Source organism: Phocaeicola paurosaccharolyticus JCM 15092, assembly GCF_000613805.1.
GTDB lineage: Bacteria > Bacteroidota > Bacteroidia > Bacteroidales > Bacteroidaceae > Phocaeicola > Phocaeicola paurosaccharolyticus.
Genome location: NZ_BAJR01000008.1, coordinates 57672 through 103438, shown reverse-complemented (window position 1 = coordinate 103438; position 45767 = coordinate 57672). Strand labels below are relative to the sequence as shown.

Genomic DNA, 45767 nt, shown 5'->3' with positions numbered 1-45767 from the left:
AGTATAAGAGTATAGATTCATTGGCAAACCGATTATGATTCGTTGGGTAACCGATCATGATCCGTTGGGAAAGAGTCTTTGATTGGTTTACAATAGTCTTTGATTCGTAGAAAAGAGCCTACTATCGATTTGCAAAAGCCTTCGATTAATTGAAAGAAAACTTTGATCAGTTAGGGAAAAGTTGAGCAATGATCTTCGATTGGTTGAGCTAAAGTCTTTAATTCGTTAGGAAAAAGTCATCGCGCAGTATATATAGTATTATTATTTAGCCCCCCTACTTTACTCGAAAGAGTTTTCATTTTTCATAATATATCTATATATAGATGCATCATCTTTCGAGAAGCAGCAAAGTATAACCTTACCGTCATATCCTCTATCTATCTCCTCATTTATTACACGCAGTGCAATAATTGCTGCATCCTCTTTGGGGAATTTATAGACCCCAGTGCTTACACATGGAAAAGCAATACTATGAATATCATTTTCACGAGCCAACTCGAAACAGGTATGATAACACGAAGCTAGAAGTTCAGCCTCATGACTACCACCACCATACCACACAGGACCAACAGTATGTATTACCTTTTTGCATGGAAGATTGTAGGCATCAGTAATCTTACTATCTCCAGTCTTACATCCTCCTAGCTTAAGGCACTCCTTATATAGTCCATATCCAGCTGCACGATGAATAGCTCCATCGACACCTCCACCACCAAGCAGTGAGTTGTTGGCTGCATTAACTATAGCATCAACCTCCAGAGTAGTTATATCTGCCACTACCACTTCAATATTCTTATTCATAATATAGCTAGTTTAATGGTTAGAAAATAGTATAAAATTAGACGTACTAAAGTTAATCATTTATCTCCAAATACAAAGCTATTTTTAAAATACGACAAGAGAGTGAAACGAAAAAAAGAGATGCATAAGCTAAAACGAGCGCTATAATTTAGTAATTTTGACACTTCAAAAGAATCAAAAGATACAAAATATGGAGATACTTTGGAACAAAAACTATATCAAGGTAATGTTAGCCAACTTCTTACTATACTTTGCCTTCTACCTCTTCATGCCAATTCTGCCAATCTACCTTAGCGAATCATTCGGTACACCAAAAGATACGATAGGTCTTGTTATTTCCGGTTATACAATTGCAGCACTAGTTTCACGTCTTTTCAGCGGATATATGGTCGATAGCTACCCTCGAAAGAAAGTTCTAATGATCTGCTTTTTCTTCTTCTTCATATTCTTTGCAGGATATTTAGCAGCAGGCACTCTCCTTCTCTTTGCAATTGTTCGTACACTTCATGGCATACCATTCGGTTCACTTACTGTAGCCAACAGCACAGTTGCAATAGATGTGTTGCCGGCAAGTAGAAGGAATGAGGGTATAGGATACTTTGGATTGAGCAATAACCTGGCAATGGCCATTGCCCCATCAATCGGTATATACATATATAATTTCACGTCTGATTTCACACTCCTTTTTTGGATCTCCCTTATTATAGCAGGACTTGGCATGCTTGCCGATGCTTCTGTCTCACTTCAGCAGAAAGATATTGTATGCAACACAAACAAAATCTCTCTGGATAGATTTTTCCTAACACGAGCTTGGCTTCTTGGAGTCAACATAGCCTTTTTCAGTTTCTGTTATGGAGTACTGAGCAACTACCTGGCTATCTACAGCAAAGAGGTAATGGGAATTACGGGAGGAACCGGAACTTACTTCATGCTGCTTAGCATGGGACTTTTTGTCTCACGTATTCAAGGAGCAAAAGCTCTACGTGACGGTAAGCTGACACAGAATGCAGCCGAGGGAGTATGCATATCAGTAATTGGATACTTCATTTTCGTAGCAATGCCTAACAATATAGGATATTACCTGTCTGCTATACTTATCGGACTTGGTAATGGACACATGTACCCGGCATTCCTAAATATGTTCATACACACCGCTAATCATAACGAACGAGGCACAGCTAACTCCTCTATTCTGATTGCATGGGATGCCGGCTTTGGTCTTGGAATACTTGCGGGTGGATTTATGGCTGAAGAATTCGGATATGCATCAGCTTTCTGGATGGTATTCCTTATGAATGCAATAGGAGTATTACTCTATTTCTTATATACTAGAAAGTTTTTCTTGAAGCGCGAGATTAAAGAATAATCAAGTATTGAAAGGTATAGACATAAAAAAAGGGTCAACGCTTTGACCCAACCTTTGTTAACCTTAAATCTAATACTATGAAAAACACAGTACAAAGGTATGTTTTTTATTTATATTTACAACTAAAATGCTAATTATTTTTCTACTTATTGTAATTTTCTTGATATAAATCAACAGTTACACATCTATAAACCAATAAATTAAAATCTATTAACAACTACCTTCTATAAACTAACCTTTTCACCTAAAAAACATCTATTGATATATGTAAACTAAATATATCCTTGTAACCTTTTTACTTTAAACTAACACCTATAATATATCTATTTATAAACCCAGTATAACTTATCATGACATCATTTTCTAATTGTTTTGGAAAAAATGCTTTCCCTTAATTCATCCAACTCTTTTTCAGAAAATTGAGTTGGTAAAGTTATATTAGAACCCGATAAAATCTCATATGCTTTCTTAATAATAGGTTTCAATTCAGGACTCTTGATAAGTAAATCATCCCAAAATAATCTAGATTCATTATTCCCTAGAGCATATTCGATAAAGTTATTATCCTGTAAAAAATCTTCTAACCTCTTATATACCATATCCATCTCAACTTTTGATTTATATTATTAAGACGGAACAATAGATTTATTGTACTCAATACAATATATTAAATTGCAAGTTCTCGCAATCTTAATATTCCCCTATGCATAAGATTACGTACAGACTGATAATTCATGTTCATTAGCAGACATATTTCATCATATTTCTTGCCCTCTAAATAATACATAGTCAAAGCTTCTTGTTGACGTGGTGATAGTTGAGAAATAAGGTTAGCTACCATTTTTTTTTCGATTATACACTTTTCTTTTTGTATATATTTATTCTCAACATTATCACTGTCGCAAGCATAAATTATTTCTTCTACAGGAGTGTCACTCATGAAGACTTGCCTACGCATCTCATCAAAGATTCTATTCTTTAATGATATAAAAAGATAGGATTTAAAATTATCAATTGAGGATAATTCAGAACGTTTGTTGTAGATCTTAATAAAGATGTCATGAATGCAATCCTTTAAGAGTTCTTTGTCCTGTGTTAAGTAGCTACCATAATTTAATAGCTGAATGATATGGCTATCGTACAGAGTAGCGAATGCATTATCATCTCCAGCAGTAAAATCAGTTAACAAAGAAGATGTTGTAATATTCATTTGTTGGCTTATCATAGTATGGTCAATTCTTGTTTAGCCAAAACTATGAATATTACAATATCTTAATTTGCAAAAATTGGTTTTTGATTGGTAAAATCAGGTATTACCAATAATTATATTTTTTTTAGCCAATACACCTTTGAGGCGTCAGGGATAGCGATAGAACGATTTCCATCTGATTGTAAAGACTTTACCTCAACATTTATTCTGTAAGAACTTTTATCTATACTATAAAGTCTGTATTTACCCTTTGATATGTTTATCGAAATATTCCCAGCTTTTTTTCCATATATCAGATAACCTTTATCCGAATTTCCAATCATATCAAAATCATCATTCGATGAAATTACGCTCATCTTTGGTAGATCATTTAATAGATTTTCATCTTCTAATTTAAGTTCAGCGCACGATCCTCCAGCCATCAATATAGCCCAAGCCATCTTAGGATAATCGCTAGCATTAAAGATAACAGCCTTATCCGGATATTTTTCCCGGTATTCATTTACAGCTTTATATACTTGCTCATAATCAACCTTACCAACCTTCATTTTTCTAGCGTGTTGTCTTGGTGCAAGATTCTTTCCTCCCATAGGAGCATAAAGACCATCGATTTTATAGTGCCAATATCTGATGTCAATTATATTTACCGCTTTTGAACGTATCGGATCGTTGAGGATAGCATCTTGAACATCCTTTGTTGTACTCAAAGCGATAAGAGGATTTTTTCCAGTTTCTCTCTTCCACTCAGCGATAACATCAATCCAGAAATTAACGAAATATAGAGGCCCTGTAAACTCGGCACTGATAAATTGAATTACATTATCATTATCCTTGAAATTATCTAGACACTGACGGATATAATTCCTATGCAGTTCACGTCTCTTTGGATTATTTATATCATAAAATTGATCAGCAATAAAAATTCTTTTGTCACCCGAAAAGTTTACCGGTTCCATGAAACCCGGGTTATTAATATTATTTGCATCACGCCATGGAGCATCTACAATGGGCACCCGCCTCCAAGATATTATGCTGAAAGTAGTTTTCATGATACAGCAACAGCCCTTTTTCCGAACCTTTGTCTGCAAACTCCTTAAGCCTACTCCAATACCAAGTATCATAACGTGTAAGATCATACTTAGACATTCCCTCCCAAGCACTTCCTTGTCCACTTCGTGCAAATGGCTGCTGGTAGAATGGAGCCCACACATCTGCATCTCTGCGGCGGATTCTCTCATGGTCATCACGACGACGCTCATACCATAATCCATAATTATGATCAATTGAAAGTATTCCTTTCTTTTCCATATAGTTGACTACAGAGTCAATACGATCTGTATACCCTCTTCCCTCCATGCCAGGAACGAAACGAGTTATATGAGGTTTAGCACTCTCAACAGCTCTATCTCTGAGTCCACCATTCCACCAGTTAATCTCAGATCTGGTACCAAGAGCTAATTTACCATCTATAGTTATGTGACCATCAATAATAGATACTCTCTTCTTTTGTGGGATTTCGTCCCTCTTATCTTTCAACAAATCAACACTTTTAACAGCATCTGAACTTATTGAGGCAGTAAAAGGTATTGAATCAATCCAATTAGACATTGTAAGACGAGGAATATATGACTCCTCGACAGCAGCTGCAGCCTGCTCCAAAGTAGGACTACTTGTACTGTTAGTATTACGTGGTAATATATATGAAGAAAAATCCGAGTTATTGCGTTCTTTCAGCTGGTTATAAAACAGACTTCTAGGGTTAATGTGGTTGTTTGACTCTTTCCATTCACCATTTCCTGAGAACTGTGCCCAACAGCCATAAGCTCTATTTATATTCTCTAAATCTGGCGAGTAGCACTCTATCTCAGATGCAGTACATTGCCAGATGGTACTATTCATACTATTCCATCCAGCTCCATTCTTATTCTGTCCAAGGTTTTTGATAGTGATATTATTACCATCAATATTTACGATATCGAATAGTAGTCCATTTGAATTTGAGCCGATTGAGCCACTGAAACCTAAGCTCTCCTCTCCTTCACATTGAACAAAAGCATTTGGTCCGGGAGCATTATATCCTGCAACAAAATCATGTATACCTTTGCGTGATATACACCTTTGAAAAAGATTAAGTTGTCCTAGGGTAAGGAATGTGCAACGTCGCATACCTGCAACCTCAGAAATTGGTTCATCAGAGATACAATCTTCAACAGTGACTTTTGAGGCCTCAGACTGAAGGTTTACAGCACTACCGGCAAGATTTATGAAGTTGACCTTTCGTACCCAACAATTCTCAGCATAATTAAAATAGGCACCACTCCATGCATGATTTTCATCCAAAGGATATTTTTTATCATAATCGGACTGAATGGTTATATTCTCTACTCCGGAGTCATGTATACGCCCTTTCCACTCATATGTAGCCAACTTACATTTTCCCCATTTACCATCGATAATCATGCTCAGTGGAGCATCTATAGTAATTGTATTCCCATCTATCTTTACTATAGTTCTGTCCCAAAGCAAATCAGCATCGCCCGGTTTCCATCCTAAAGCACTAATACCTCCACCAAAAATATCACAATTAATGTTTGCTATCCACTCCTTAGTTGATGGTCTGTGAATCTTAATCCTATCTCCTACTCTTAATTTTGATGAATTGCTTATTTGGAACGACATGCTATTTAATGGAATATATGATGATACTATATCAATAGTATCAATCATTCTGATATTATTGTCACCCTCAACATATACCACTGCATCACGGTTAACACCTTTCTTAAACAAAACACTCTTTCCCTTGTCCGTTCCACGCAAAACCACTCCTGAGGAGTTGATGCGTATTGACGAACTTATTTCAAATAATCCTTTATCCAAGAGTACAGTGCCTCTAAATCCATCTTTACCTATAGGAAGAGAAGATACATAGTCAATGGCCTTTTGAATTCTCTTTGTATTATCACCAGCTTCCCAAGAGATAAAAACAGAATTCTTAACATTTGGAATTGCCTTATCAGAGTTATGGTATCCACAATATGAATAATCCAATACACGATTACCCCTACTATCACGACCATAAGTTATTGAGCCATCCTTTAAATTCATTGAAGTTACTTGTGCATCACAGATAGCTGCACTTACTATGAATAAAAATATCAGCAGTCTTTTAATATTCATTGTTTGCTTATTCTTTATTTTAAATTATAGTACAACAGCTTTTTAGAGAAGAGTGCTCTTCTTAGCCAATGTATCATAATTATTTTTGATATTTGTCCAATCTATCTTTATTTTTGGGTCTATACCATTTATATATTTCTCAATATTAGTATAGCCATCTCCATTACAATCCAAAGTTGAATCTGACGAATCATTAGGATTCAAGCCATATTTTAACTCCCACTTATCTGGCATTCCATCATTATCTGAATCTTTATTAGGAGACCCTTTATATTCAGGCAATCCACCTACTTGGCGGATATCAGTAATAATACCCAATTTATATGAATCAGCAGGCAATCTTCTTTTTATATATGGTGATTGATATTCTGGTGCATCTTTCACATAAATAGCCTTTCTGGTTTTTACTGACTTAATTATTCGTTTGTCTACATTATCACGTTTTGGAAAAGTTGCTCCTACATTATCCATAACATAACCGTAAGCATCGTCTGCATCCATAATTGTTACATTAGGCATTTTAAAAGGAACATCCGACTTTATCTTAGATTTATATTCTTTAGAATCAGCATTATCACCAATCTGAACTCCACCATCCCAGTTATAGGCAGTCACCTTTTTGTTTCCATAAACGATATTACCATTAACGTAAGCTTTTCCAAAGATGTTTTTAGACTCTTTATCCCTTCCGGATTCAGGTTTCAGAATTCTATAAGATATCGGTTTATCCAGAGGAGTTACAGGTCCCGGCTTATAATAATTGTTTATTATATTATAAAAACTTGTGTGGTCACCACCATCAACAGAACGATTCCACCAATTGAATATCACATTGTTCACGAAATTGAAGTCCCCATTCATACCAATAGAACAGTTGCGGCTTATATTAGAGGCAAACAGATTTCGGGTAAACATACTATTATGTCCACCTATAGTGGCTCCGAAAGCATGATTGTAAGTATCGAGCGCCTCTGAGAATATTGAGTTCTGTATTGTAATATTTACTGTAGGCAACTTCAAACCTTTTCCTGTCTCATCACGGTTATAAACATGGCGATATACTGACATATTCTCGTCAAGTCCCCATGAAGCCGAGCAATGATCTATAATTACATTACCTACGCAATTTCCTCCCAATGCATCATCACGAAAAGCTACATCTTGCATACCTCTTCTAAAACGCATATGACGGATTATAATATCATGAGTGTCGAGTAGAAATGAGCCTCCGGTCACACATATTCCATCACCGGGAGCAGTCTGTCCTGCAATAGTTATATATGGTGCTCTGACATTTATTTGTGATTTCAATCTTATAACACCCGCAACATTGAATACCACTATACGTGCGCCACCTGTTTCGCATGCTTCACGTAGTGTTCCCGGGCCACTATCTGCAAGAGATGTAACAACTATGACCTTACCCCCACGTCCACCAGGAGTAAAAGCTCCACCTCCTTCAGCACCAGGGAAAGCAGGAATGGAAGACTTAATCAGATCTTCCGGTTTTGACGCCCATGGCCTATATGGACGACCTTTAGCAGTCTCTTCTAAAACTATAGGGAGCGCTTTCTGCCAAGCTTGTTCTGATAATTGTGCAAATAATTTCTCTTGTTGCTCTTTTCTGCTAATCACAGAATCCGGAATTGTAGGATACTGTGCATATGAATTATAGCTAATATTCATAAGTAAGCAGATAGAGAATGCCATTTTTTTCATTGATATTCTATTTTATTATTAAGACGCTTATCAGTCTATTTTGTAATAATAAGAAATCAACTTTTTCTCCATTCATTCAAATAATCAGAAGGGGTCAGTTCATACTTTTTCCTGAAACATTTGCTGAAATATCCAGAGTCTTTGAATCCTACTGAATAAGCAATCTCTGAAATTGTAAGATCACTGTTTTTCATAAGTTCAACAGCTTTATTCAATCTTATCTCCTTAACCAAATCTACAGGGGAAAATCCTGTAAGACTCTTAAGCTTCTTGAAAAATGCAGAACGACTCAGTCCTATACTATTAGCAATAGTGTCAATATTAAAATCACTGTTATCTATATTTTCTTCTATCACTTGATGAATCTTCTCTATAAACTGAATATCCTTTTGCACAAGAAACTCTCCGTAAGAATGTTCATCTTTATTATTTATCTCATCTTCCTTAGGTGTCTGCCACATCTTTTCACGGAATAGTTTACGCTCTTTAAGCAACTGTTCTATGCGTGCCTGAAGATAATCTTTACTAAATGGCTTAGTAATATATGCATTAGCTCCGAGAGTTATGGCATGTGTCCTTGCCTGTTCGTCATTCTTAGCAGTAAGAATGATAACCGGTATATGGCTTATCTGAAAATCTTTCCTTATTCTCTGAAGCATTTCCAAACCATCCATATTAGGCATCATCTGATCGGTAACAACTATATCAGGATGAAACAGATATATCTTTTTCATACCATCGGCACCATCATTCGCAATATATATATTATATCTATCCTCGAACTGCAATTTCAGCATAGTGCACAAATCTTTATTATCCTCAACAATAAGAACTGATGGTAATGAAGAGTTTATAATACTTGTATCTTCATCAATATCATCTTCCTCTGTGAACTCCTCTGCAGGAAGCTCTTTAGTATCTTCACTTATATAGAAATCTATTTCTGAAGGATTATAATGTTCCTTCCCCTTAAGTAGTTTAATAATAAAAACAGCCCCTCTCTGATTTGGACTCTCTGCACATATATCGCCATGGTGTAGGGCAATAATCTCTTTTGAAAGGGCAAGACCTATTCCACTTCCTTTAAAATTAGACACACCCTGGTTATTATCCAGTTGTGAGAAACGGTTGAATATCTCATTTAACTTATTCTCAGGAATACCTACACCGGTATCTTCAATTCGTATATAATGATACTTTCCATCTTCACTCTCTCCTGTAGATACATAAATTGAACCTCCAGCAGGAGTAAATTTGAAGGCATTAGATATAATATTTCTAATTACTATCTCTATCTTTTCTTTGTCTGCCCAAACTACATAATCATTATCACCACATTCACATGTATATGAAATCTCATTCTCCTCAGACAGCAATCTGAATTCGTTGTAGAAAGATTGCAAAAGATCATTTATTTCAAAAGAAGAGACATGGAGTTTCATCTTACCATTCTGTATTTTTCTGAAATCGAGTATCTGATTTACAAGTTGAAGCATCTGTTTTATATTCTTCTCCATCAGTTCAATATACTTGATACCCTTATCTGTAAGATGTTCCTTCTCCTTTATTTCCTGGATAGGACCCTGTATAAGAGTAAGAGGTGTACGAAGCTCATGTGAGATATTAGTAAAGAACTTAATCTTCATCTCAGATAACTTTTGCTCAATATATATATCATTCTTTACCTTTATCATGAATATTGATATGCGGATTGCAAAATAGAGTAACAGCATAAATAGTATGAAATATACCGCATAAGCCCAATTGGTCGCCCACCATGGTGTAGAATCTCTATATCAACCAAAGCTTCCGACTTGAAATCCAAGTTTGATCCATCGACTGCAACCACTTTAAATTTATATTTTCCAGGAGGAACATTGGTATACGAAGCTATTCTGTTTCTTCCATTATTGTGCCATTTTTCCTCGTATCCCTCAAGAATATATTTATATGTTATACGATTAATATTACTATAATTCAATGCTGCAAATTCAATATTGAACATATCCTGATTATGGTTAAGTACAATCTTATCAGTATAGGTAATTGAATTTGTTATGATAGCAGGATCTACATAATTCTTAATATCCTTATTATTAACGTCACAACGTACAATATAAGTGCGGTAATTAGTATTATCCGAGCCAATATTATTTGAAGAGAAAGAGAGAATACCCTCTCTGGTTCCAAGCCATATCTCATTATCTAAAGTAACAATTGCAGTATTATCTTCGATATCTACTAATGGAAGGCCATCATATTTATCGAAACTTCTTATCACTCCGTTTTTCTTGTTATAGTATGACAATCCTGATTCTGTTGCAAACCATAATCTATTGTTATTATCCTCAATTATTGATATAACAACATCATTCATCAAGCCGTCTTCTCTGCTATAGGTTTTGAATATAGGTATATTGTTTTTAGTGTCGAAACTTTTCATACAGCCAAGTCCTCCGCCAAAGACAGAAGCCCATATCTGATTGTCATCATCTTTATAAATAGTATATACATCACCATTTATAAAAGGGTATCCCTTTTTATTATGATAAGTCTCAAAGTTTATACTTTGTGGCCTCTTAAAGTTATTCTTAAATGACATAAGTCCATCCATGGTACCTACATATTCTGCCATTGACATCCTCTATTATGTTTCGTACCTCTACATATATACCATAAGAAGGATATTTATCGAAGCCATTGTTCTTATTATAAAATTTGACTTTTCCACCTTTGTAGTAGATCAAATTCAATCCACCATCAAGTGATCCTACCCATATATGACCTTTACTATCTTGATATGTAAAATATACATCATTACCACTTATTGAAGAGGGATCGTTTACATCATTTAAAAACCTAGTTACCTTATATCCATTCTTTTCATTATTATCTTTTACAAACTTCATTAAGCCCCCTCCTTTTACTGAGAGCCAAACATTACCATCTTTATCTTCCATTATATGGTATATGCTACCTAATCCATATGTATCTACCGGGAATAGATGTTTTACATACCCATCACTATCAAATATATATAATTTCTTATCACGAGTACCTACCCATATATCTCCATTATGCATCTGGTGCATAGCCCTAATTCCTACATTACCTCTAGCCTCTTTAAGTTGATTGTCTTTTACATTCAACAGACGGAATTCATGCCTTGGATAGTTAATACGATAGACACCACTAGTCGTTGAACAGAGCCATAACACTCCATCGTTATCTAGCAATATATGATAAAAGAGTTGATCTTCCTTATCGTTGGATATCTTACGAAGTTGATTGATATTCTTCATCTCTAAAGTCTTCCTGTCGAATATAAAAGCTTCACCTGTAGGAGCGAGAACAAATAATCCCCTCTCACCTGCATCCTCTATTGATAAAGGACATATTTTATCTATATTAGAAAAAGGAAATATCTTCGACCTGTTCTCTATTGGGTCATAGAATGTCAAAGAAACTTCATTATCATGAATCCACAATTTATCATACTGGTCAATATATATATCACTGATATTTGAATAATTAACTTTTACATTGATTCTCTTCAACTCTTTATTTCTCATATTAAAGGAACAAACACCATCTTTTGCTGTTGAAAAGTATATGAGTTCTGAAGATGTGACCATCAGGCTTGTAATTTTCCCTGATATTCCTGGGAAAACGATTTTTGATACAGCCCCATTATTAGAATTTATGCAATATATAGCTCCATCGGCATTCCCTAACCACAGTTCATTGCCTCTGCTAAATGCAGAAGTTAATTTGCCGGACAGTTTATTTGATATGTAATTTACAGGTTTATTTTTTAGCGCTTTTCCTTTCTTGAACGAGATTAGTTTGTAATCCGTTCCAACCCAACATATATAATCTTTCGTTTCAGAAAATACAGAGCTATTCAACTTGAAGTTATGAATATTCACATGCCCTTTTGAGTTAAAAAGAGTCTTAATTTTTATATTACCATAGCTATCTGTTGATGCAATAAGTAAGGTTTTGTCTTTGGTTAAAAGCAGTACATCACCTTGAGAGTCTGTCTGAATTTTAATAATCTGAATATTCTTTGAGAAATTCTTCACATCATCATAAATAGCTCTGAATTTCTCCTTCTTCTTGTCAAAAACAAATAGTTTCCTATCTATAGTCTTTATCCAGAAGAGCCCATTTTTGTCTTCAACTATTTTCTGAATTTTACGTGGAGGAAGGATCTCATTACTATATTCAGCATTATTGTATGTTTTGAATCGAACACCATCGAAACGACATATTCCATACCATGTTCCAAACCATAAGAAACCATCTTTATCTTTAAGAGAATAATTTACAATATCGTTAGGTAATCCTTTCTCTTTTGAATAGTTTTCGGTCAAGAGGTCTGATGGATTTGAAAAGGAGTAGCCAAATCCAATATAAAGGAGCAGGATAGATAATAGTATTTTTCTCATAGTGGTTATTTCAATAACAGAGCAAAGATAAAATAATTATTGATAATCATCATTTCCAATGATAATTTGGTACAGCTTCATCTTGCTGTACCAAACTGAGTCTGCTGAAGTTCCACTTCATTCAACATTGCCTTTTTCTGCTCTGTTGTAATATTATCAATATTCACTTTCCTGATTGTTGAAACTTCTTTCTTTGTGAAAGGTTTATCCAAGAAATTAGGTTCAATATTCGATGGCAAAGATTCTATTTCTATCTCAGCAGAAGTAGGTGAATGTACTCCTTCAAACTGTACACGAGCTTTTACCTTTATCTTTCCCGGAGTCATTGTAGATTTTATCAAAACTGGAGCTGAGCCAAATTCCACTGCTCTTGGATTTGCATTTATCGAAGCATCTCCTATTATGCTCCCCTCTCCATCAACAGTAAAGAGTATATTATCTTTTGCTAGTCTTTTTACATTTCCATTATCATCTGTAACCTCAGCAACAACTACAATAAAATCGGAGCCATCAGCAATAAGTTGCTTACCTAAAGTATCAACATATAAACGTAGTTTCGTTGAACGTCTTGACGGCATCTTCTTTTCACTGCATACAATCTTACCATCTATAATACCTTCTGCAACTATATTTACCTTCTGCCAATTTTTTTGCAGGTAACTGTAGCTGCGTGCCTCCCAAAAGTCCCATACATTCTTAAATACAACAGGTGCCGATGGCATATGACCTTTATCATGTTTTACAGGTAGAGTAACACTATATGTTTTATCGTATGCCGAAAGTCTTACAGAATCGCAATTGCTGAACACTACAACATCAGCATCAGAGAATTGTGTCATCTCATGTGCAATGTATACCATAGGTCCAGATTCTAAAGCAGGTCGCTGACTACGGAACATCTCGTATGCATATTTCGGTTGACGGAATGCATCAAATATTCCTCCCCAATATGGATCAGGATGATAACCACGTTGATGGTCAAAAGGATGCCATTGAGCTCCCCCTACAAACTGACCTGTAGTACGATATAGTTCATCGTAACTCTTGGCGAGTGACAGCGCCTGTACAAGCATAGGTTTCTCTCCCCAACTACGACTGGCGCGGTTGTTATTGTTATGTGCATACCAATCATCAACATTCTCTCCAAATTCACGTGTAAATATACATTGCTTAGGTTTGTTTGCTTTTTCATCATCTCCAGGCCAACCATAAACCACATCATAATTATCAGCTACACCTGCAGAGTGCAAATCCGCTGCAGCAAAAGGACGACCGGGATATGGAAACTCTTCCTTTGTAAGATTCAAAGCCTCAATCGAAAATTCTAGTGGATAACTTGTCTCATTCAGTATAGGCTCCCACATTAGAACAGATGTATGATTTCGGTCGCGGCGGATAATCTGACGGGTATTTTCATGAACAAGCTTTCCGAACTGCTCTGATTTATTCCAGAACTGCCATCCAGGTGTTGCTACAATTATAAAAAGCCCCAGTTCATCGCAAGCATCCATGAATGATGGATCTTGAGGATAATGCGCCGTACGTATTATTGTGCAGCCGGCATCACGCAGACGTTTTGCATCACGCCACTGCTGAGAGTTAGGAAGTGCATTTCCAACATATGCGAAATCCTGATGACGATTTGCACCAACCAACTGTCCATAAGGTTCTCCATTGAGTATGAATCCTCGTTCAGAATCAAATTCAGCTTTACGAATACCTATCTTCAGTGCACCTCCATCAAAGCTCTTCCTTCCATTCAATATCTTTGTCTCCAATCTATACAAATATGGAGACTGAGGAGACCATAAGTGAGGTTCCCTTAATTTTATCTTGCCGACAGCTGTCGCCTTTGCTCCTTTTTCTAACTTCAAAGTATATCTGTTTCTGCCGACAATATTACCATCCTTATCAAGAAGTGTGTTGAGAACTGTAACAGAAGCACTCTTATTATATCTATTCTCTACCTCTGTATTCACAAATATATCGGCACTTTTCTTTGATATATTATCATAATGTACAAATACTCCACCACCGGCAACACAATTAGATTCTACTGCATCAGTAATAGCTATAGGTGATCTTGCAATCATCCATACATCACGATATATACCTCCATGATATGCAAAGTCAAGAGTCTTTTGGGATTTACCGGGAGGAAAGCTTTTGTCATCACTATTGTCTGTCATTACAGCAAGAAGACAAGTATCACCAGCATTTACTCCAAGTTCAGTAAGGGAAATATTAAAAGGGAGGTAACCACCCAAGTGTTTTTTTACAAGTTTACCATTAAGATATACATCTTGTTTACCCATCACCGCCTCGAAATGAATAGTAACATAATCTCCTTTTACCTCTTTAGGTAAGACAAAATGTTTACGATACCATGCTATTCCTTGATAGTTACGACAACCGCTAGCCTCAGCTGGCATAAGTTCTACAGAATGAGGTACTGTTACCACCTCCCATGAGGAGTCATCAAAATTTGTTTTGTAAGCATCAGCAATATCACCAAGATGAAAACGCCATCCTGGATTGAAATTATAGACTTTTCTTCCGGAATCTTTCAAAGGGAAAAAGCCTGCTACAGATGTCTCTATCTGTGCATTTGCGATTAATGGTAAAATTGATAGCAGTAATATAATTATTTTCTTCATGATTCATTCTTTCTTATCATGACGTTTTACCACTAAAAATGTACTCTATAAAACGACTATGCTTTCTCTTCTCTCTTCAGGGAAAACATTAATTTTCACCTCGCCTTTTTTCAATTCCACCTCGACTATAGTGTTCTGAGAGGCATGCAATTTGAATGAGATATCTTCTTTTTTGTCCCATGCAGGAAATAGGTATATCTTTCCATCAACCTCTTGCATAAGCATCTCTTGTAGTCCAATAATTCCACTTCCTCCACGGTTATGATCAGGTGACCAATCAAAATCGGGTCCCCAAAAAGCAGGGAAACGGTACGGACCATTTTTCATTTTCTCTTTTGTCAGTCTCGTAGCCTCTTCTGTAAGACCAAGACATGCAGCCCATATGTTATCCTGTTTCCAGCCTTCTGATGAGCGAAACTTCAAAGCATCTTCATCATAGAGGTATGTGTTTTTTGCTATTTCTATATTGTCTCTTCCTATTCCATATAATCTCCAAGGAAAAACAGAATATAACTGAGGTGTCTCCACATTGTTAATTCTTTGCCATGCCATTGCCGGAGCAATCATCTCTTTTCCACCAACTGTTCTATGTGGTATTTCAGGAATATGTGACTTTATTCTAAGATCTTTTTTATAGCTCTGTGAGAGTTTTGTCAATGCAGCAATTGTTGAAGATGGATTATAAGCCATCTTATAGGTTTCACATGCCGAACCTGGATATAATACAAGTTTACCTTTGCCATCAAGTTCCTTATTACCAAACTTCTTGTTCATATAGCGGTAATGTTCATCAAAGAAATTGAGAGCATTCTCTATAAGAGGATAGTACCTCTCCAAATCTTCATTATTATAATTCTCAAACTCCAGAATCATCTGACAAAATTCAAGTACTGTATCCCATTCATACTCAAGCCATGGATTATACTCTACACCTTTATCGAATCCATCAGGCGTTTTGAACCATATTCAGCCGGATTTGGTAAACCAAAGTTCTCTATCTGTTCGCAAAAGCATGCTCCTCCATGATTCCAATATACTTTGGTTCTCATAATTGCATTAGGAAGAATTCGCATATAACAGTCAAACTCCGATTTCATCATATCGAAATCACCACTTTTCAGCATTGGCCAATATACAAGTCTCTGATTTTGTGCTGTCATAGTTCCTCCGCCCCATCTACGATAGTCAGGAGTAAATGGCGATTTTTCATCTACGAATATAGGGTCGAATGTAAATAGGCTCCATTGAATTTGGTAGGCCACTTACTATACGCATTGCATCCAAGCATATATCTGAAAAGAGTGTAGTTTCTTACCTGCTCAGTAAGTTCTCCACCACCATTTATATAGCTCCTCTTCCAAAATTCATTCCACCATTTACGAGTTTTTATTTTATCAGCTCTACTATTTATGCTCTTTTCTATTGATGCCAAGCCCTTATTCCAATCATCTAAACCATTCTGAGTCTCATTCAGTATTATATTAAAGTTATGACTATTCAATGAACCAACAGATTTGTATCTCCAGCCTTTATAATCTGTGTCGCCATAACTTCCTTCATACTCTCCTGAAAAGACCATTCCATCTGCTATGAGCTTTCCTCCTGTAATAAGACCTTTAATAGGGTTATAGAGACTATCCTTCACATGACTCAAGCCCTGCTGCTCCACTGCCATGTCGAATACAGTTATGTCGCTATTTCTATGATAAAAACTTATGTTATCCGACTTGGCACTTATTAAATCTGCTTTAGTCACACCATCTTTAGGAACAATCCATTTATATGAACATTGCTGGGCCTCAGTCTTTGTCAGTGCCCTATCTTTATAGCGCCAACTCTCGTAACCGACTTCTATAGCTGACTTTTCCTTACCATTTATCTCTACATGCACTACCGGTTTAAATACATCTACCCAGATGTCAACCACACAACGTCCGTTTGTGACAGATACATACCCATTGTTAAGGTGTAGAATCTGCTTGAAACCAACATTGCTATTAAAAGGATTTGGATTCAGTTTTAGCCTAATTCTTCCTTGTTTTAATAGAGTATTGTTCTCGTCAAAAGCACCGCTACGACTGATATAGAAAAGGATATCACCATTTTCAACCCATACATTAAGTCCAATATCTCCGCCACCACAAGGCATAGACTCAGATGAGTTTTTACTTTGAGTTTCCCAGATATAATCTATAGGTTGTGCCACTGCTTTAAAAGCAAAGCTGAGCAAAAGCAACGCTGTAAAAATAGTCCTCTTCATATCAAATCATAGTTTATAAAGTTACCAATTATCTGAGCGGAAAGAAGATATTGGAAGGTCATCCCCAAAAAGGTCTCCTTCAACATAGTTTTCAAAAGCATATCTTACAGCAACAGGATTATTCACCTCACTACTTAAAACATATAGTTTACTTCTTTCAATCCATGTCTTTGCTTTATGAAACACTCTATCTTCTCCTGCCAATTTAAAATTATCCGACTGAAATTTGCCCTTGCAGTTTATCCACATATCAGCACGTTCAAAAGAGACTATTACTGTATCTCCTTTTACTTCAAAATCTTTGAAGTAAGGGCTTTGTGATGATACACCCTTCATACCGTAAGTGTTAACCATTGCAAGACGTGCAAGTCGCTCTCCTGCTATCTTCTTTTGTGAAGGATGAATACCCTTTTCAAGTCCGGCATCAAGCAGCACAGCCATACCTACATTCTTAACCATTTGTTCAGCTTTAGCTTGCTGTTCACGTAAGTAGGCAGAGTTAATTACCTCCTTACCTTTTTCGGTTATTATTGAATAATCGTATGGAGCAATCTGACAATAGAAAAAAGGGAAATCACCCTGATTCCATTCATTTCTCCAGCCTTTTATCATTGTAGTAAACATATCTGCATAAGTTGATGCACGATTGTAATTATCCTCACCCTGATACCATATGCATCCCTTCATAGTCAAACCGATAAGTGGCGATAGCATTGCATTGAATAGTAGAGTCGGATTACGATTCTTCGATGTTATCTCTGCTTCACTCTTAGGTATCTTTGCTGAAGGAAAAGCTTTTAACCAATCACTCTTCATCCATGCCTCACAAGAGGAGCCGCCCCATGCTGCAACAACAAGTCCCACAGGTGTATCAAGAAGTTCATTTACCATTCTGCCAAAATAGTAGGCTGTGGCACTGAACTCTCTCACACTCTCCGGCGCAGCGGTCTGCCATGTACCTGTAACATCTGCCTTAGGTTCGATGGAAGCATCCCTCTTTACTGTGAAAAGACGTATATTATCATTCTTACTTCTCATAATATCCCATGCAGCATTCTCAACCGGTTGGTTTTTGAATCCCTTCATAGGCATCTCCATATTACTCTGTCCACTGCACAGCCATAACTCACCAATAAGTATGTTGTTTACTGTAAGTCGCTTCCCATCGTCAAAAGTAATATTATAAGGACCACCTGCTGATGAAGTCTTTACAGATATTTTCCATTTGCCATTCTTATCAGCATTTACTTTATATCTCTTTTTATTCCAACTGGTAGTAATGACAACCGGTGAATTTGCTGTTGCACTTCCCCATAGATTTGCATCACAACTCTGCTGCATTACCATACCATCTGAAAATATTGCAGGTAACTTTACCTCTGCTTCCATTGATATATAGCTCATGAAAGCCAAAGCCGCAAATAATAATTTCTTCATAAATATATCGATTTAATATCTTTCTACAAATTTAATTCCACCTATCAATCCTGCCGGAAGTAGACCATCACCCGGCATACGGTAACGAGCATTTGTCCATATGCCATCGAATGGTGCCTTACCTCCATCTGCACCACGCAAGGCATTAGCCCAAGTATTTGTAATCTTTATCTCTAATTTGTTATCACCTCTTTTAGCACAATCGGTGATATCTATCTCATAAGGATATGTCCATACTATTCCGCATTCCTTTCCATTCACTTTAACTGTTGCTACATCATGCAACTCTTCCATTAGTAAGAATATCCTTTTATGCTTATTAGGTTTTATCTTTACAGAAGTGCTGTAAAGAGCCGAACCTGAATAGTATTTTATCTTTTCATCACTCTCCTTACTCCAATCAAATAGCTCTTTTCTCTCTAACTTTTTATTAATCAATGGGAATTCCACATTCCACGGTTTTACATTAAAAGCTAATTCCTTTTCATGTACAAACTCCTTTTCAATTTCTACTGATGATTGTGAGTCGGAAGAGTGTGAATTGGAAGATTTAGAATTCGAAGACTGTCTTTCGGAATATTGAGACTCTGAAGATTGTGAGTCAAAAGATTTTGCGTTCGTAAATTGTGCGTTCGAAGATTGGAACTCTGATTTTTGTGATTTTGGGAAAACCACAAAAATAGAAGCAAATCTATCAAGAGTAATATTTACATCCATTCTGTTACCTCTTGCTTCCTGAAACGCAGGAATGAACATTCTGCCATTAACAGCATTCCACAACTCAGCTTTTTTATCATTAATTCTGAATGATGCTGTGAAGTTTACCTTACTATCTGATTGATTTGACAGAAAATAGATATCAGCATCTTCCCCTCGTCTATGTGTCCAGGCAATATTCATTGGTAGTTCGACATCTCTATCTATGCCTAATGATTTGAAGTCTTCATTAAGGTAAGGAAGTGATGGTATCTTCACTCCGTCAGCTTTAAACTCATCTATCTTGCTCTTCACCTCATCAGAAACAGGCACATTGGATGGATTCATTACATGAGCGCCAGGAATGACGAGAAGAGAGTATTCCACTCCTCCAGGAAGTATTATCTTTCCATTTTCAGAATAGGCTAGACGCAGCAATGCATCTTTATTGAAAGAGTCGTATGCATAACCTCGTAAAGGATTTATCCATTTCTCAGGATCAGCCATATTAGCGCTATGGGTAACGCCAACAGGTTTTACACGTATTGGTTCATTCTCATTCTTCAATCGTAAAGACTCTCCATCTACCCTCTCTTTCCCGAAAATACCAGGAAGAAAAGAGACAAGACGATCAGGCAGAAATGCACGTCGTGGCATCTCCTCACCCGTAAAGACAGCAATATCTATCACAGGATTACCATACTGTAACAGACTCTGACAACGTGCTACATAATTAGTAAAAGCCTTACCCTCATTCCACCAAGTCTGATCACGTTGAAAAAAGAGACCTATACCCTCGAGTGTCATGCCCGGCTTTTTATCCATCCATGGATTATGAGTATAGACATGATAGAACAATTTATTCATACCTAGAGCATAGTTTCTATCAAGCAGAGGTTTTAGCATTGCAGGAGTCTCATCCCATACACCTCTAACCTCCGTAAAGCCCTCTGCCTGGATTATCTTCTTACCATATATATGTGCTCCGGATATAGCATCAAGCATATCATTAGGTTTATCATGTGTGGGACTGTTGAGCCAAAACTCCCCCATAGGAAGATCTACTCTATCGTAGTGTGCAATGCCATCGCTTACCATAGTTGGAGACACACATTCTGCAGATAACAGACAGTCATACTTTCTTGCACATGCCATTACCGTTTCATAAAAGACATCACTAACCAATTCACTTATTGTGGTACGGACATCACGTAATACTTTTTCGCTATATGATGCACTCTCAATAGGAACTCCTGTCATAACAGGTAAAATATCTATGATATCATATCCTCTACGTCTTTTGAATTCAGATGCAAAGCTATCGCTCCAGTTCTGACTACCACACTCCCAGCTATCTACATGGAGATATTTCAATACCTTGCGTGCTACTGTAGGGTTACACTTTCTAAATACCTCACCAAACCAATTTTCTACCTGCTTGTTGACGGCCGTACTGCTGAATTTATCGCACTCCAATCCTTTGCCACCACCAGCAGTAGCATTTTGATGCCCTGTGGAGGTATGTCCAATTCTGACAATACGCCACTCTCCTTTTGGTAAGTTACCTACAAAATGACCATTCTTGAGTGATACTCTTATTATATCACTACGCTTAACACAACTGGCGGCATCAATTTCTTTATCTGATGTCTCTTCAGAAACACGCCAAACGAGGCCGGCCTTACCCTCCCATTCATTCAATTTAAGCGATGAATGGAGTATTATATTCTTTATCTTTAAATCCGGTTTCCATTTTGCAGCGTCAAGATCCTCACTTCCCGGTTCACTACCTTTAGGAGTCCACTCGAATCTGTAAAAACGTGCATTGACTTGAGGAACGGAGTGGCTTGAGTTGAAATCAGTATTCTGCCAACCATGACGTGCTGCAACGAACTGTTTAACTAGAAAATAATTATTACCATCATAACTTGCCCACATCTTCATTCTGTGTGCCTGGTAATTATTTCCTGTCAGAACAATCTCTACATTCCTACATGTTACAGGCTTTTGGTATTCAAGGTTGATATAGCAGTGATATGACGAACGAATGACACCCTTGGCATCAATATTGACTATTTTATCTTGATTAGGTACATCATCCCCTGCCAAATTTACGACTGTTATCTTTGGAGCGATCTGCGAATCTTTCTCATTGAGTTTTACAGGAATAGCATAAGTAGCTATATCCTTGTAAAACGATTCATATTTTTGAGGCTCAGCCAATTGTATGTCTATCTTTTTACCTCCTGAAATAATAGTATCGCTCCATACAATTTTCTGCATCGATTCTTCAGGTTTTATCCATGGACCACCTGCAAGGGCAAATCCATCGCATATATGCATACCAAGCTTAAGTCCCAAACGTGAAGCCTCGGATAGCGTATAATTCAAGGTGTTCCACCAATTATCAGAGAGCTGTTCCACCTCTCCTTTGTACTGTTTTCCCTCTGCAACACCACGTATCGGCATTATATATGCACCACCAAGGCCATTCTCCTTCATAGCTTGAAGGTCGGCTGTTATACCCTCTTTACTCACTGCACCATACATCCAGTACCAGAAAGTCCATGGTTTCGCCTGATATGAAGGTTTAAGGAACTCATTCCTCAAGGAGTTTATGTTGCTTTCAGCATATACCCCCTGAAAGATGATAGTTACTGATATTAATATAAAGATAAATTTCTGTCTCATAACAAATATCTTAGTCAAACCTTAAAGTAATCTTACCACTATAGTTGCCATCAGCCCAGAATGGCTGAGAAGATGGTCCTATAAGGTCAGTTGTATTCACCTTGTTACGTACAGGAGGTATCACATTCAGAATGCTTATTCCACTATTTGGAAGAGTGTATAAAAGCTCATCCCTTCCATCACGAGGCTGATATACTCCTATATAATTTTCTGGTTTATGATTTATAATGGTAATCTTCCCCTCTTCTGTATCCAGTGTAATCCACTGCACATTTGCAAAGTATCCTTTGAACTCCGGATAGTCGAAGCTCTCGCCCGGGATAGGATCATTATATTCGTTTCTCCACAATCCTAACTCAGGACCATGAACACGGTTCTGCCATACTCTATAAGGTCCGTTACCAACCCATGTTTTCGCTTTTACCTTATCTTCAGGATAGTCGAACATTACTCCCATAATATCGGTAACACCGCTAAAATTATAGTTATAGTCAAGAACGACAGTGCCATCAGGCATAACAGACCATTGAGCCTTATCAAAACATCCCAACTTATAATTTGCTGTTATCCTCAATATATCACCATCCTTTTTGATATCAAATCCTACAAATTTGCCTAAATCATCAAATGTGGTATACTGAGTCTTCTTCTTTTCAGCGTCAATATCATCATGATTATAGAACTGATCCAAAGATCTGTCAGCACGACGTGCAGCAATGAATCGTGGACCATTATGAAGGTTTATCTTCCTGCCATCTTTCTCAACATATTTCAGGTATCCATCTTTGTTGCTGAAGAACAGAGTTCTTCCTGCAGCTGCTACCTTTACACCATCATCACTCTTTACATATTCCACTACTGAGTTTACGCTCTTTGTCTGCAACACCTCAATATCTTTAAGTTTATAGCACCAGGTAAAGAGTTCATTGCCATTATCGTCAATTGCCTTTATCATAAGTGCGTTTGCCCCACTTACAGAAGATGGTAGCATAAACTCACCACTCTTTTTGGGAGCTATATCAACCCCTGTAACCCTCTTGTTCAATATCTTCTTTACCTCCTTGTCTATATTTCCAGACAATATACCAACTTTTGATGATGGTAGCTGAACGAAAGTACAATCAAATATACATCCCTTCAAATTCTTAAAATCGTATCTGTTCTCTACAATGATTCTTCCGTCAAAGTTATCGGTCATGCTCCTGTTCATAATCTGAATCGGAGACCATATACGCTTTATTGTATAATAACTTCCCTCTTTCTCATGATGTGGTCCAACAATACCATCAGCACCATAATTGCCTACATTATCAATGAATCCGTTCATATCAACACGTTTCACTCCCTCATCTGCCAATACCCACAGAAAGCCTCCAGCACATCTAGGATGTTTACGCATCATCTCCCAATAGTCGTAAAATCCGCCTCCATGCCCTCCATCATAAAGACCATGCAGAAACTCTGTTGGCATAAATATTTCAGGAAGTCTCATATAGTTCTGACTCTCACCATATGAACGATAGTGCATAGTCTCGTATCCGCTAAAGTTACCTTGAGGATGCAATACAGCTCTCTTTTGTGGATCATACTTATGGAACTCACAATCAAGTTCAGTATTCCATCCCTTTTCATTACCATTGCTCCACCAAATTATAGATGGATGGTTTACGTCGCGCATCACCATCTCCTTAACCAGTTTCTGCCCAACTATTGTCTCATGTTTTCCATGCCATCCTGTCAACTCATCCATTACATAGAGTCCAAGTGAATCACAAGCCTCAAAAAACTCAGGATCTGCAGGATAATGACTTAATCGAACAGCATTCATATTCATACTTTTAATCAGAAGCACATCCTCGATATTCTTCACTTTACTTAACGTACGTCCCGATTCAGGTCTGAAACTGTGACGGTTAACACCCTTTATAAGGACCTTAGTTCCGTTTATATAGAGTCCGTCACTCTCTCTTGTTTCAATAGTTCGGAATCCAAACTTCTGTTGTTCTCTATGAACCTCTTTTCCATTCTTGTCTACAAGAGTAAAAACAGCAGTATATAGATTAGGAGTTTCTGCACTCCACAGAAGCGGATTTTCTACCTTTAAACTCACAAGAGCCACATCGCTTCCTCTTCTAAATTCAGATATAGAGTGTGCTACACTCTTCCCTTTGGAATTTAAAATTGATGTCTCTATTTTAGCACCTTCAACCGCCATATTCAAGAAACAGTTGGCTGTGAATGTTCCATCCGACAAAGCATTTACTGTATGGTGGGCAATATTCTGTGCAGGTTTAGAAACAATGAATACCGGACGTATCAGTCCGCCGAAGTTCCAATAATCAGCACGTCTCTCAGCAAGATTCACTCCTGCATTCTTACTCTCCTTGCTTACCGTCACCTCAAGTACATTCTTCTTACCCCCAAAGAAGACTCTGTCACTGACATTATATATGAATCTGTAGAAACCACCCTGATGCTCAGTCCCGGCCTTACGACCATTAATCTTCACCTCTGTATCGGTCATAGAAGCTTCAAATACAAGTTCTATATCTCTTCCATTCCACTCTTTAGGAAGATTAAACTCATACTTATACAAACCTTTCTCGTCAGCTATTCCCTCCGGGAAAGCCTTACCATAGAATTTCATTCCATACTGATAAGTACCGAATCCCTGTAACTCCCAACACGAAGGCACACCAATCTTGCTCCATTTGCCAGAATTATTGCCACCGGTACAATAAAAGTCCCATTGTACCATATCATCACATCCCTTTCCAGAGAGATATTGTCGTTGTGTCGATGTATTAGTCTGTGACATTAAGTTTGCTGACAATAACGCAGCTGATATAAAAGTAAAAGCTCTATTCATGGCTATTTATATACATTTATTTTATCTTGTTTATTCTAATATGCAAGGTATGAACCTTTTTCTTATCTATAGAGTATTTCTTAAGCACTCCGGGACCACAGCTGCTGTTGCCTAATCCCAAGACTGCAGCATCAATGCTCAATATGGTCTCATCTCTCTGCTTAAGGTCACAATCATGTGTAGTATTATATAGATCATCTACACTATAATACAGTGCTGAGAAGGAGAATGGACTATCAATAGCAGAAATTCTTATGCCCTCTCCTTTTTTATTTCTAAGTATCACATCCGATACATCCTCATGGTTTCCGCTATCTTGCGGACGTGGATAGTGCGTATACTGGTCGGCAACCTTACTACTCCAACGACCGATCATAGCAGAACTCTTCCTGTCAGGATAGCTCTCCCATGGTCCCCTTCCGTACCAAGAGAGATTATCATAACCACCATCTATAGTAAATGATATTCCAAGACGCGGCAGTTCCGGCAGATCACCGTTCAATGTGTAGCTCTGCTTAAGGTCTACAGAACCATCTTTATTGAATTTCTTCTCTGTCATTACATCAATGTTTCCGGACTTGTATCTGCAGTTTACAATCTCCACAGAGATATCTCCCGTTCTCTGCTCACTCTGTTTAACTGTCACGACAGGCTTGTCAAGAGAGCTGTTCTTCCAATCTTTTGCAAGCCAGTTACCAAACCCCTTATCATTATCTGTGGGAGCACGGAAAGCTTGGAATTTTATTTCTTTGAATAGTCTCATTACCGATTCTCCCTTGCTGTCTCTTACCTTGTTCTCTTTGGTAACAGATAGAATGTTATCACTTAAAGCAAACTGTTCATAAGCAACCTCATAGCCTCTATCAGCCCATAATGTTGACGTTTTAAGGAGAACCTTAATGATTAGTCTCACATCTTTTTCCTTATCGAATTTGAATCGAGGAAGCATTATCTCAGCCGTTTCACCAGGATTTATGAGTGGCATATAGAGTTCTCCACTTGAAGTCTGTCGACCGTTTTCCTGCACAAACCACATGAATTTGTAATTCTCTGTTCCTGTATGATGGTTATGATTTGTCACTTTAAGATGCCCATCGCTGTAATTCATATAAATAGGTGCATAGACCTTCTTTACCTCCTGATATTTAGGTGTTATCTCTCTGTCACTTCTCACAATACCATTCATGCAGAAAGCATCTAGGTTTGGGATATCTCCAAAGTCCCCGCCATAAGCAACCATGACTCTTCCATCAGGTAGTTTCTTATGGATTGCCTGGTCAACCCAATCCCAAATAAATCCACCCAACATACGCGGGTTACTATATATTTCGTTCCAATACTCTTTGAAATTGCCCAGTGCATTTCCCATAGAGTGTGCATACTCGCTTGTAAGCACAGGGCGATTGTCATTATCACGTTCTGCAATATTAAGAAGTCTCTCCCATCTGGCATTCTCAGCCTCTCCTTATCCTCATTCTCAGCTATTCCTGGATTAAGATACTCCTCCTTCACTCTTGGATAGAAGCGGCTTATAACATCAACAGTTGCAGGATCGGGATTGCCATCTACACCCTGTGCACCCTCATAATGTACCGGACGTGTAGGATCGAAATCATGCATCCAAGCTGATATGGAAGCAAAGTTAGGACCATATCCACTCTCATTTCCCATACTCCACATTACAACAGAGGCATGATTCTTATCTCTCTCAACCATACGTATCGCTCTATCCATAAAGGCAGCATTCCAGTCAGAGTTGCTTGCCAATGTACCTCGCAAACCATGCTCCTCAATATCTGCCTCATCCATAACATAGAGTCCTATGCTGTCGCACAACTCGTACCATCTTGATACATTTGGATAATGGCTTGTACGTACAGCATTTATATTAGCCTGTTTCATTAGAATGATATCCTGTACCATTCTCTGCTCACTCATCACCCTGGCTGTGTTAGGATCATGCTCATGTCTATTCACTCCCCTAAATCTTACAGGTTTGCCATTTACTAAAAGACGACCACCTTCTATCTTGATATCACGGAAGCCGATATTCTGATTTACCTGTTGTATGACATTACCCTTATCATCAATAAGCTGAAGTTCTAGCTTATACAGATTAGGTGTCTCAGCGCTCCATCTCTTAGGTGATTTAATAACTGCACTCACTCTTCCTGACTTACGCGGTCCACGTTGCGGATACCACTCATTCATCCTTGATGCCTTATGTTCTAAGTCAAGAATATCTTCAACATCTGACTGAAGAGTCTGCACAATGGTGTTATCGTTACTTTTAAGTATTGCTTTAAAAAGATATCCCTTGCCGGTCATCTCATTATGAACCTTAAATTCGGGATCTATATTAAGAGTAAAATCATTACATGATTTATCATTTGCAATAGTTCTCACGGTGAAGTTGCTCAACCTAACATCAGGAGTATGAATTATTGCTACAGAACGATGAATACCGCCAAAGCGCCAGAAGTCCTGGTCTTCCAGATAAGAACCATCACAGTATTTATATACCTCTACAGCTATTTTGTTGAGACCTTCAGTGACATATGGAGTTATATTAAATTCCGAAGGTTCCATACTTCCCTGACTATACCCTACACGTTTACCATTTATCCATACATAGAATGCACTCATCACACCCTCGAAACGTAGGAAGAACTGACCATCTATCCATTGTGCAGGAACAGTAAAAGTGCGTCTGTACTGCCCCACAGGATTACGTTCTTTGAATGTGGTATATGTCTCTTTTGGAGTTGAAGTAACACTTGGAGGATTTACCTTAAACGGGTAGCCGGCAGACACATATATAGGAGTACCGAAACCGTTATTCTCCCAATTGGCAGGTACGGGAAAATTTCTCCATGAGGAGTCATCAAAATCAGGAAGATAGAAATTCTGCTCTCGCTTACCCGGCTCTTCTACCCAGGCAAACTTCCATAATCCATTCAGTGACATAAAGGAGTCATTTGCTTTTTTTGCAAAAGGTATGAATGCGCTCCTTGCAGGTTCACGGTTTATCTGAAGCAGATTTTGGTTCTCCCAATCATTTACGACCTGTGCAGATACAGATAAGGAGAATAGTCCTGATAGTAAAAGTATATAGAGTCTCATATTATTTGTTTATAATATGAGACGTATGAGAATGGATTTTGTAACCTAAGTAGGTATATGTTTTAAATCAAAATATTATTGCACATCTAAAGCATCAAATGCTAATCCCTTCATATCCGGAGCAGAGAGAATCACACTGTAATGACCTGCATTTATGAAACTGCCTGAAGTAGTACTTATCATTCTCCACTTCTCAGGTGTCTCCGCAAAAGTAAGTTCATCACTTTTTAGCACCACCCCTTTTGAGTCCACAAGTTTCATATTAACCTTTACACCTTTTCCTGTAAGGTTCATATACTTAAACCTGAAGGCATATATCTGTGCCAGTCCGGTAGATATATTCCACTTTATACTATTCTCATTACCCTTATCGAAGAAGACGCCTCTCTCCTTTTTCACCTCTTCTACTGAATATTTACCCTTAATAAGAGCATTTTCAGCCTGATAGCTTACAGAAGCACGTGCACTCTTATTTACCGGCAAGAGTGAATCGGGAGTTGTAACCATCACATTGCTCTCCTGAGCAGCCCAACTAAACTTATCATCTTTGATTGTAACTTTAGGAGATGCCATATTATTTGTAGAGGCGATTGCTATTGCAGATATAACTGCTTGAGCTGCCTTTACTTCAGGAAACGATATCTTTATCTCACCACAATCAACATCAACGTATACAACCCTCTTATAGGCTCCATCATGTCCTCTTTCAGCCCACAGATCAAGGTCATCTATCACCTGCTTACCATTTATTGCCACATCAAATAGCCTCATACCTTCACAGTCACTTTTCTCACTTGCTCCTGTACCAAACCATGGTTCCATAAAATAGAGCTCTACCATGTATTTGCCATTCTCTACAGGGAAAGTATAGTTCAACTTATGACGTCCAAAGCGGAAACTCTGAAATAGTTTCCAATCTTTTGTTCCGTGAACAGGATCATTGGTCACCCTCTGACTTGCCTGATAAGGTGTTATCAATCCGTTACCACTATTCACAAACTCATCAGCCCAGGAAGAAGACCATGTTGAATTGTCCTTGTTCCACAACTGTCCATGGCTGTCTGTGTACTCGTCACCACCACAGTTTATGCGATAGAGATAGTTGTACCCAACTGCCCCCTTAATGTCACAAACAATGTTATCGGCTGCAACAGGCAATATAGAATAGGCTTTATATAGATTATCGAATTTTGGAGATTTCTCTAGATTGTCCAGCACCAATATATCTTCTGTTACAGGTTTCCCTTTATAGTATCCTACTGCACGCAACACGTTATATTTAATATGCGCATCTCTCCACTCAAAATGTGTTCCAATTACACCATTTTCTTGTGAACCAATAAGTTGGCCATCAGAAGCATCATTATATAGCAATACAGAATCGCAGTTACTATACGCCTCAATAGTTGCTTTACATTCACCTTTAAATCTGTCATGCCATGTATGTGAAGATAAATAAACCATAGGCTCTTTCTCTGCCGATACATAGTTTGCCTTATACATGTAGTATACATCCAATGGTTCTTCCCATGGAGTGAGCAATCCTTTATAATTAAATGGTCCCACTTTATCTATAACGCGATATGCCTCATCAGGCTGACGACGTCCCGGATTATCGTGGCTCGAGAATATCCACTGGAACTGACCGCACACACTGTCCTTAGCCTCTTCAGCTAAGCGTATTTTTGTCTCCATAAGTTTACACATTCTCTCTTCACTCCATATACCGTTCTGCTCAAACTTTCCAGGTTCTGTGTGGAGTCCCAAACTTCTCCAAGAGCCATATTCACCATTTAGAAGTTGCTCCTTTTTCGATAGTTCCTTACCATATTGCTCTATATCTCCACCATAAGTACCACTCCAATTTTGAATAACGTTCCAATCACTCCCTTCACCACCATTACAAGTAGTTATTACGCGCATATTCACTGCAGTAGGATCCATTTCGCGAATTATATCACAACACTCATTGGCAAAATCCTTTGGAAGAGTACTTTCATTCTGCAATCCCCACATAACCACACTTGGTGAGTTACGGCGTTCCTTCACCCACTGTCTAAGCAGGGATTTGAAATTCTCACGGAATTCTGGTGTGTCATACCAAATATGTGCTGAGAACTGTGGCCAGAAAAGTATTCCATCTCTGTCCCAATATTTTTGATACTCTAAATTATGAGGCTGATGAGCATCACGGAATGCATTAAATCCTGCACCTTCTATCTCCTTAACTCTCGCCTTTATCTGCTCGTTGGTGAAGGCATGGCTCTGTCCGAACTGATGCTCATATTCACATACCCCATTTATGAAAAGAGGTTTCCCATTAAGGTAAAAACGTCCGTCATTATCATTTCGTTTCACAGGCCAGCTAACTGTCCTTATACCAAAAGGAGTGACCATCTCATCTGTTGTCTTGGCATCACGCTTGATCATTGTTGCCAACTTATACAGATAAGGTTTCTCGCAGCTCCACAATATGGCATTTTCTATAGCTGACTGTTGTTTTATCAATCTTGTCTCACCTGGTTTAAGTACTAAATTCTCTGTCAGGCGGAACACCTGTTTACCGTCAGCATTGCTGAATTTATTTACAAGTTCAATATTCTGTTCTTTATTCGAGTAGTTCTTTACCTCCGTCTCCAAATAGATTGTTTTGGAGTTATCATCATTCCATATATGCACTCCGAATGGCTCTATCCTTATCTTGTCAGTAAACTCCAAAACAACAGGACGGAATATACCAAAAGGCTGTGACCCCTCACTAAATCCCCATTCAGAAGAACAACCTCCGCAAACCCATGGCGAATCAGAAATCATCTCAGGATGCTCAACCTTAACTGTAAGTCTGTTTTTACCGGTGTGTATAACATCCGAAACATTAAGAGTATAGGTTGTCCTACCAATAAGGCGACGACCAAACTCCTTTCCATTGAGAGTTATTGTAGCATAACTTCCTACTCCTTCAAAGCGAATGAAGCACTCCCTATTATCTAGTGAGTTTGGCTCCACTGAAAACTCCTTTTCATAGATAGCTGTACCATGAAGATTGCCATGAGTAAGTTGTCTATATCCATAGTAATCATCCCAGTTATGTGGAAGATCTACCATAATAGCTTTCTTAGTCAGAGTTTTATCACCGTTATTACTCTCTGTGATCCAGCTCTTCCAACCACTATTCAAATTGATCTCCTCACGCCTATTTTTGTTGTCACGCTGTGGAAAACTTAAAGCCGACTTACCCATCGGCTTGCTTGTTGCTACAGCTATTCCTCTCTGTTCAGCACTGTTTACGGCACAATAGAAGTGGTAGACAACACCATTATATTTTATAACATAGCTTTTATGTGCAAAGAGTTCATCATACTCTTTAGATGGGAAGATTAAGTCAGCACCATTCCAGTCAGTCCAATTTACTAAATCATAACTTGCTGCAAAAGTATTGAATGCCTTATATCTCCTATCAGGTGAGAATGCAGAGAAGTAGAACATTACATATATATCGCCCATCTTTTGAATATGTGCATCCCCTGTTATAGTACCATTTGCCTCATGAGCAAATACAGGATTACCGGCATAGCGCTTCCATCTCTTCATATCTTTTGATAAAGCTATACCTACTCTCTCTCCCTTTATCCCATTCTCGGGATTACGCCCACCTGCATTGTAGAACATAACAAATGGAGCACCAAGTCTCTTACTCTTATCCCAATATATAGTACTTTTGTACTCAGTCATCTGCTCCCACCATTGAGCATCTTTGTCATATATGCTAATGATAGGTTTATCAAAAGTACTCCATTCAAAAGCCTTATCAAGAGGTCTGTCACTCCATGCCAATCCAATATTAAGAGGTTCACGTACGGCCTCATAACCGGTACCTTTACCACCTATATAGGTCATCCAGTTCTTCCCTTTGTATTTATGCAGTTCATAGCTTCCGCCCCACTCCATATCCGGCAGAGCAGGAAATCCACCACGCTGGTTGCAGTCCCACCCTTCATCCTTATATGAGAGTATTCTTCCTAATGTCTTCCATTCCAGGAGATTATCACTTTGCGCAATCCATGTCTCATACCCACGTCCGTCAGTACCACCCTTACCATTATATACCACATAGGTCATCATCCATTTATCTCCTACACGAAACACCGTGGGACAATCAATCTTATGGTTGTTATCTTCGGGAGCAACAACCAATCCATACTTATATGGAGTCTTTACCTGCTCGTATATATGTTGCATCTCATTCTGATTCACCTGCTTCTGAGCAGCAGTAAGAATGGGTAAAAAACTAATTATAGCAAAAAATAATCTCTTCATAAATGCAATATTAATAGAAAAGCCAGTCGGGAGCATCAGCTCCACCCTCTAAAGCTACATCTCTTTCCTTTATTTTATCCTCTGTAAAGCCCAAAACTCCACAATAACCTTTAGGAAGTATCAGTGTATGTCTGCCTGCTTTGAACTTATATGGATATATGTCTGCCAGAGCCACACCTTTTACATGCAATGCATTTGTAAGCACAGGCTCAGCCTGTCCATAATCATTTGCCGAAGCATCGCTCTCTAATCTTGGAGCTTTTGCGAACTTACGATGGTCGTCTTTAAAGTATGCCACGAGCATAGTAACAGGTGAAGAGCACTCAAACTCTATGGTGGTGGCATCATCACGTTGCTTTTCTCCATTAAATACAAAGCCTGTCAACCCTGTAATTTCTTTGGCAATAGCATCTATCCCTCCATCTATATTTGAGAATATCTTAGCTCCTTTCTCTATTTTCACCTTAGTGAGATTATTGAGTATTTTGACATCAGCCTCTTTTAGAGGAGTAACCTCTACGCACTTACGAACTTTCTTATCTTTCAGCATCTCTATATTTTCCTTGAAGTTATAAAGTTCAGCTTTATAGTGAACAAGCATCTCCGACCATGTCTTATTATTACCATCATCACCTCCAATAGGAATACGTCTCTGGGCTGTCTGCATACTATTGGCAAACAGATATGTATCCTTTGTCAAATCTACAAGCTTGGTATAATGTTTAAGACTCTCCTCCATCAAAGGTACTGCTTTATCCAACTCATCCATATTTTTTCCCCAATGATAGTTAAGAACATGTTGGGCAGCTTTTACTTTGTAATAAAAAGCATAAGCGTACTCCCTGTAGCAATGCATATCATTTTGAAGTCTTCTCAGTTCATCGCTGTTCTTTTTAGCAGAAGAAACCACCTTATCAATTGCTGCTACAGCTTTATCTCCATGTTCGATAACCTGATTTATTATGTCTAATGGCAACTCTCCCACATGTGGTTGTTTCTTCCACTCTTTCTCTACATATTCAATCAGCTTCTCTCCTCCAGGTCCACAGCTCTCATAAAATCCATAATGTATGGTATACTTATATGGGTTTACAAACTGACTCATGAACATGCCAAGAAGTAGTGTCTGACGATTTCCCTCTGTAATACCGAAACGTCTCAGCAATTTTGGAGCTATCTCTCCACTCTCTTCGTATGCTATACGAATATTATCAGCCATTTCAGCAGGAATGCCATAAAAATCTCCAAACTGTTTGTCCCAATATTTTATCTCCTCAAGACGATTACGATCAGCTTTCCAAGCATATCTTCCCCAAGCTTTGTACCAAGCCCAATCACGGTAGACCTGTTCTTCTCGTTCTCCATTGGCAAGTTTATCGGCTGTATATGGCCAATCCCAATAGTTAGCCTGTGGGTAAATATGTAAAGCATTAGCTCCATGAACAGAGTGCATAGCCTTTACTGACTTTTGGATAAAATCAGGCGAACTCCATCTCCATGGTTCAAGGTTAGCCAATATATGAACATTACTGATATGAACACTCCCTAAAGAGCTTAAATCTTTATGTATCTTTGCCCAGGGTCCTCGAGGCTCATAAGTAGTAAGTGACTCCCCATTATATTTATGCATGGTATATAGATTCTTGTAAAGAGGAAGAGCAGCATCTATAACCATCTTACAATCTGTATCATGAGCACGGACAAGTACAGGCGGTTCATCTGTTCTTCCCAACACCTTCAGTCCATCTTTTATACCAGGTATGATTGTCTTTGTGAACCACTCTACATCCTCTTCGTATGTACCTATAGCCTCGCCAAGACATACCAATAGTCCCACATTTGGGTATTTCTCAATAAATGCGGCAACTGACTTACGAGTATAATCACTTATCAAAGGGGTGATAGGACGATTTCTATCCTGAGTTTTGATGCCATAATGGTCAGCAAAAGGTTTACTCACTATTATATTGTAAAACATCTGAATGACAAAGATACCACGTTTCTCAGCCTCAGTAGTAAGGAATGAGAACATCTCTTCATTCTTCTTGAATGTCTCTTCATCAACCTCCAAAGCAAAAGGGTAATCCTTCAACTTGACAAGTGAAGCAAACGGATGACCATTCCAAAGATATAGAGAGTTCATTCTGTTCTCTACCATCATATCCAGATACTTTATCCATCTCTCTTTATCGTAGAACCATGGGAATGATTCAGGAGTATATGGATACTCATATACGGCATGTCCGGGCAGATAAGTTGTCTTTTGAAGACCTATACATGCCCCCCTTAATACCATCTCAGGTGCATCGCTTACCGGTTTGAAATCCATTGTTCCACTCTGGTCAAGCTGATCAATAAGTTCACGACAGCCATATATTATGCCGTTTCCATCATAACCTGTAACATAGGTGTTTTTCCCTTTTGTGCTGATATCAAATCTCTCTTTATTTTTTTTTGTAGTATCGTTCAGAAGATTAAGATATATGCTTCTTTTGCCTCCACCAATCTCTTTCTCATCTGTAGTCTGATTTACTTCGTATCCTTTCTCTACAAGAGCCTGTTTCAGCTGTTCTCCGGCAAAAGCCAAACGTGTTGTCATGTCTCCAGTCATAACAACATTTACCTCAGGCTTACCACATCCTGCCAACATAACCATGCTTAATAGAAACAGACCTGTATTATATCTCCTCATATTGTAAGTTTATCTTATTGTTTAGTATTTAAGAGACGACATTTTAACCATTTTGTACTCAGAAAATAGATAAAGATCTCTATAAGAATGCCCTGTAATGAAGAGTTTTCTTCAACCAATCGAAGACTCTTTACCAACCGATCGAAGACTTTTGACCAACCGATCGAAGACTTTTGACCAACCGATCGAAGACTTTTGACCAACCGATCATGATCGGATGCACAACGAATCATGATCCGATCCACAACCGATCATGATCCGTTGATAAACTCCTCGAAGACTTTTTGGGTATAGAATTGGTAATAATGAAGAGCTATAAACCATATCTTTTTTGCACTCCAAACCTATAATTGGCTCTAGACTATAAAAATAAAATGAGATGTTTAGCAAATACTTCTAAACATCTCATTCAATATAACTAACTGTTATAACCGATTATTTCTCATCAGTTATTTATCAATATCTATCTCAGCATATTTTATCAGTTCTCTACGCCATGTATATATTACATGAAGTTTACCACTCTTTCCTTGGATGATTGATGGATATGAATATTGATTTATTGGAGAATCCTCCAAGGTTAAAATATGTTTCCAGTCAATGCCATCGTTAGATATAGCAATACTCAAAGGAGTTCTCAAGCCCTTTGGATTACCCGGCAATGTTTCGAAATTATTATATATCAGCACATGACGTCCATCTTTCATTGTTACAGCATCAGTTCCCGAGTTATTATTTGGAACATCGCTTAGAGTAACTTTGCTCCAGGTATCTCCCTTATCACTGCTCCAAGATGTTGCAAGCTTTGCATTTCTTGTGCGTGCAAGTATCTGTAGTCTTCCATCTTTATGAATCAGTATACTTGGTTGGATAGCAAAAATAGGCTGCATATCTTTTCCCTGGATTGGTTCTCCTGTCTCATTGTCGCTCTGTACTGCTCCACTCTTTCTTAGAGCTGTTGGCAGATTTAGTTCAGCCTCAAGTGGACCTACCATTTTCCAAGTTTTTCCAAAATCATCAGAGATCTCAAAATGCAATCTCCATCCCATGTTATCTTCAGTACTCGAAGGCGAAATTATTCTTCCATCAAGATATATAGGTTTATTCTTTATCGGACCTAAGAATCCTTTTGGCAGAGGTTCACGCTGGCTCCAACTTTTACCCCCATCTTTAGAGCGTACTAGCCATCCGGTCCAGTCACCAACGCTACTTCCGATCTTATAGAAAAGCAATAAATCACCTCCAGGAACTTGGAAAAGAACAGGATTCCAACAAGCTTTACGGCGTGCCTTATTGATATCTCCTTTGAAATTCTTAGATGCAGGTCCTACATTTGCCATAGTAGTCTTCTCATTTATACCTGAAAGACCTGCAATACCAATCAAAGGATCATCAAGTGAAAAGACACCGTCTGCAGCTATAACAGGTTCACTCCATTCTGAAGAGCCATTAGGTTTACGGCAAACCCATATGCAACAATCAGGATTCTTCTCTTTTGTACCTCCAAAGAATGATGCAACGAGGTCACCATTCTTAAGCTCAACAATTGTTGATGCATGACATTCAGGGAAAGATGATTTAGTATACAAGAACTCTTGTTTAACTATTTTCTCTGACTTTGCAGGTATAGCAACAGTAAACTGATATGTACCCGAACCAATCTTTTCTATCTTTCCATCAGGCATATAAAGTGTTGCTGTAGTATTAGCAGGGATGGTTACCTCCCAATTTAGCTTCTGCAAAGTCTTCTTCCATTTGCTTGTCACCTTTCCATAAGGAGTGATATACGATACATTAGCATTATAGATATTCTGTATATTGAAATCAGGTTTCATGATGATATGTTTGAATGCCACCTCCTTACGGTCGGGAGCTATACCTCCTATATTCTCATAACACCATTTCAACAGATCGCCAAGAAGCATCACATGATTTCCACTATTCATCTCCGGGTTGGCTGTATTACCATTCCACAACTCCCAAATAGTAGTTGCTCCATTCTTTGCCATATATCCATAGGATGGATAAGTATCATTAGTTGCAAACATCCATGCAATATCCGAGAGTCCATATTTTGACAATGTCTTCATCAGCCACTGCATTCCTATAACACCACAGCTAACATGTCCGATATAGTTTGTTACAGGAGTTTTATCCATCATTATTTTGTGAGCAATATTCTTTACCACATCTTCTCTATATTCATCAGGCACAATACCAAAAGCCAAAGGAAGTATATTAGCTGTAACAGTATTATTGCCATAGTAGATACTGTCAGGATATAATATATGTCCAGGCATGAGTGAAGTGCCTCTCTTTACTGTAAGGAATTTACTGTTGAATGCATCCTTCACTTTATGTTCCAACTCTTCGATTTTCTTCATATCTTCACTATATCCCAACACTCCTGCAAAACGGTGCATTGTCTGCAACATCTTCAGATAGTATGCTGTTGCTATTAGTGTACCATCAGTTATACGATCAGGATCTTTGCTATGTATCAAGTCAAGGGTTTCGGGTGGCACACACCAGTCACCATACTTATCTTTTGTTACAATATAGTCGGATGTCATATAGTTCTCACGCATATATTCCAACCACTTCATTATATTAGGATAGAACTTTCTGATAGGTTCAATATTTCCGAAATGAGTATATAGCATATCACAAGCCATAGGCAGAGCAGCAGGCCAAGTCATATTATCGGAATAGTAGTTCCAATAAGCTGGAGCCACATCGGGAATGGAACCATCCTCACGCTGTGCCTCACATATATCATTAGCCCATTTTGCATATAGGTTACTGTTATCAAACAAGAAACTCTCTCCCCAACTGCCCATCACTCTATCACCAAGCCAAGGCTGACGTTCATTACGCTGAGGGCAATCTACAGGCATACCTTTATAGTTATCAAGGATACCCCACCATGCATTTTTATAGACACCATTAAGCATATCATTAGAACATTCAAATGTTCCTAAGTTCTCCATCTCATCACTTACCACCTCACCTACGAAATCATTGATATCAGGATTTTTAGAACCGGTAATCTCAACAAATCTGAATCCATGGTAAACAAATCGAGGTGTCCATGTTAGACCACTGTCTTTACCATTACTGATATATTTATCTGTAACAAGAGCATCTCGCAAATTAAGAATATATAGTTCCCCATTTGGCTGAAGAGTCTCGGCAAAACGAAGTTTTATGGAATCTCCGACTGCGGCATTGCGGATAGTCATCTTTATCCATCCTGCCATGTTCTGCCCCATATCAAGAATATATTTATTGCCAATCTTCTTTATTGTCTTAGGCTTTAGAGTCATGACAACCTTCATATTTGGTGTCATACTTCCTCTTAATGTACCTGAAGGAATACTAACTCTCTCTGCCTGGCTCCATGAAGAGTCGTTGTAACCGGATGTTGTCCATCCCGGCATCTCTTTGCGTGCATCATAAATTTCACCATCATACTCATTATTGCTCCTTATAGGACTCTGAGTTGAAAGTTTCCATGATGTATCGGTTATTATAGTTTCTCTCTCTCCATTCTGATATTCAACTATCAAATTCAACCTAAGCTTAGGATATCCGAAATTGGTAATCTTATATGGCTTGTAATTCTGACGCATTGTATAGAATCGTCCATTGCCAAGTGTTACACCAATTGCATTATTGTCGACGAGCATTGAGGTAACATCAAAACTGTTATATACAATAGTTTTGCGATAGTCTGTAGGAACAGGAGCCAACACTTGCTCACCAACTCTCTTACCGTTTATAAACAGTTCATACATACCCATACCTGCAATATGCACTGTAGCACGTTTTATTCCACCTTTCAGTTTGAATTCTTTTCTTAGATATCGTGATGACAGACGGCTCCATGTTGTCTCGCTGTCACCGGCTGCTGCCCTATCAAGACCAATCCATTGTCCACGCCAATTTACCTCATTAAGAAGTCCAATACTGAAATAAGCACTCTCACTCCACTTTGTCTCACCTTTATTGGTGAAACTCTTCACTTTCCACCAACCATATTGGTTGCTTTTTAACTTCTTTCCGTCATATTTTATTCGGATAGAAGAGGAAGATGGAACCTTACCTGAATCCCATAAATCACCGTTATCCTTATCAAGAAGCTCTTTACTGGAAGCGACTATTATCTGATATTCAGTTTGCAACACATCTCTTTTCTCCGACTCTATTCTCCAGCTAAAATGAGGTTGTGCCGTATCCAATCCTATCGGATTACTCATGTTCTCGGTACGAACAGTAGTGACAGAAACAGCATCGCCCCATGCTGTCTGAGGTAACAGACAGCATAGAGCGATGATTATTTTATAATATATATTTTTCATGTTTATTGATTTCCTGACTGATTTTGTTCAATAAAAGGTAGTTCCATCCACTCTTTCGCAACATAGTTTTTCTCAGAATCTACAGCAATAAGAATCTGGTCATTACCACTCATGTATCCGCTATCGTACTGGAATGTATTGATTTTATTATCAAACTCTCCGAGATATGACAGCTTACCATTTTTAGGACTGTACCACCATACATTTTTCTTCTTTCCACTAATTTTTGTAAGATCTACCTGCATAGGTCTTCCTGAATAATTATAAACCAACAGATAATCTTTTCCACGTGTTGCTATAGCACGATCATATTTCTCACCATTAACTCCGGCAATCACAGATTGGTCGGGTATTCTTTCAAAAAATGGGAAAGTTAACATCAGATTCTTAAGATACTTCATCTGGTTAAAGCCTGGATCGTTAAGTGCATCCCACCAAGATTTCTCAGCTCCATATGCCGCCATTGTTCCAGGACGCATAAACTGCATAATAGAGTTATTGCCATAAGTATGTCCAAAAGAGCCTGCAAAAACAGACCAATATGCATAACGTCTGACATCATAATCTTTCCAACGTATCTCTTTTGGATTATGGAGTCCCTGAGGAATCTCTTCATAGATAGGCTCTCCATCTATTACCGGTTTAAGTGGAGACTTTTCCTGACTTGCCTCAACAAATCTCCAGTTATCCTCCTCTGTATTCTCCTTGATAGGATAATCACCGTCACCATTACGTTGTCCATAACGACGGTGTCCACTTTGGAACATATTAAAATCTAACCATGTTGCATCATTAAACCATGTTGCAGATGTTGTACGTCCGCGAGGATGGAATGTCATTAAATGATTCTTATCATATTTCTTTATTGTTGTGGCAAGCTTTTCCCATATCTCGGTTTTCTTATCACCCTTTATATCTCCTCCAATTATCCAGATTATATTTGGTGCATCCTTATATCTGTTTGCTAAGAATTTACCATAAGCCTCAGCATCCTTTAAGGTCAAAGCACCTGAGTTTACTACACCTCCCCAGACACAGACCATTCCGATATATATACCATTTCTTTCTGCTGTTTTTATTATATAATCCATATGGTCCCAATAACCATACACACCTTTACGGTCAATATTCTCAAAGTTGAATCCGTCAACTAAAGAGTATTGTCCATATTTATTTATAGCAGGTGCTCCGTTGACTGTCTGTACTTGTACACATTGTACCCGGCCATAGCACATTTCTCAAGGTAATACGATGCTTCATCTCTATCCGTTCTTTCCGGCAAAAGCCATCCTGTTTCACCCATCCAGAAGAATGGAGTTCCATTTTCATGTTTTAGATAACGTCCCTCTTCTGAGACGGCTAGTTTACCATTTTTCCAAGGAATATAACTTTTTTGGGCACTGACAAAAGTCACACCTGATATGCATAGCGCATAAAATAGAGTAATAAACTTTTTCTTCATGTTCTATATCTTTTATTTCATTTTTTCAATCTCTATTGCAGCAAGTATAAACGAGCCCACTGATTTAGGGTCATTATCTATTACAGGCTCCCCTACATAATATGCAAAACTTCCATCTCTGTTTCCACTTCCGCCAAGACCTGCAACTGCACAACAATTTGTAATTGTAAAGCTACCATCATCCTCTTTTTTTATAAAATTCTTTATAATACCATCGTAAGCTTTAAGTGTTGCTTTTTTATAATCAGATGATAGATAGCCGTTGTTTATTGATTTAGCAAGAAAATATACAAATAGAGATGAAGCTGATGACTCAAGATAATTTCCTTTTCTATCAGCTTGGTCAGTAACCTGCCACCATACACCCGATTTATTATCTTGGAACTTCAACATGCCATCTGCTAATGTCTTTACCAAGGTGAGTAGAGAGTCGCGTCCCTCTGTCTGCTGTGGTATGTAATCCAAAACATCAACTATACCTGCAGCATACCAGCCTATACTACGGCTCCAGAAATTGCGAGAGCAACCTGTTGTCTTATCTGCCCAATCCTGCTTTTTGCTCTCATCCCAACCATGATAGAAAAGTCCCGTTTTCTTATCGTAAGTATGTGTTGCTATCAGCTTAATCTGCTTTACAGCCTCATCGCATAAGCTCTGGTTTTTAAACTCATTACCATATTGTGCCAAGAATGGAGATGCCATATAAATGCCATCTAGCCACATCTGATGTTCATACTTCTTTTTATGCCAAAAACCACCTTCGCTTGTTCGAGGTTGTTCACCCATCTGTTTTACAAGTGTATCGAGAGCTATTTTATACTTATTATCTCCACTAATCTTATAAAAATCGAATAGAGTTTTCCCGGCATTTACATTATCAATATTGAAAGAGAGGTACTCCATTGTCTTAATCTTTCCATCTTTATCAATAAGTGAGTCAGCATATATCTTTGCATAATTATAATAAAGGCTATCACCTGAGAATTTAGTAAGCTCCATCATAGATTTAACCACAAGTCCATGTGTATATCCCCACCTTGGCTTCTTTGCATTTTCAATCATCCACGGCTCTGGGAATCTTTTTATTTCAGACTTTGCCATCAGCACACTCCATTTTTCCTTCTCTACATTCCTCTTTACACTACTACATCCAAACAGATTGATGGATACAAAAGATACTATGAAAAGTCTTAAAATACTCTTTCTCATCGCTATTATTTTCTTTTTATTATATATTCTTTACCTGCTTCAGTCTGAAAATTATATAGATAACTCTTTGGCAAGTTAACACTATTTACTTGTACCTCTTCACTTATTACAGGTTTTAGTTGTACCGGTAAGGCGAAAAAGCTATTCTTATTTTCTAAATTTGCTCTTCTCAAACTAACAGAGTGTATCTTGTTGTTTCCTGTTAAAGAAGAATCTGATTCTATCACACTGCCAATAGGATTATATGTGCGTATACAACAATTTCCTCCCAATGATGATTTTATAACTGCCTTTTCTACTGCTCCATTCTTCCACTCTAAATCAATTTCAAAACCACCTCTTGCCTTAATACCTTTCACCTTTCCATCTTTCCATCCATCCGGTATAGCAGGAATAAGAAAGATGAAACCATCATGACTTTGTACTATCATCTCAGCTATACCTGCAGTACATCCAAAATTACCATCTATCTGAAATGGTGGGTGGGCATCAAAAAGATTAGGATATGTACCACCTTTCTTCTTCTCATTTCTGACAAGAGTAAGTTGATCGGTTATAAGTTTATATGCATGATTGCCATCAAGTAGACGAGCCCACAGACATACTTTCCACCCCATGCTCCATCCTGTTGACGGATCGCCTCGATGAATCAAAGAAGTCTTTGCTGACTCAAAAAGTTCGGGTGTCCTATATGGAGATATTTGGTTTCCCGGATATAACCCATAGAGATGAGATACATGACGATGTACATCTTTCGGATCATCCCAATCTTTAAGCCACTCCTGCAACTGTCCCCATTTGCCAATATGCATAGGAGCAAGTTCTTTGAGACGGTTTGATAGATGTTGTGCAAACTCCTTATCCCTGTTCAATATAGATGAAGCAGAAATAACCTGATTCCACAAATCAAATACTAACTGATTGTCGAGTGTGCAACCTGCAGCTATAGTTGCCTGATAATTACTCCCTGAATGTACATTCTCAGGGGAGTTACTTGGACATACAACCAGATAACCGCTCTCAGGGTCCTTAACCATAACATTATCAAAGAATAAGGCAGCACCTTTTAGTATATCATAGTTTTGGTTTAGGAAATTCACATCTCCTGTAAATAGGTACTTTTCCCATATATGACGACAAAGCCATGCACCTCCCATCGGCCACATTCCCGAAGGAGCTTTATCTACCGCACCGGTGATACGCCATATATCTGTATTGTGATGAAGTACCCAGCCATCGACACCATACATAATCTTTGCACTCTCCTTTCCACTTTCGCTAACATCTTTTATAAGTCGCATAAGTGGTTGAGATAGCTCACTGAGATTAGTGACCTCGGAAGGCCAATAGTTCATCTCAAGATTTATGTTGCATGTATATTTGCTGTCCCATGATGGAAAGAGTTTGTCATTCCATATTCCCTGAAGATTTGCAGGCTGTCCTCCAGGTTGTGAAGAGGATATCAGCAGATAACGACCAAAATTGAAGTAAGTGGCAACAAGATAGTTGTCATTACTCTTTGAGAAGTTCTCAACCCTTTTGTCAGTTGGAATATCAGGATACATATCTTCACCAAGATAGAGCTTTACCCTATCCATATATCTCTTAAATAGTTCTGTATGCTCCTTCTTGGCAAGTTTATACTCTTTCTTGACAGCATTGTCCATGTTATTCAGTGAACGTTGCTTTGCATCACCCGATATATCCTTATAATTATTGAAATTAGTAGCTATAGAGATGTAGATGACCGCTTCATCAGCCTTCTCAATGGAGATGATACCATCATTTATTTTTTTTGTGCCACCCTTTGTAATTGAACGTATTCTTCCTTGGAATTCAACCTTACCTTTTAGTCCCTCATGAGATGATGAGATTCCATCAAGTGTGACATCATTACCATCTATGAGTATAGAAGCATCCTGATGTGGTGTAGAGAGGTAAGCATTGCAGGTTATTGAACCAGGTCTGTCGGCAGTAAGTCTTACCATGACAACCTGATCAGAAAGTGAGGTTATTGTTTCACGTCTATAATTAACGCCATTTGATTTATATCTAACTATTACACGAGCAGAATCAAGACTTAGTTCACGGTAATAATTCGTGTAATCATTATGCCCCGGAAAGGATATATAGAGATCTCCAAATGTCTGATAAGGCATACCGCTGTTTGTCTTCGACATAATCTTTTCAGTGGCAAGAGTCTGCGCTTCAATATATTTGCCTTTAAATATCAAATCACGTACTTTGGGTACATATTCCAAAGCATCAGGATTAGCATTATTGTTTGGACGTCCGGCCCAGATACTCTCTTCATTAAGTTGTATATGCTCTACAGCCGGTACTCCAAAGACCATAGCTCCAAGGCGTCCATTACCCAAAGGAAGTGCCTCTGTCCATACATGAGCCGGTTTATCATACCACAGCTTATATTCCTGCGCCTTTGTTTGGGAAGCAGATAAGAAACCGGAAAGACATAATATTAATAGTGTTAATCTCATAGTTTTATACTTAATATAATCAGTAGACGGATAACTTTATGATATGTACCCTTATATAGTTATTAGAAGTTGTAACGATCTTTATAATATAATAGACTACCTTCTCTTCAAAAGCTCCTCACTCTCAATAGTAACAAGCTTTTCATTTACCATCTTGATGTCAAGATTAAAAACCCTTGAGAAGAAATCATATACAGCATTGCGTTTGTTTATGCCAAAATCGTGTCCCTCTTTTGGTAAATGCACATTCTCAACTCTACTTCTCTGATTATAAAATCCATATACATTTTGAAGATAAGGATATTCCAATCCAGGTACATCTTTAGTCCAATCTCCACCATCGGATACAATCAGCATAGGGCGAGGTGCAAATGTAGCTGCCAATTCAGCATTACATGTTCCTCCTCCAGCCTGTTGTATTGGCATACCACTTTCGCAAGGACAACCTCCGTCGAAATAGGAAGAGAGGCTTACTACAGGAGCAGAAGCAGCATAGCGGTTATCAATAGTTGTGAGTAGTACACTCTGTGTTCCACCTCCAGAGCCACCATTCACACCAATACGTTTAACATCGATATCTTTACGTGAACTCAACATGTAATCAAGAATCTTCACTCCGTTCACTACTTGCATAACATGTGACATTGGGGTAGCATGTTTATCTGTTGATTCACCCCAACCTACCAAGTCATAATCTACACAAATAGCTCCCATTCTGGCTAATGTACCCATACGTTGCTGTTGGTCTTCACGATAACGTCCTTTATT

The 45767-nt window shown here is 38.1% G+C and carries 13 protein-coding genes and 7 pseudogenes (1 of these 20 only partly in view); 1 reads left to right on the top strand and 19 read right to left on the bottom strand.

From position 1 onward, the window contains the following. Nucleotides 1–279: 279 nt before the first annotated feature. Nucleotides 280–801 (bottom strand): O-acetyl-ADP-ribose deacetylase, encoded by a 522-nt coding sequence (locus JCM15092_RS05685; protein ID WP_024993810.1) that lies wholly within the window; start codon nt 799–801, stop codon nt 280–282. Between the two features lie 190 nt (nt 802–991). Here JCM15092_RS05685 and JCM15092_RS05680 point away from each other — a divergent pair, with 190 nt between their 5' ends. Further along, nucleotides 992–2167: an MFS transporter gene (locus JCM15092_RS05680; protein ID WP_034541594.1), complete on the top strand. Its 1176-nt coding sequence runs from the start codon at nt 992–994 to the stop codon at nt 2165–2167. 356 nt (nt 2168–2523) lie between these two features. On the opposite strand, the gene JCM15092_RS05675 is transcribed toward JCM15092_RS05680, so the two are convergent. The 18 genes and pseudogenes from JCM15092_RS05675 to JCM15092_RS17495 all read right to left on the bottom strand — a co-directional run. After that, nucleotides 2524–2772 carry a hypothetical protein gene (locus tag JCM15092_RS05675; RefSeq protein ID WP_024993808.1) on the bottom strand — a complete coding sequence of 83 codons (249 nt, stop codon included), beginning with the start codon at nt 2770–2772 and terminating at the stop codon, nt 2524–2526. A 62-nt stretch (nt 2773–2834) separates the two neighbouring features. Continuing rightward, on the bottom strand, nt 2835–3389 hold the full coding sequence (locus tag JCM15092_RS05670) for an RNA polymerase sigma factor (RefSeq protein WP_024993807.1): 555 nt from the start codon (nt 3387–3389) through the stop codon (nt 2835–2837). 101 nt (nt 3390–3490) lie between these two features. After that, nucleotides 3491–6557 (bottom strand): annotated as a pseudogene (locus JCM15092_RS15135) (DUF6298 domain-containing protein). Nucleotides 6558–6599: 42 nt separating this feature from the next. Next, nucleotides 6600–8276 (bottom strand): thrombospondin type 3 repeat-containing protein, encoded by a 1677-nt coding sequence (locus JCM15092_RS05660; RefSeq protein ID WP_034541593.1) that lies wholly within the window; start codon nt 8274–8276, stop codon nt 6600–6602. Between the two features lie 56 nt (nt 8277–8332). Continuing rightward, nucleotides 8333–12727 (bottom strand): annotated as a pseudogene (locus tag JCM15092_RS15130) (hybrid sensor histidine kinase/response regulator transcription factor). A gap of 232 nt (nt 12728–12959) precedes the next feature. After that, nucleotides 12960–15384, bottom strand: a pseudogene (locus JCM15092_RS05650) (glycoside hydrolase family 2 protein); the annotation flags it as partial. A gap of 45 nt (nt 15385–15429) precedes the next feature. Further along, a pseudogene (locus JCM15092_RS15125) lies at nt 15430–17644 on the bottom strand (DUF5703 domain-containing protein). A gap of 21 nt (nt 17645–17665) precedes the next feature. Beyond that, complete coding sequence (locus JCM15092_RS05640) at nt 17666–19081, bottom strand: sialate O-acetylesterase (RefSeq protein WP_024993804.1); 1416 nt, start codon at nt 19079–19081, stop codon at nt 17666–17668. 12 nt (nt 19082–19093) lie between these two features. Then, the gene (locus JCM15092_RS05635) at nt 19094–22468 is read right to left on the bottom strand and encodes a glycosyl hydrolase (protein WP_024993803.1); all 3375 of its coding nucleotides are present in this window, start codon (nt 22466–22468) and stop codon (nt 19094–19096) included. Nucleotides 22469–22478: 10 nt separating this feature from the next. Then, on the bottom strand, nt 22479–25337 hold the full coding sequence (locus JCM15092_RS05630) for a glycoside hydrolase family 2 protein (RefSeq protein WP_024993802.1): 2859 nt from the start codon (nt 25335–25337) through the stop codon (nt 22479–22481). 16 nt (nt 25338–25353) lie between these two features. Continuing rightward, a pseudogene (locus JCM15092_RS15120) lies at nt 25354–28460 on the bottom strand (glycoside hydrolase family 2 TIM barrel-domain containing protein). 75 nt (nt 28461–28535) lie between these two features. Beyond that, complete coding sequence (locus tag JCM15092_RS05620) at nt 28536–32777, bottom strand: beta-d-glucuronidase/beta-L-arabinofuranosidase (protein WP_024993801.1); 4242 nt, start codon at nt 32775–32777, stop codon at nt 28536–28538. A 10-nt stretch (nt 32778–32787) separates the two neighbouring features. After that, a complete protein-coding gene (locus JCM15092_RS05615) occupies nt 32788–35469 on the bottom strand; it encodes an alpha-d-galacturonidase (RefSeq protein WP_024993800.1) in 2682 nt (893 codons plus the stop codon). A gap of 449 nt (nt 35470–35918) precedes the next feature. Next, nucleotides 35919–39830: a family 78 glycoside hydrolase catalytic domain gene (locus tag JCM15092_RS05610; RefSeq protein WP_024993799.1), complete on the bottom strand. Its 3912-nt coding sequence runs from the start codon at nt 39828–39830 to the stop codon at nt 35919–35921. A 2-nt stretch (nt 39831–39832) separates the two neighbouring features. Then, nucleotides 39833–41292: pseudogene (locus JCM15092_RS15115) on the bottom strand (glycoside hydrolase family 140 protein). Between the two features lie 12 nt (nt 41293–41304). Beyond that, nucleotides 41305–42501, bottom strand: coding sequence for a glycoside hydrolase family 88/105 protein (locus tag JCM15092_RS05600; protein ID WP_024993798.1), 1197 nt, complete (start codon nt 42499–42501; stop codon nt 41305–41307). Nucleotides 42502–42506: 5 nt separating this feature from the next. After that, nucleotides 42507–44999: a glycoside hydrolase family 95 protein gene (locus JCM15092_RS05595; protein WP_024993797.1), complete on the bottom strand. Its 2493-nt coding sequence runs from the start codon at nt 44997–44999 to the stop codon at nt 42507–42509. Between the two features lie 117 nt (nt 45000–45116). After that, nucleotides 45117–45767, bottom strand: a pseudogene (locus JCM15092_RS17495) (6-O-methylesterase) (its annotated part continues 543 nt past the right edge of the window); the annotation flags it as partial.

What these genes read in the sequence shown, in the direction of transcription:
- JCM15092_RS05640 (WP_024993804.1), bottom strand. Translation starts at nt 19,081, where the DNA reads ATGAAGAAATTATTATTTGCGGCTTTGGCTTTCATGAGCTATATATCA.
- JCM15092_RS05615 (WP_024993800.1), bottom strand. Translation starts at nt 35,469, where the DNA reads ATGAGGAGATATAATACAGGTCTGTTTCTATTAAGCATGGTTATGTTG.
- JCM15092_RS05610 (WP_024993799.1), bottom strand. Translation starts at nt 39,830, where the DNA reads ATGAAAAATATATATTATAAAATAATCATCGCTCTATGCTGTCTGTTA.
- JCM15092_RS05660 (WP_034541593.1), bottom strand. Translation starts at nt 8,276, where the DNA reads ATGAAAAAAATGGCATTCTCTATCTGCTTACTTATGAATATTAGCTAT.
- JCM15092_RS05675 (WP_024993808.1), bottom strand. Translation starts at nt 2,772, where the DNA reads ATGGATATGGTATATAAGAGGTTAGAAGATTTTTTACAGGATAATAAC.
- JCM15092_RS05595 (WP_024993797.1), bottom strand. Translation starts at nt 44,999, where the DNA reads ATGAGATTAACACTATTAATATTATGTCTTTCCGGTTTCTTATCTGCT.
- JCM15092_RS05600 (WP_024993798.1), bottom strand. Translation starts at nt 42,501, where the DNA reads ATGAGAAAGAGTATTTTAAGACTTTTCATAGTATCTTTTGTATCCATC.
- JCM15092_RS05630 (WP_024993802.1), bottom strand. Translation starts at nt 25,337, where the DNA reads ATGAATAGAGCTTTTACTTTTATATCAGCTGCGTTATTGTCAGCAAAC.
- JCM15092_RS05620 (WP_024993801.1), bottom strand. Translation starts at nt 32,777, where the DNA reads ATGAAGAGATTATTTTTTGCTATAATTAGTTTTTTACCCATTCTTACT.
- JCM15092_RS05635 (WP_024993803.1), bottom strand. Translation starts at nt 22,468, where the DNA reads ATGAGACAGAAATTTATCTTTATATTAATATCAGTAACTATCATCTTT.
- JCM15092_RS05680 (WP_034541594.1), top strand. Translation starts at nt 992, where the DNA reads ATGGAGATACTTTGGAACAAAAACTATATCAAGGTAATGTTAGCCAAC.
- JCM15092_RS05685 (WP_024993810.1), bottom strand. Translation starts at nt 801, where the DNA reads ATGAATAAGAATATTGAAGTGGTAGTGGCAGATATAACTACTCTGGAG.